Raw genomic sequence first — 57,671 nt, forward strand, 5'->3', positions numbered from 1 at the left:
GTTACAGATACCTATATCGCCCTCCATCTGGAACAGAATTTTAATGGACGGCTGTTTTCTCGTATACCTGTAATTCGCGACTGGAATCTAAGGGAAATTGTAGGTCTCCGTGGTGCCTGGGGACAGCTTTCAGATGAGAACATAGCCCTTAATAGTCCAACCAACATTCCCCTTGCCGCGCCTTCAGACAAGATCTATTGGGAATACTCATTTGGGATTAGTAACATCTTCAAGATTTTCAGGGTCGATTTTAACTTCAGAGGAAATTATCTGGAAAGCCCTGATGCCAGGCCTTTTAGCGTAACCGGAACCTTTGGCTTTAATTTCTGATTTAGCTTGGTACTCTCCCGTTCTTCGTACAAATTATTGAGGTCAATTATTGCTTTTATATTCAGATCGGTTTTACTACTTTTGCAGCCGTTTTAACAGATAAATAACAAATCAATATGGAACTAATCGTAACCCTATTACCAGCATTTGGTGTACTAGCCTTGCTGTTTGTCTTTATTAAAAACATGTGGGTCTCTAAACAGGAAGTAGGAGACGAGAAAATGGCAAGAATTGCAAAAAACATTGCAGATGGCGCTATGTCTTTTCTTAAGGCAGAATACAAAATACTGTCAATCTTTGTTGTTGCCGTTGCTGTACTTCTCTATTTCAAAGGTGAAAACGAAGCTGGATCTAATGGAATGGTGGCACTCTCTTTCGGTGTAGGCGCCATTTGTTCAGCCTTGGCAGGATTTATAGGGATGCGTGTTGCAACCAAAGCCAATGTAAGAACAACACAGGCAGCCAGGACTTCCCTGGGAAAAGCTTTGGAAGTTGCTTTTGCCGGAGGTTCCGTTATGGGACTTGGAGTAGTTGGTTTAGGAGTATTAGGCCTTAGTGGTCTCTTTATGATCTATCAGAACATCTGGCCGGGCGCAGATAATGTTTCATTAGTATTAAATGTATTATCCGGATTTTCTTTAGGGGCGTCATCTATCGCCCTTTTTGCACGTGTAGGAGGAGGAATTTATACCAAAGCAGCAGATGTTGGTGCTGACCTTGTTGGAAAAGTGGAAGCGGGAATTCCCGAAGATCACCCACTTAACCCTGCTACCATTGCCGATAACGTAGGAGATAATGTTGGGGATGTTGCCGGGATGGGAGCCGACCTTTTTGAATCCTATGTGGGTTCTATCATCGGAACAATGGTTTTGGGAGCATATATATTTACCCCTGATTTAGATGGTCTTGGTGCTGTCTATTTACCTTTAGTGTTGGCAGCAGTTGGAATCATAATGTCTATCATAGGAACCTTCTTTGTAAAAGTAAAAGAAGGAGGTAATCCGCAAACAGCTTTGAATATAGGTGAGTTTGGATCTGCCGGTTTAATGGTGATCGCATCTTATTTTATTATTCACGCCATGATCCCTGATACAGTTGAAGGCCTGCCATTTGGCGCTTTGGGTGTATTTTGGGCGACAATTGCCGGACTTGTAGCCGGATTAGGAGTAGGGAAGATCACCGAATATTACACAGGAACAGGAACAAAACCGGTAAGTGCTATTGTTCGGCAATCTGAAACCGGTGCTGCAACCAACATTATTTCCGGATTAGGAGTTGGGATGATGTCTACAGCTGTTCCGATTTTATTGATCGCAGGAGCCATTTTGGTTTCGCATCATTTTGCAGGATTATACGGAATCGCTATCGCAGCCGTGGGGATGCTTGCAAATACAGGAATTCAGCTGGCAGTTGATGCCTACGGACCAATTTCAGATAATGCCGGGGGTATTGCCGAAATGGCTGAATTACCCGGAGAAGTTCGTGAACGAACCGATAAATTAGATGCTGTTGGAAATACCACTGCTGCTATTGGAAAAGGATTTGCGATTGCCTCTGCGGCATTAACAGCATTAGCTTTATTTGCCGCCTTTATGAAGGTAGCAAACGTAAACACTATTGATGTTTCCAGACCTGATATTATGGCCGGCTTATTAGTAGGAGCTATGTTGCCTTTTGTTTTCTCTGCCTTGTCTATGAATGCAGTAGGACGTGCGGCGATGGCTATGATCGAGGAAGTTCGTCGTCAGTTCAGGGATATCCCTCAATTAAAAGCGGCCCTGGAGGTGATGCGTAAGTACGATTCAGATATGTCTAAAGCTTCTGAAGCTGACCGGGCTATTTTTGATGCTGCAGATGGATATGCAGAATACGACAAATGTGTTGATATTTCTACAAAAGCCTCTATTAAAGAAATGGTACTTCCGGGTCTTTTAGCAATTGCAGTTCCTGTAGCTATTGGTTTTATAGGGGGTGCTGAAATGCTGGGCGGACTATTGGCAGGTGTAACTTCTGCAGGTGTTTTGATGGCCATCTTCCAGTCGAATGCCGGAGGTGCCTGGGATAATGCCAAGAAGATGATAGAAGCTGATGGCCGTAAAGGCTCTGATGCCCATAAGGCTGCAGTTGTTGGAGATACTGTTGGAGATCCGTTTAAAGATACTTCAGGACCTTCCCTGAACATCCTTTTAAAGTTAATGTCTGTTGTTGCCCTGGTAATTGCGCCGAGTATTGCACTTTCTTCTGATGCAGTTTCTTCCTATAATATGGAGAAAATGGGAATGGAGAATGTAGAACATAGTATGCAGAAAGAAGTGAAGGTAAGTATGGAAGAGAATGAAGATAGCACAGTTACCGCTAAAGTAGTAACCACAACTACCAAAGATGGCGAAGAAAATGTAGATGAAAAGACATTTTCGGGGACTATGGAAGAGGTGGAAGCTCAGATTGAGGCCATGAACCAAATGGAAGAAGGAACTAAGATCAAGATCAAAAAGGTAATTGAAAAAGAAGTAGAGGAGAACTAGACTTTACTTTTATCTGATAAAAAAAGGCCACTGTTTAACAGCGGCCTTTTTTGTGTTTTAAAATCAGATTAGAATAAACCGTGAATCTCTGCATCTATTTTATTGATGACCTCTCCAAGGTGTTCCGGGTCATCTACAAAATCTAACCGATCCACATCGATCACCAGAAGATTACCTTTTTCATAGCCATGGACCCATGCTTCGTAGCGTTCATTTAACCTGCTCAAATAGTCTATGGATATTGTGTTTTCATAATCCCTGCCTCTTTTGTGGATCTGATTGACGAGGTTAGGGATAGAACTGCGAAGGTAGATCAGCAAGTCCGGGGGTTGCACCAGACTTTCCATAAGTTCGAATAAACTGGTATAGTTTGTAAAATCCCTGTTCGTCATCAGGCCCATGGCGTGAAGGTTGGGGGCAAATATATGAGCGTCCTCATAAATAGTCCGGTCCTGAATAACGTTTTTCCCACTCTCCCGGATTTTGAGGATCTGCCGGTAACGACTGTTCAGGAAATAGATCTGGAGGTTAAAACTCCACCGTTCCATCTGAGTATAAAAATCGTCCAGATAGGGATTGTCTACCACATCTTCAAAATGCGCTTCCCACTTATAATGTTTTGAAAGTAATTCGGTCAGAGTTGTCTTTCCTGCCCCGATGTTTCCGGCAACGGCGATGTGCATAGGATCCTTTTATTTGGCTTTTGATGTATTTTTGAAAGGATAGCAATATACAAAGTATCTTGGCTATCGAAAAAAATAGTGGATGAAATACTATCTGTAAATAGACATCATAAAATTTTTATTTCAAACCCAAATATGTACTTTTGTGCCCATTAACGAAGAGGACGGATTTGACTGATTGCAACCTCTCTAAAAATGCTAAAGCAGTTTCTGCCGATTTCCGTGCACTGTAAACTTCTCTCTGGCATTTTTTCGAATCCCTTCTCACAAGCTAAGAAAACGGTATGCCATATTTATTTACTTCCGAATCTGTAAGTGAGGGACACCCTGATAAGATCGCCGATCAGATCAGCGATGCCCTTCTTGATAATTTCCTGGCTTTTGACCCCGAAAGCAAAGTGGCCTGTGAGACCCTGGTTACCACCGGGCAGGTTGTGCTTGCGGGGGAAGTGAAAAGTCATACTTATGTTGATCTGCAGCAGATAACCCGTGAAGTAATCAATGAGATTGGGTATACCAAAGGTGCATACCAGTTTAGTGGGGATTCCTGTGGAATAATTTCTTTGATACATGAACAATCTAAAGAGATCAACCAGGGGGTAGATCGGGGAACCAAGGAAGAGCAGGGAGCAGGTGATCAGGGGATGATGTTTGGATATGCCACCAAAGAAACTGAAAATTATATGCCGCTTGCGCTGGATATTTCTCATAAGATCCTCCAGGAACTAGCCGCACTTCGGAAAGAAAATGACGACATTACCTATTTACGCCCTGATGCCAAAGCACAGGTAACCATTGAATATTCTGATGATAACGTCCCATTGAGGATAGATACTATTGTCATCTCAACTCAGCACGACCCCTTTGACGAGGACGACCAGAAAATGCTAAAGACCATCAAAAGCCATCTCCTGGCTATTCTGATCCCAAGGGTTAAAAAGAGGTTGCCGGAAAAAACAAGAGAACTTTTTACCGACGACATCAGGTACCATATCAACCCGACAGGGAAATTTGTCATTGGAGGGCCCCATGGGGATACCGGGCTCACCGGTAGAAAGATTATCGTGGATACCTATGGGGGCAAAGGAGCACACGGAGGGGGCGCCTTCAGCGGAAAAGATCCGAGTAAGGTAGACAGAAGCGCTGCTTATGCTGCACGTCATGCAGCAAAGAACCTGGTAGCCGCAGGCGTTGCCGAAGAAATACTTGTACAGATCAGTTACGCCATTGGGGTAGTACAACCCACTTCCGTTTTTGTGGATACCTATGGTACAGCGAAAATAAATATGACAGATGGGGAGATAGCAAAAATAGTGGCTGATTTGTTCGATTTCAGACCCTTTGCGATTGAAGAACGTCTGAAATTAAGAAATCCAATATATCTCGAAACTGCTGCTTATGGCCATATGGGGAAAGAACCCAAGATGGTGACCAAGGTCTTTGAGTCGCCTTATAACGGGCGTATCAAACGAGAAGTAGAGTTGTTTACCTGGGAAAAACTGGATATGATTGAACTGGTGCAGGAAGCATTTAACATATAATTTTAGTAGGATAATTAGGATTTTTAAAAATTCCGTTCCTATATTTGACAATTCAAAGTTCAAACTCTTATTGAATAGTTATCAAGAAAGGTGGAGGGACTAGACCCTTTGAAGCCTTAGCAACCCTTTGTGTCAGAAGCAAAGAAGGTGCTACATTCTATCATGCATACGGCAGGACAGATAACACAGACCTATTACCATCGGTAATTTCTCTTTCTTTTTAACTTTTTTGATTTGTACTCCGGCTAACAGTAGCCGTAGTGTGGTTTGGCTTTTTTATTTCATGTTTAACAAATAAAAAAACTAAAATCATGAGCGATCAAAATTTTTCGACCAAAGCATTGCATGCTGGTCACGACACCAAATTGCACGGGGGGACAAGGGCCATCCCGATTTACCAGAGTACAGCTTATGTGTTCGACAATTCGGACCATGCCGCAAATTTGTTTTCCCTTGCGGAATTCGGGAATATCTATACCCGGATCAACAACCCTACCAACGACATCCTGGAGCAGCGCCTGGCAGCACTCGAAGGTGGCATCGCATCGGTAGTAACAGCTTCCGGTACCGGGGCCATCAATACTGCCTTGTTGGTATTATTAAAGGCGGGGGATCATATTGTTGCATCCAACAGCTTATACGGGGGCACTTATAACTTACTTAGTGTTACCCTGCCACGCCTTGGTATCACTACCACATTTGTGGATCCTGAAGATCCTGCTAATTTCGGCAAGGCCGTCAAAGAAAACACAAGAGCCATTTTTGTTGAATCCCTGGGAAATCCAAAACTGGACGTACTTGATCTGAAGGCGATTTCAGCTGAGGCAAAAAAGGCGAGGATTCCCTTTATTGTGGATAATACAGTTGCCACCCCGGCCTTATTAAACCCCATTGAACATGGGGCTAATATCGTGATCCACTCCCTGACAAAATACATTAATGGCAACGGAACCGCTTTAGGGGGTGCCATTATTGATGCAGGAACATTCGACTGGTCTAGTGGGAAGTTTCCCGAGTTTACAGAGCCTTCTCCCGGTTATCACGGATTAGTATATCACGATGCTCTTGGACCGGCTGCCTTTATAGCCAAGGTCAGAATAGAAGGCCTTCGCGATCACGGCGCCTGCCTGAGTCCGTTTAATGCGTTCCAGATTATTCAGGGGCTTGAAACACTTGAGGTAAGGATTAAAAAGCACAGTGAAAATGCCCTTGCCCTGGCCAAATGGCTGGAAAACCGAAAGGAAGTTTCCTGGGTAAATTATCCCGGGCTGGAAAGTAGTAAGTACTTTCCTCTGGCCGAGGCATACCTGCCCAAAGGTCAGAGTGGTATTGTCACTTTTGGAGTGAAAGGGGGTTATGAATCAGCCAAAAAAATCGCAGATGAAACCGAAGTATTTTCGCTTTTGGCAAATATTGGAGATACCAAGTCGCTCATCATTCATCCGGCAAGTACAACACATCAGCAATTAGATGATGAAGCCCAACTTACAACTGGAGTAACCAAGGACCTCATCAGGTTGTCTGTTGGTTTGGAAGATTTGTCGGATCTGACAGCAGACCTTGAACAGGCATTTGCGAAAATTGAAAAATCGGTTTTGGCATAATCAGCACTAAACATCACCAAATTCTCCTAGTAAATGGGTCTGAAAGCCAAAGAGATGAAGGCAGTAGCAGGATTAAAACAACTGAATATTCCCGGATATACAACCTTAAGTGGGGTCACTGGGGATATTCAGCTTTCCTATCAGGTATTTGGAAAGCCATTGAATTCTGCACCAGTTGTTTTAGTGAATCACGCCTTAACGGGCAATTCTAATATCTGTGGCCCCGATGGGTGGTGGAATGACCTGGTCGGGAAAGAGAAATGTATTGACACGGACAGATATACAGTTCTCTCATTTAACATTCCCGGAAATGGTTATGATGGCTTTGTCATTGATAACTACAGGGATTTCGTCGCCGGGGATATTGCGAGGATCTTTTTAAGCGGACTTGAATTGCTGAAGATTTTCAAGGTGTATGCTATTATTGGGGGGTCTCTCGGAGGAGGAATTGCCTGGGAAATGGCGGCTCTCAACCCCGAAATAACAACGCACCTGATTCCTGTGGCATCCGACTGGAAGTCGACAGACTGGCTAATTGCCAATTGCCAGATACAGGAACAGTTTTTAGTGAATTCGAAAAATCCTGTACACGATGCAAGGATGCACGCCATGCTGTGCTACCGTACCCCCGAATCTTTTAAAGAACGTTTTAAAAGGAGTACCAATGAAGAATTGAACGTTTTTAATGTGGAAAGTTGGTTATTACACCACGGAAGGAAATTACAGGAACGCTTTCAACTGTCAGCTTACAAACTAACCAACCAGCTTCTTAAGACTATAGATATCACCCGTAGCGGGGATGAAGCGTTTAAAAACTTGCGACAGAGTGAAACGAACATTCATATCATAGGGGTGGATTCTGATCTCTTTTTTTCAGCTAGTGAGAATAAAGATACTTACAAGCAAATGGCTCAGGCCAGGAGTAATGTTACCTATGGGGAGATAAAATCCCTGCACGGACACGATGCCTTTTTGATGGAATTTGAGCAAATGCATCAGCTTCTTGATCCTATTTTTAATAAGAACCAGCGTTCCCACCGATATAAGATTCTCAATTTTGGGGGGAAATCTCTCGCTAACGGGGAAGGTATAGAAAGAGTACTGGAGATCATTGTTTCGGGGGTGAAGGCCGGGGAGAAACTTGCCGTTGTAGTGTCGGCCAGGGAAATGGCTACTGACCAGTTGGGCACTATCCTTGAACTTGCAGCCAAGGGGGAGGATTACAAAAAAGAATTTGAAAGGTTCGAAAGCTATCAAAGGCATAGTTTTAAAAATGTCGATTTGTCCGATCAATTCAGGGAACTGGCACAGCTCTTAGAAGGAGTGGCCCTGCTGGGAGATTACAGTCCCAAAATCCGGGATCAGGTATTGGCTATTGGAGAGCTTATTTCCACCAAGCTGATCACCAAATTACTTATAGGTAAGGGGATTGGGGCAAAATGGATAGATTCACGGGAGTTGATCATTACTGACGAAAACTTTGGCAATGCAAATGTGAAGGACGAAGTGTCGAGAAGCAGGGTCCTGGAACTTTTTCATTCGTTTGAGGCCGGGGTAACCCCCGTAATTGCAGGCTTTATTGGAGCTACAGAAAAAGGGGAGACAACTACACTGGGCAGGAATGGGAGCAATTATACAGCTTCTCTTCTGGCCAATTTCCTCGACGCAGAAGAATTACAGAATTACACCCACGTTGACGGCATCTATACAGCCGATCCGAAATGGGTGCCAGAGGCGAGACGAATAGATAAACTCTCTTATGCAGAAGCCAATGAGCTGGCCAATTTTGGTGCAACCATCCTGCATGCCAAAACCATTATCCCCCTTCTGGAGAAAAATATTCCTCTTCGAATCCTTAATACTTTTAATAAAGAGAACAAGGGGACACTGATTAGTGCCACCTCAGAAGCGGAAGGAATACGCTCTCTTTCAGTGCTCGATAATGAAGCGCTCATCAACCTGGAAGGAAGAGGTCTTCTTGGTAAAGTAGGGGTAGATGCCCGGATATTCCGAGCCCTGAGCAGGAATAATATCAGTGTTAGTATCATCTCCCAGGGTTCTTCAGAAAGGGGTATCGGACTTCTGGTGAACGCAGACAAGGCAGAAATTGCCCGTAGGGCGTTGAAAGAAGAATTTGAATCCGATTTTGAATCAAAGGATATCAATACCATCAATATCGTCGATGATGTTTCTGTGATCTCTATTATTGGTCAGGATCTGAGCACTTTTCATAAACCTTACAATGCATTGATTAAGAATCATGTTATTCCCTTGCTATTTAACAATACGGTAACGGGGAAAAACATCAGCTTGGTAGTAAAACGAGAAGATCTCCATAAAGCATTAAATGTGATGCACGGACAGATCTTTGGCGTGAGTAAGCGAATTAATCTCGCGGTTTTTGGTCATGGAAATGTGGGAGGCACACTTCTCGATCAGATTCTGCATGCAAGTGAGTCGATTGAAAAAAGGAAGGGTATTCAACTCAGGGTTTTTGCCTTGAGTAACTCCAAAACCTTGCTGCTCAGTAAGGACGGAATTAGAAACGACTGGAGGAAAGAGATCAGAGAAAATGGGAATTCCTTTGCACTTTCGGAGGTTTTTAATTTTGCAAGACAACATCACCTGGAAAATCTAATTGCTGTAGATAACACTGCCAGCGAAGAATTTGTAGCTCATTACTTCGATTTTGTTGAAAATGGATTTGACCTCGTATCGTCAAACAAAATTGCCAACACCCTTGGGTATGATTACTATCAGTTGTTGCGGGAAGAGTTAGAGCGGTTTCTAAAACAATATTTATACGAGACGAATGTAGGGGCAGGCCTGCCACTGATCGATACCATAAAACTACTTCATTTATCAGGTGAGAATATCACCAGGATAAAAGGTGTATTTTCTGGTTCCCTTTCCTATATTTTTAATACGTTTTCCGAAAAAAACATTCCATTTTCTGAAGTAGTTCTGGAGGCGATGAGCCTTGGATATACAGAACCCGATCCACGGGAGGACTTATCGGGAATGGATGTGGGGCGTAAATTGCTGATCCTTGCCCGAGAGCTTCAGTTGCAGAATGAGATTGAGGATGTTAAGGTGGAAAACCTTATCCCCCGGGAATTACAGGGCCTTACAGCAGAAGAATTTGCTGAAAGTATAGAAATACTTAATCCGCTGATGGAAAAGAAAAAAGAGAAGTTACAGAAGGGGCAGGTTCTGCGTTATGTTGGAGATCTACACGGTAATTTGCAGAAGGAAAAAGGGATACTGGAGGTAAAGTTGATTGCCGTTTCTGAAGAAAGCAGCCTGGGGAAGGTGCGGGGGTCAGATTCAATCATCGAAATCTATACTGAGTCGTATGGGAAACACCCCCTTGTTATCCAGGGAGCAGGGGCGGGAGCTGCTGTTACGGCAAGAGGGGTTTTTGGCGATATTTTGAGAATCGCAGAAAAAATATAACGGATTATACTTACCTAATGGAAAAGGAGCAAAACCGGTTTGAGACAGATGCGATTAGGATACAAATGGAACGTTCTTCATTTCTGGAACATTCGAGTCCTATTTACATGACGTCGAGTTTTGTATTTGAGGATGCCGAGGATATGCGTGCATCTTTTGCCGAGGAAAAGGACAGGAATATTTATTCGAGATATGCCAATCCCAATAGTTCTGAGCTAATAGAAAAGGTGTGTGCTATGGAAGGTGCGCCGGCCGGTTTTGCCTTCGCTTCGGGTATGGCTGCTGTCTTTTCAACATTTGCTGCCCTATTGGAAAGCGGAGACCACATTCTGTCGGCCCGAAATATTTTTGGCTCAACGCATTCCCTTTTTACACAGTTTTTTCCAAAATGGGGGATTTCTCACACTTATTTTGAGCTAGAGGACCTCGATTCCCTTGAGGACTTGATTACCCCTGCTACAAAAGTAATTTATGCCGAATCGCCTACAAATCCCGGGGTGGACCTGGTGGATTTGGCCCGACTTGGAGAGATCGCCCGAAAACACAATTTGCTGTTTATTGTAGATAATTGCTTTGCTACACCATATTTACAACAGCCTATGAAATTTGGAGCAGACCTCGTGATTCATTCGGGTACGAAACTCATGGATGGGCAGGGCAGGGTGCTGGCCGGGATTACTGTGGGACGATCAGATCTGGTCGATACCATCTATCGCTTTGCGCGCATATCGGGCCCGGCACTTTCGCCTTTTAATGCATGGTTATTATCCCGTAGTCTGGAAACCCTTTCTGTTCGGATTGACAGGCATTGCAGTAATGCGCTTGAGCTTGCTAACTATCTTGAAAAGCATAAACGGGTGGCCAGGGTAAAATATCCTTTCCTCCCTTCCCATCCTCAATATGCCCTGGCAAAGAAGCAAATGAAAGCCGGAGGTTGTGTAGTGGCATTTGAAATTGAAGGGGGTTCAGAGGCAGGGAAACGCTTCTTCGATGCTATTAAGTTACTTTCTCTGTCTGCTAATTTGGGTGATTCCAGGAGCATAGTCACCCATCCGGCATCCACTACCCATAGTAAGCTTACAGAAGAAGAGCGGCAAGCTAGCGGAATCAGTCCGGGTCTTGTAAGAATCTCTGTTGGACTGGAGCATATTGACGATATCATCAGGGATATTTCCCAGGCTTTAGAAAAGTCCAACTGACAATATATTTCAGCACTTTTCGCTATCTTAGCCTTATGCTTTCCAAAAAGACCAAGTATGGCTTGAAGGCCCTTACCTTCCTGGCCAAACAAGATAAAAAAGAGCCAATCCCCATTGCTGATATCGCTGAACAAGAAAATATTTCTCAGAAATTTTTAGAGAGCATTTTACTGACACTCAGGGGAACCGGTTACCTCGGATCCAAGAAAGGAAAAGGAGGAGGGTATTATCTGATTAAAGATCCCTCTGAAATACCCATGACTACTGTGATGCGGGTTTTAGAAGGTCCGATAGCCATGGTGTCCTGCGTAAGTCTCAATTTTTATGAGCAATGTGAGGATTGCCCCGATGAACAAAGCTGCTCTGTGCATAAACTAATGCTGAAGGTGAGGGATAGTGCTCTTGAAGTTTATCGAAATACAACCCTTGCAGATCTAATGTCCTGAGGAAATTACTTCAACTCCTCATAATTACTACGAATTTATTAAAAATTCCCCTTTGTTTTTATTAATCTACTAAAATAGTAGGGTAATATTATTTTTTATATTGTCATCTATTGTTAAGTACCATGGAAAATGTATTTTTGAAATTCCTATTAAAACAATAGGATAATAATAAACGCTATCAAATTACCTATTTGCATGACTTTTACAGACAAACATCTGGAACATCTCAATGCTCAATTCAGGGGAATTCCTACGGAAGAAATTATAGCCTGGGCACTTGAATATTCAAGACGACCTGTACTTACAACAAACTTTGGACCTTATTCCTCTTCTATTCTCCATGCAGTAACGGAAATAAAAAATGATGTGCCTGTCATCTGGTGTGATACGGGATACAATACAGAAGCAACGTATAGGCATGCTGAGCGGGTAATGGGGCAACTAGACCTTAATATGAAAATTTATGTACCCAGACAATCTCGCGCCAGGCGAGAAATACTCATGGGTCAGCCATCAATCGATAACCCGGAACATCAGCAATTCACGGAACAGGTAAAACTCGAACCCTTCAGACGCGCAATGCAGGAGCATCGGCCTGATGTGTGGTTTACCAATATCAGAAAAGGGCAGACTGCTTTTCGCGATTCCCTGGATATACTCAGCATCAATAAAGACGGGATTTTAAAAGTGAGTCCGTTTTATTACTGGACAGATCTGGAATTGAAGGGGTACCTGAAACAACATCAGCTCCCTAACGAAATGGATTATTTTGATCCCACCAAGGTTTTGCAACATAGGGAGTGCGGCATTCACCTCTAGAGTTTCAGACAATTTACTTCCCTAAAAAGTCTGTATTTTACTTGTTTATAACTACAGAGTGACCTTTCTTTGTTATTGTTCATTAACACACTGAAAATTAGTTATCAAGAAAGGTGGAGGGACTAGACCCGCTGAAACCTTAGCAACCCTTTATCCAGTAAAGAAGGTGCTACATTCTATCCCGCTGAAGGCTGGACAGATAACAAACATTTAAGGTACAACCCTTTCCTGCTTCTTGATATTTTATTTTTGATTTTCGGTAATGATTACCGAAGATCTTAGGTGTACTATTAATTTTTCAATGGCTCGGATAGAAGATATTTTACAAGAGCGAATTCTTGTTTTAGACGGGGCAATGGGTACCATGCTTCAACAATACAATTTTACAGATTCAGATTTCCGTGGTGATCGGTTCAGGGAATGGACGCATCCCCTGCAGGGAAATAACGACTTGCTTTCCCTTACCCAGCCTGCTGCGATTGCAGAAATACACAGGAAATACTTTGCCGCCGGAGCTGATATCGTAGAGACAAATACCTTTTCTTCAACGTCAGTTGCCATGGCAGACTACCATATGCAGGAACTGGTATATGAATTGAATTATGAATCGGCTCGTATAGCAAAGGAAGTTGCTGAAGAATTTACCCGGGAGGAACCCCACAAACCGAGATTTGTTGCCGGAAGTATGGGCCCTACCAACAAAACGGCGAGTATGTCTCCTGACGTAAACGACCCTGGATTTCGGGCCATTTCATTTGAGGAGCTCAGGAAGGCTTATTACGAACAAGCTACAGCTCTTTTAGATGGAGGAGTGGACCTCCTTCTGGTGGAAACTATTTTTGATACGCTTAATGCGAAAGCAGCATTATTTGCAATAGAAGAGATCAAAGAAGAACGCGGGATTGCCATTCCGGTGATGATCAGTGGCACTATCACGGATGCCTCAGGACGTACTCTTTCAGGACAGACAGCCGAATCTTTTTTAATATCAGTATCACACATTCCCTTCCTGTCGGTAGGTTTTAATTGCGCGCTGGGAGCCAGTCAGTTAGTACCACACCTCCAGATCTTAGCCGCAAAGACATCATACCCGGTCTCGGCTCATCCCAATGCCGGTCTGCCCAATGCCTTCGGAGAATACGACCAGAGTCCGGAGGAAATGGCTGTACAGATCAGGGAGTATCTCGAAAAAGACCTTGTAAATATTGTAGGGGGATGTTGTGGAACCACCCCTGCCCATATCAATGCAATAGCGCGGTTGGTCGCAGAATATAACCCGAGAAAAGTACTATCACCGGCATGACAAGTGATAAGCACCATATAACCAGGGATTCTTCCTCATTTCAGCTCGCATCAGAAAAGAGGCGTGAACGCAGACCGCTAAAACTCTCAGGCCTGGAGCCTCTGGTAATTACTCCTGAAAGCAATTTTATCAATATTGGGGAACGAACCAATGTAGCCGGTTCCCGGAAGTTTCTTCGCTTGATAAAGGAAGGAAAGTTTGAGGAAGCCGTCGAAATTGCGAGGCACCAGGTAGAAGGTGGTGCCCAGATCATCGATGTGAATATGGATGATGGCCTGATCGACGGAAAGGAAGCAATGGTAAAATTTCTCAACCTGATCCTGGCAGAACCTGATATCGCCAGAGTGCCACTGATGATTGACAGTTCCAAATGGGAAATCCTCGAGGCCGGACTACAAGTTGCTCAGGGAAAATGCGTGGTAAATTCCATCAGCCTTAAGGAAGGGGAGGAAGAGTTTATCCGGCAAGCAAAACTCATTAGACGATACGGGGCTGCTGTAATTATAATGGCTTTTGATGAACAGGGGCAGGCCGACACCTATGAACGCAGGCTTGAAATTGCAGGGAGATCGTATGACATCCTTGTCCATCAACTTAATTTTCCTGCTGAAGACATCATTTTTGATCTTAACGTATTTCCTGTAGCTACGGGGATGGAAGAACACAAACGCAATGCTGTCGACTTTATTGAGGCTACCCGCTGGGTGAGGGCAAACTTACCGCACTGCAGCGTGAGTGGGGGAGTGAGTAATGTATCCTTTAGTTTTAGAGGGAATACTACGGTGCGAGAAGCTATGCATTCAGTCTTCCTGTTCCATGCCATCAGGGCCGGGATGAATATGGGCATTGTAAACCCGGCTCTGCTGGAAGTTTACGATGATATTCCGGAAGATCTGCTTGAATATGTGGAGGATGTGATCCTGAACAGACGCCATGATGCCACTGAAAGGCTACTGGATTTTGCAGAAAAAGTGGTAGGTAAATCCAGGCAGAATAAAAAAGATCTCAGCTGGCGAAAAGAATCCATTCAGGACAGAATTACAAAGGCACTGGTTAAGGGAATTGACGAGTATATCATTGAAGATGTAGAGGAGGCCAGAAAAAGTGCGGAAAGACCAATAGCAGTGATCGAAGGGCATCTGATGAACGGGATGAATGTAGTTGGTGACCTCTTTGGAAGTGGTAAAATGTTCCTTCCCCAGGTGGTAAAATCGGCCAGGGTTATGAAAAAGGCCGTGGCCTACCTTACACCCTTTATCGAAGCATCCCAGGAGGGATCTGCACGTGGTTCGGCCGGGAAGATACTTTTAGCCACAGTAAAAGGAGATGTACACGATATAGGTAAAAACATTGTAAGTGTGGTCCTTGCATGCAATAATTACGAAATCATTGATTTAGGTGTCATGGTCCCACCGGAAAAGATCATTCAGAAAGCCGTAGAACATCAGGTGGATATTATAGGGTTGAGCGGACTCATCACCCCCTCCCTAGATGAAATGGTATTTCTGGCAAAAGAGATGGAACTACAGAATTTCAGTGTTCCATTACTAATTGGTGGTGCTACAACGAGCAAAGCCCATACAGCCGTTAAGATAGACCCTCAGTATAAAGCAGCTGTAGTCCATGTCAATGATGCCTCCAGGGCTGTTACTGTGGTTGGGGATCTTCTTCAACCAGACCGCTCTGAAGGATATATAAAAGAATTAAAATCAAACTACGCCGATTTTCGTGATAAATTTCTCGATCGGGGGAAACATAAAGAGTACATAAGTTTAGGGGAAGCGCGAAAGAACAAACTAGTTCTGTCTTGGAGTACGGCAGAAATTACAGAACCAAAACAAATAGGAACACATGTCCTTGAAGAGGTAGACCTTAGTCTCCTGGAACCATTTATGGACTGGACTCCGTTTTTTCGAAGCTGGGATCTCCATGGCAAATATCCCCATATTTTGAAAGATGAGATGGTGGGGGAGCAGGCAACCGGCTTGTTCGACGATGCAAAGGAGATGTTGAATACCATAATTGAAAAAAGGCTTTTAAAGGCCAAGGCAGTTTTTGGTCTTTTTCCTGCAAATTCTATAAATGACGATGATATTGAAGTGCTGCTTAAACGCGAAAAGCCAGCTTATGTCTTTCGTACTTTAAGGCAGCAGATACGGAAAAAGAAAGGAGTGCCACACCTGGCACTTGCCGATTTTGTCGCTCCCAAATCATCCGGGATACAGGACTATATAGGGTGTTTCTGTGTAACTGCAGGTTTTGGTACAGAAAAACTGGCCAGGAAATATGAAGCAGCTCTGGATGATTATAGTGCCATCATGGTGAAGGCTTTGGCCGATCGGCTGGCAGAGGCTTTAGCCGAATATCTGCACCGTGAGATCAGAACAGACTATTGGGGATATGCCCGGAGTGAATCCCTAACTAATGAAGATCTGATCCGGGAGGCATATAAGGGAATCCGGCCAGCCCCGGGATATCCTGCCTGCCCCGACCATCTTGAAAAGAAAACCATCTGGGAGATTCTGGATGTAGAGGAAACTATTGGAGTTACCTTAACCGAAAGTCTTGCGATGTGGCCTGCAGCCAGTGTCAGTGGCTACTATTTTGCTCACCCACAGGCCCGTTATTTTGGAGTTGGAAAAATTGCCGAGGATCAATTAGAGGACTATGCAAATCGTAAAGGAATTTCATTAAAGGAGGCTCGTAAATGGCTGGCACCGAATCTGGCAGATTAAACAACAGCAAAAAGAATGAAAGTAACCGAACATATAGAAAGGGCTGAAGGGGAAACCCTTTTTTCCTTTGAGATAATTCCGCCGGTAAAAGGGAGGAGTATACAGGAACTCTATGACAATATAAACCCTTTGATGGAGTTTAAGCCTCCATTTATAGACGTGACTACCTCACGGGAGGAATACGTATACATAGACCGCGATGGCTTACTAGACAAGAAACTAACCAGGATGCGTCCCGGAACCGTGGGAATTTGTGCTTCAATAAAACATAAATACGATGTAGATACGATTCCGCATGTGCTCTGTGGGGGATTTACAAAAGAGGAGACTGAATACCTTCTGGTAGATTGTCACTATCTAGGGATTGACAATGTCATGGCATTAAGAGGTGATGCTATGAAAGGAGAGCAGTATTTTGAACCTACGAAGGGAGGTCATAAATACGCGTCTGATTTGGTTAGTCAAATTAGAAACCTGAATTCCGGACAGTATCTTCACGAAGTGATCGAAACTGATAATTGTTCCGACTTTTGTATTGGTGTAGCAGGATATCCCGAGAAACATATGGAAGCTCCTTCCATGAAGACCGATCTGAAATGGCTTAAGAAAAAGGTCGATCTCGGAGCTCAATACATCGTAACTCAGATGTTTTTTGACAACCAAAAATACTTTGATTTTGTTACCGCAGCACGGGATGCAGGAATTGATGTACCCATCATTCCGGGAATTAAACCTATTGCCGTAAAAAGGCACCTCCAATTACTTCCTCAGGTTTTCCGGATTGATTTGCCCCAGGATCTTATCGAGGAAGTGGAGAAATGCAGGAATAACTCAGAAGTAAGACGAGTAGGAATTGAATGGGCCATCGATCAGTCAAAAGAACTCAAAGCAGCAGGAGCCCCAGTGCTACACTATTACTCTATGGGCAAAAGTGATAATATTAGGGAAATAGCGAAAGCAGTATTTTAATCCCCCTGGGATCAAGACACGGTTACACCTGCCGAATAATTGCTATTTTTACGCCCCATGAAAATCCGAATCTTACTTTTATGCCTGCTGTGCTTCTCCCTGGGCTATGCCCAACAGGAGGATTCCCCAGTCTACTGGAATATGGATGTAACGCCCTTTTACGGCTCTATCCTGTTGCACAATACAGACATATCTCATCTTATCAGAGAACATCCTTCGGGGGTTATTCTTGGCTTTAACAAGCAGACTTTCGGACATGAAGGGTGGGAGGCCCCTTTTAATTTTCCCGATACCGGCGTTTCAGTGGTGTATCAGGATATGAAGAACAGTACCCTTGGACATAATCTGGGCGTTTATCTGCATTATAATTTTTATCTTTTGAAGCGCAAGCTGCAATTCCGCATCGGGCAGGGAGTAGCGTATAATACCAACCCGTACAATAAAGTGGAGAATTTCAGGAATAATGCTTATGGCTCGCATCTAATGAGTTCTACTTTTCTGGTCTTTAACTATCACAAGCCACGTCTCTATAAAAACCTGGGTGTAAAGGCCGGAATTTCCCTGATCCATTATTCCAATGCCAACGTAAAAGCACCTAATACCTCCACCAATACTTTTGCTTTTAACGCAGGCCTGATCTACGACCTCAGGGGTGATCCAAATGAGGAGTTTATACGAAAAGAACAACCCGAAATAAGGGAGTCAGTTAAGATGAATTTGGTTCTCAGAAGTGGAATTAATGAAAGTGATGTAATTAATTCAGGACAATATCCCTTTTATATTTTCTCGGCATATGCCGATAAACGCCTTGGAAAGTTTAGCGCTATTCAGTTGGGATCGGACGTATTTTACTCTAATTTTCTGAAAGAATTGATCCGATTTCAGTCCACCTCCTTTCCTGAACTTGAGGTGGATCCTGCAACCGACTTTAAGAGAGTGGGGATTTTTGTGGGGCATGAGTTGTTTATAAATAAGCTCAGTGTTATCACCCAACTGGGATACTATGTGTATTATCCCTTCGACTTTGAAGGGCAGGTATACAATCGGGTAGGAGTCAAACGATATTTCGGAGATAAATGGTTTGCCGCCCTCAGCCTCAAATCACATGCCGCAAAGGCTGAAGCCGTAGAATTGGGAATAGGAATCAGGTTATGAAAAGAGTAAGAGCACTTAAATATACGGCCGTTTTTGCTGCCCTGTTTTTTTCTGGCTGCAACGGAGATAATGTCCCCGATTGTTTTCAGAATGCAGGGGATCTGGTACAGGAGGAGGTAACACTGCCCGGATTTGAAAAAATTACCGTTTTTGAAGGAGTTCAACTTGTGGTAAGATCAGGATCCCAACAGCAGGTGATCATAGAAACAGGGGAGTACCTGAGGGAAGAGGTCAGTGCCGTGGTGGAAGGTAATACCCTGATTTTACGAAATACCAATAATTGCAATCTCTTCCGGGAGTACGGGATAACTAAGGTTTTTGTAGCCTCCCCCAATATCAATGAAATCAGAAGTAGTACTGGTTGGCCGGTAAGAAGTGAGGGTACCCTGAATTTTCCCAACCTCACCCTGATCACAGAGAGCTTTAATAACCCTGAAACGGAAACTACAGACGGATCTTTTGACATGACTGTAGATGTACAGAATCTGCAACTAGTTGCCAATGGAATTGCCTATTTTAAATTAGCGGGGAATGCTGAGCGATTTAACACTACTATAGCAGCAGGGGACTCAAGGATTGAAGCCGAAGCCCTGCTGGCGGATGAAGTCATCGTCAACCACAGAGGGAGTAATGACATCCTGGTAAACCCTCAGCAAATTCTTAGGGGTGTGATTAGAGGAACGGGTGACGTGATCAGTTTTAACCGTCCGGACTCAGTTTCCGTGGAAGTGCTCTTCCGTGGGAAGTTGATTTACAACGACTAATAATGGGATTTTTTACCAACATTCTAAAAGTGTTTTCAAAACAGACGTCTGAAAAGGATTTGGAAGATAATTCAGCACCCTTTTACCTGCCTTTTAATACCTGGGTGGATGAATCTAAAGTACCGGGCTTGGCTGTTACCGTTCTGCACCGGGGGAAGAAGGTAATTCAAAAGGGTTTTGGATGGGCCGACATAGACCAACGAATTCCAGTAGACCCGGAAACCATATTTAGAATAGCCAGTGCTTCCAAACCCATCGCTTCCATGGCCCTGGCAAAAATGGTAATGGAGAGGAAGATAGATCTCGACAAGTCCTTTTACTCTTATGTCCCCTATTTTCCCAAAAAGGAATTCGACTTTAGTATACGGCAACTGGCGTCCCATACAGCCGGCATCAGAGGTTATAGAGGGAAGGAGTACGCCTTAAACAAACCGTATACCATCAAAGAGAGCCTGGAGTTATTTAAAAACGATCCCCTGCAATTCCGCCCGGGGACAGATTACCTCTACAACAGTTTTGACTGGGTGCTTATCTCACTCGCTATGGAAGAAGTCAGTGGGATACCTTTTTCGGTCTATGTGCAGAAGGAAATCCTGAATCCTCTTGGAATGACAAATACCCTGGTAGAGGTTCCCGAAGAGAAGCCCAAAGGAAAGGCCATTCCTTATACCCGAACACTCTCGGGATTCCGCCCGTCTATTCCTGTGGATAATCGCTATAAACTCGCAGGAGGCGGATACCTTTCCACATCCGAGGATCTTGCCAAACTGGGACAGGCGTATCTGGAAAACAGTCTGGTTTCCTCAGAGATCATGGCGGAATTTCTTACCCCACAAATGATTAATGGTAGTTCTACCTACTACGGCCTGGGAATGCAGGTAAGTATGGACAAAAACGGGCGTCCCTTTATAGGACATGTGGGCAATGGAGTAGGGGGATACAGTAACTTTTTTGTGTATCCCGAAGATGAGGTTGTGATATCCCTTTTGATTAATTGTACAGATCCAAAGGTCCAGCCTGTACTTGACGACATAGTTCTTCCTTCTGTCCTGGATCATCTTTCCTCAGTATATCTTATTTGATAGGCAGTTTTATTAGGTTCATTCTAATTCGTTACCTTTAATTCGATAAAGCAATATCAATTAATCAGTTTACAATTTTTAAAATTAACTCTCTAACTCTTTTTTAGTTATGAAAAGGCGCGATTTCCTAAAAAACACCGCGGTGGCCTCCTCCGTATCCCTGCTTCCTTCCGCCGTTTGGCCTGCTTCTCAGGACAAGGTTCTGCGAACTGCTCATATTGGGGTCGGTGGAATGGGGGCTGAAGACCTAAAGTCTATCACTTCGCATAAGCAAGTTAAAGTAGTTGCCCTGTGCGATGTGGATTCAAAAAACCTAGAATCTGCTCTGAAAATGCACCCCCAAGCAAAAGGATTTGCCGATTATCGCCTGCTCTTTTCCCAAATGGCCGATGAGATCGATGCCGTGATAGTTTCAACCCCCGATCATACCCACGCACCGGCTTCCATGCTGGCCATGCAACTCGATAAACCGGTCTATTGCCAGAAACCACTTGCGCACCACGTTTCTGAAGTGAGGGCAATGCGAAAACTGGCCGATGAAAAAAACCTGATTACCCAAATGGGAATACAGGTGCATTCCTTTTATGATTATAAACTGGCAACATTACTCATACAATCCGGGATCATAGGCAAAGTATCCTGTGTTCGGGCCTGGTCCCCTAAGAACTGGGGCTATGACGGTCCCATTCCCACAGGTTCAGATCCCGTACCTTCCCATTTGGACTGGAATCTTTGGTTGGGTACTTCGGCCTCAAGACCTTATAAGGACCAGGTATATCATCCGGCGAACTGGCGTAAGCTGGTCGACTTTGGTTGTGGGACGCTGGGCGATATGGGAGTGCATATATTTGACACTCCGTATAATGCCCTGGAACTTGATGTTCCTTTTACAGTAAAAAATCAATGCCGCAAACCAAATGGTTTCGGATATCCGGAAAAGAATTCCGTGACTTACGAGTTTCCGGGTACACCTTATACCACCGAGACACTAAAATGGGTTTGGTACGACGGGAAAGGGGCGCCCCATAGTCACAAGGACCTGAAACTGCCTAATAAGGACAAATTGCCTTTACAAGGTGCCATGTTTATTGGCGAAAAAGGAAAATTACTCCTACCTCACTTTATGGAATTACCCCGACACATTGTTGACGGGGAATACAAGGAGATCGATGTCTCCCCTTTTGTAAATTCCGGACAAATCGGTGAGCCTGTTCGTGATTATGCCGTGGAAGGAGATAAACATTACCACCAGTTTGTGGATGCATGTTTAGGTACAGATAGCTGTACCGCTCCCTTTTCCTATTCGGCGCGACTTACAGAGACGATATTGCTTGGGGTAATAGCCGGCAGGTTTCCAAATAAAAAACTCCATTGGGATAGCGAAAAAGCAAGTTTTAGGGAAGAGAAAGCAAATCGCTATCTATCAGGGGAATACCGTGATTTCTGATTGCGTAAATCCAAAAATATTTATATTTTAAAAAAGAATTAAAAAAGCAGTTCCATGCCGTTTAATACTATTTGGGAAGAGGATGGGATTAAATGGGAATTTTATGGCCATGTAACTTCAGAAGAAATTGAAGAAGCCAATGGCCTTTTCTTCAAAGATCCCAGATCTGAAACCGCCAAATATCAGATCGTGCATACGCTGCAGACCGAAAGTGTGGAATGGAAACCTGTTGAGATCGTTGATATCACTTTCCTGGATGTAGCTGCCAGTCAGTCGGGACTCCAACTTAAAATTGCCTATATCGCAGATAAGGAAAAGATCAGGAAAAAGATCGAGAAATATATTGAAATGTCTCGCCATTTAAATACCAACTGGCAGTTCAAGGGCTTCAAGAATGAGGAAAAAGCCAGAAAATGGTTGAATTCCCAGTGAGGAATTATTATAGATTAAAGCGATAGGTTGCTTTTAAAAGAAATGTATTATTTGCTTTCTGATTGAGCAGCTGGTCTTCAATGATAGACCCGAAACTGCTGTTGACATCGCCGCTTCCGGTGATTCCCTGAGACCATACCAGAAAGATTTCCGACCCCGGAATATACTCCCACCTCAAAACGAGATTTGAACGAAACTGCACAAAAGCAAAATCGGGATCGCTAAAACTGTAATCCACAGACCCGTTTCTATCTTCATCCACTTCGTAAACACCGTTGTTAAATTGAATCTGATCTTCCCCGAATAAATTAATTCGTTCCTCCAGGTTCGAAGCTATAGGATTTGCCACATAGTTAAAATCGGAGAAATCTGCTTTAAATATAAAAGGCTGCGCATAGTATTGCAGACTAAGGTCGGGGTTGAGGTTGTAATTAATTCTTAGGGTGGTACTGAGGGTTTCCTGATCGATAGCACCGAGAATATATCTGGGCTGCCCGTTAAAACTCTGTTCACCGACGTATTGGGTTCGACTTGGATTTTGAGAATATTCGGTATTCAGCGATATACTCATGGCGTTAATGGGTTGATATCTAAAACTCAACCGATAGCGGTAAAAAGAAAAATTATCCTGAGTGGCCTGAGAATTTACTGTCCCGGCGACAATACTTAATTTTTTTCTCTGGTCTGTTCCGACGAACAAATACCAGAAATTTTCTTCGTTATATCGCCATCGGGGTCCACCCCTCAGGAAGGTATTGACAAAAATCCGGGGCTTATGGGCGGCTCCGAAATCAAGAAAATAGTTGTTGGTGAAATTGACAAAACCGAATAATTCATATTGAATTCTATTGTAATTACCCTCAAAATCAAAAGCAGTAGACATTTCCCCTCCAAAACTGGCCTGCCTGAACCAGGATGTTGGCTTGTTAAATACCCTTCTCACATTGGCGTATTGTCTAAAATCATCAGCCTGTCGTAAAAATCCGATATCATTGAGTTCCAGCTCAGGGGATTTCCAAAATCCACCTAAGTTGTATCGCCAGTTTCCTCCCCCGCTTTTTCCTATCTCAATTCTACCCCCGGTTCCACTGAGAGAGGTCCTGGTGGTATCCACACTTACATGGCCGGCATCTGTTCGCTGGAACAGATGTGTAAGGGATTGCTGCGTCTGGGTTATCGCGTCCTCACTTCCTATTACTTTGCTAAAAGAAAAAACTCCTTCAACGTAATAGGTTCTGTTCTTCCAGTTATGTTTAAAGTCGAGCCCCCCACTGTAGGCCGACTTATGTAAAAAATCCAGATTTCCTTCCAGGTTTCGGTTGGTAGCTGTGAAAATCCCTCCTACGTACGAATTTCGATCATTAAAGTCTTTTTGCAATCTGCCGACGAGGTAGTTCGTCATCGGTTCAACAATCTCTCTTCGTTCGGTACCCAAAACCGGCAGGTCATTGATAACAGCAGGCCGGTTATCCAGCTTAATTTCTCCGTATTCCTTGGCGGTAACACTTTCCAACAAACCAATAGACCAGCCGTTTGCCGTTTTTCCGCTAAACTTGGCAGCGCCCAGAATGGTCGTAAAATTGGGAATATCTTCGTATTCTCCCAATTCAGAATTAAAGGTTGTATAGCCCTGAGGGGTTCTCCCTATCCGCCTTGAGAAGAATAAATTATCCGGACCTCCTCCCAGTCTGAAATCAAATACATTTTTATTCTCTACGAAAAAAGGTCTCCTTTCCTGGAAGAAGATTTCAAATCCGTCAAGCGCAATGGCTCCGGGATCGGCATCTACCTGCCCAAAATCGGGATTGATAGTGAGATCAAGTGTTAAATCGTTGGTGATTCCGATCTTAGCATCGAGTCCACCCGCAAACTTCGAATCGCTACCATCACGGAATGGATTTCCAGGTTCTGCCTCATAGGTGTCTAACTGACTTAGACTATAGGGTTGTATTTCCAGTTGTTTTTGCGGAACCAGTCCTATCAACCCATGCAATTCACCAAATTCACTTACCCAACCGGGTGGATTAGCATCCACTTCCTGCCATAAGGACCTTTCTTCATTGTTAAAATAGCGCCGGGTTGCCTGCAGGCCCCAAACCTGGTCCTGGGACTTGCTAAATCGCAACTGACTCAAAGGTATCCGGATTTCTGCAGTCCACCCGTCCTTGTTGATCTTTGTACTGAGATACCAGATGGGATTCCAGCTACTGTCAAAGTTGTCATTATTTGAAACAAACTCGTCACTTTTCACCCCGGAGGAGGAGGCGGTAAAAGAAAATGCCGTGCGGTCATCATTATAACTGTCAATATTTATTTCAACCCAGTCTCCGGGAAAGGTATCGCGCCGGCCCAGGCGCCGTTCAATTGTTGCCGGGTCCTCCTGAAAACACTTAAAAGCGACATAGAGGTTCTTGTCATCATACAGGATCTTCATCAGGGTCTGTTCTGTGGGAGGAGTACCCGTGTCAGGTCTAAACTCAATAAAATCACCTGACCATTCTACCAATTCCCAGGCTTTTTCATCGAGGTCTCCGTCAATTTTAGGGGCAGAAACATCCTTAATAGGTTTAGTAGTGTAAATTCTCTTTACAATGGTACTGTCTCTATCCTGGCCAAAAGTTGGAATAAGAATGCCAGCCACAAAACTGAGACACAGCAGCAGATTTCGCATGGGTTAGTTGTTGTGATTAAAAGACGGCCAAAAAATCCGATTGTTACAGAAAAATTTGATTTTTTTAAGGTATTGATTGTACATAAGGTAATAGATATTTCTCTGAAGGTGTTGTTTAGTTAGCAGACTCCATGATTAAACGCTTCCCAATAGACTAGTAAATATTCAGTACTTTTAATAACAAAATGCATTTTTAGTGACACTGCAGATTTACATCAGAACTGTACTCAATTGCATAAGGAAAGGGATTTTCCTAATGATATTATTAAGTCTCATTGGTCTCAAGGTTAATAAAGCTTATAGTCAGGATCAAAATTCGAGAACAGCAACTTACAAACTACAACAAACCTGGTTAAAAACGCTACAGAAACAACCAGGATCTGAATTGCCCTATACTGAGATCAGTGGCCTGATTGTTAATGAAACCCTGCATATAGGTAAGCCGTCCATCAAAGCAGCATGGAATGAACTTACTGGATCAGACCAAATAATAAAATATGATACACTGGCCTATTTTCAACTATATCCCGGACAATTATTTGTTCATGGGATATATACAACGGATAAAGGAACGGCCTTTCACAGTATTATTGGCTGGAAGAAAAGTGAAAGTTGGGTAAAGGTCTTTGAGGCGATCGCACCAAAATCGGGCGTAACAGAAAATAGTAAAACGGAAATCGGGCTATTGCGCTCTTCCTGGGAATTATATTCTAACCAGCACCGGCCAGAACTTATCGCAAAAAATGTTTTTGCCGGCGAAGGGCGTTATTTTTATAAAGGGGTAGAGTATGTTGGTATGCAAATTGCCGACGCCTATGGCTACATGAAAAACGATTCGTATAGCATTGACCTCACTCCACAGAAGATCATCCAGGTCAATAATCAGATTGTTTACGAAGTCGGTATGTACGATACCGGTGGCCAGGGACTTTATTTTCTGCTTTGGTTTAAGAAAGGGGAGGAATGGAAGTTGTGGCTCGACTTTAATTTCTAGGGTAAGAAATTATGGGTATAAAGTCACAATCGGGATATTCAGGTACCCCCCTTGTCCGAAAACTGGGAATTAAATCGGGATTTGTTATTAGGATTGTCCATCAACCATCTCCATATAAAGATTTCTTTCCCGATTTTCCAGATGATGTCGAATATGCCCAGGATGGGATTGTTTTAGTTGATTTTGTTCACTATTTCGCAACCGATGCCATGACTTTGGATAAGGAACTTCCGGGTTTAAGGGATCAACTAAAGCAAAAAGGGATGATATGGATCTCCTGGCCTAAAAAGGCTGCCAGGCGTAAAACCGGCCTTGATGGTAATATAGTTCGTAAAATTGGAATAAAGCATGGCCTGGTCGATATTAAAGTGTGTTCAGTAAATGAGGTCTGGTCAGCACTTAAATTTGTGATTCCTCTAAAGGACAGGAAATAAGTTTGATAAGAAAATAAATGAAGGCCTTTCTATATAAAAAATACGGTGCGCCCGATGTACTCAAACTCCAGGACGTCCCCAAACCCGCCCCCAAACCTAAGGAGATTCTGATAAAAGTGATGGCCACTTCGGTTAACAGGACAGACTGCGCAAATTTAAGGGCCAAACCAGCAATTATGCGCTTGTCCATGGGCCTGTTTAAACCAAGAAACCCAATTCTTGGAACGGAATTTTCAGGAGAAGTTGTTGAAACAGGTAATGAGGTCACAGCCTATAAGCCGGGGGACAGGGTCTTTGGCTTTGCTGATTCCGGACTGAGATCCTATGCTGAATACCTGCTCCTTCGGCCCTCTATGGCTTTTACCAAAGTACCACAGGGTATTAATATGAAACAAGCTGCAGGGTGCATTGAAGGTATGCATTACGCTTATAACATAATCAATAAGATTACTCTGAATCCCGGAGACCAGGTGCTCGTAAATGGTGCAACAGGAGGAATAGGTACAGCTACATTACAACTATTGCGGTATTTGGGGATGAAAATTACAGCTGTGTGCAATACAGATAACATTCAATTGGCCCGATCATTAGGGGCAATAGAGGTTATAGACTGGCAAAAGGAAGACTTTACACTATCGGAGAAAACATATCACGCCATATTAGACGTTTCAGGAAAAAGCACCTTCGGGAAATGCAAACACCTTCTTTTGCCTGGCGGTGCTTATATCTCGTCTGAGCTTGGACCCTGGAGTCAGAATCTGGGGTATTCCTTTTTGACTGTAATTTTCAAAAGTGTACCTTTTAACAAGGGTAGGAAAGTCAAATTCCCATATCCACCCAATATCATGAGGAGTATCAGGTTTTTGGTAAATTTGATAGAAGAAGGGCATTTTACGCCAGTTATTGACCGGATCTACCCCTTTGAACAAATTCCAGAGGCCTTCCACTATGTGGAAAAGGGACATAAAACAGGGAATGTGATAATCTCACTTACATGAAGATCAATACCCTTTTCTTGTTTCTCGCCCTTCTGGCAGAAATTCTCGGAACGATAGGAGGTTTTGGTTCCTCAGTATTTTTTGTTCCCCTTGGAAACTTCTATTTTGATTTTTACAGTGTTCTTGGGTTAACAGCTATCTTTCATCTCTCCAGTAACCTGAGTAAGATATTTCTATTTAAAAAAGGGCTTAACAGGTCTTTGATTCTTTATCTGGGAATCCCATCAGTATTATTTGTGGTGTTTGGCGGGATACTTTCTAATTTTTTAAAGACCTTCTTTCTTGAATTACTACTGGGAATTTTTCTGATAGGTCTTAGTTTACTTTTTCTGATCAAAAAAGAATTGATCATTGCCCCAACCAAAAAAAATTCAATTCTTGGAGGTGCTATCTCTGGTTTCTCTGCAGGCCTGCTGGGAACAGGTGGGGCGATCAGGGGCCTTACTATGGCAGCCTTCAATATGGAGAAAAGTGTTTTTATTGCTACCTCAGCCTTTATTGATTTTATGATAGATTTTACCAGAACCCTGGTCTATTACAAAAATGGATATATCCATAACCACGATCTCAAATACGTACCCTTTTTACTCCTAATAGGAATCCTGGGTACATATATAGGCAAAAGAATATTGGTGTATATTCCTCAAAGCAAGTTTAAACGACTATCACTGATACTGATCCTGCTCATAGGGATGATCACCTGTACCCGACTACTAACATGAAAACCTTAAATTAAATGAAGAGTAAAATTTAATGGCCCGATATTTGAAAAATTGAAAAAGCAATCAATAAACAGAATTACATGAATTTAAAATCGATAATAGGGATACCCTTTCTCTTATTTATGGGAATAGTATTTGCCCAGGAATCCAGGGAAATTGAAGTCAAAACCACAGTTAAAGATGTCACCGTTTTTATAGAAGGGGCGCAGATCACCAGAAAGAAAGCTGTTGATATCCCAGCCGGGACCAGTATTCTAAAGTTTACTGACCTTTCACCCTTTATCAATGGCAAAAGCCTTCAACTTAAAGCCGATGGCAATGTGACGGTACTCTCTGTCAATCAGCAACAGAACTTTCTGGAGAAATTGGAAAAAAGCAAAGAACTCCTAACCCTAGAAACCCAGCTGGAATCGGTGCGGAACAAGATCAAAAGGGAACGCACTTACCTGGATATCCTTACCGAGGAGATCGTTTTTCTTCAAGCCAACAAGAACATAGGTGGAAATCAGACCCTCACTGCAGCCACATTAAAGTCGGCTGCGGACTATTACGGTGCCCAACTTACGGCCATAAAACTAAAGGAACTGGACAGGAAAGCGATCTTAGACGATTTATACGTGCAAGAACGGGATCTGCAAAATCAGATGAATACACTGACCGGAAAGAAGGAATATGCCAACGGGGAGGTTCTTGTAAAAATGGAGGCAAAAAGGGCCACAAGGACCAATCTTGAATTAACTTATGTGGTTAACAATGCAGGCTGGTTCCCTTCTTATGATATACGATCTACCAATGTAAACCAACCTGTATCTCTGGTATACAAAGCCAATGTAAAGCAGGATACCAAAATCGACTGGAAGGATGTGAATCTCCGCCTTTCTTCTGCAAATCCGAATATTTCCGGTACTGCCCCGGAAATGCAAACCTATTTCCTGGATTATAATACCCGTCCTCCGGTGTATAATCTATCCGTAAATGAGGTGTCGGGAGTTGTCCGCGATAGGCAAAATCAACCTTTGCCGGGAGTAATGGTGATAGTGCAGGGAAGTTCGATTGGTACAACGACTGATTTTAATGGTTACTTTTCTCTGGCATTGCCATCAAATGCAAATAGTCTGGAGTTTTCATATTTAGGCTTTGAAAGAAAAACATTGCCCGTCAGCAGGTCTGTAATGAATGTCACTTTAGTAGAAGATGCACAAACCTTAGAGGAAGTAGTAGTGGTCGGGTACGGCGGGAAGGAAAAAAGAGCTATGCGAAATGAGATGGGTGCCGATGCCAGTATGGAACCCCAGATTAAATCAGTTCCCTTGCAGCAGGTAGAGAACCAGACTACGGTCGACTTTTTGATAGATCTGCCATATACGGTGAACTCGGATAATAAGATGTACACAGTAACCATGGCAGACTATGCGTTGCCGGCTACTTACCAGTACTTCAGCATCCCAAAAATCGAAAAAGAGGCCTACCTGATCAGTAGCATCAAGGATTGGGAGAAGTACAACCTGCTGGAAGGGGAAGCCAATATATTCTTCGAGAATACCTTTGTGGGCAAGACCGTACTCGATGTTCGTTACACTTCTGATACCCTCGACATTTCCCTTGGGAGGGATAGAAGTGTTTCGGTGAATCGGGAAAAGATCACTGATTTTAGCTCCAAGAAATTTGTGGGAACCAGAAAGGAAGAATCCAGGGCTTGGAAAATCACAGTTAAGAATAACAAATCACAGCCTATCAACATGCTGTTGCTAGATCAGGTGCCCGTTTCAGTCCGTGACGAGATCAAAGTGGAGGTCGATGAACTTTCAGGAGGCAAGCACAATGCCCAAACGGGGGAGATCAAATGGGAGCTCAGGCTGAATCCCAATGAGGAAAGGGTCTTTACTTTGAAATATGTAGTAAAATATCCCAGGAACAGGAATTTGGTCATTGAATAACTCTCTTAAGTAAGTACTATTCTAATGTAGACAGGGAAGATTAAACTCACTTCCCTAAGTATTTTAGTCCCCTGTCCGTCCTTTTTTTATATTTTAAGGGAAATTTCCATATATGAAATCAAGTTTTACACCTTGGTCTAAAGGAATATCCTTGTTGATTTATCGATCGTTCCTTTTCTTCCTGTTGGGGATGATTCTTTTGTCATCCTGTAAAACAGAGGAAAAGAAAATTAAAGTACCCGATAATAAGCCGGCGGGCACCATTGCCTTTAATACGAATCGGGACGGGAACAAAGAGATCTATCTGATGGATGTGAAAGGCAGTAATCTCAGGAATATTACTAATAATCCTGCCATGGAGTACGGCCCTTCCTGGTTCCCTGACGGAAGTAAGATTATCGCCTATTCCAACAGAGATGGAAATCCGGAACTCTACATTTTCGATCTGAAGAAGGACACAGCCCTGCGGTTAACTAACCACCCTTCTGAGGAGGTCCTTCCCGTTGTTTCTCCAGACGGATCGCAGATCGTATTTATGAGCAATCGAAACGAGAAGAGTCGTTCTGTCTATAAAATGAAGATAGACGGCAGCGATTTAACGGCACTTACAGACAATTCAGATTATGAAGAAAGTCCTTCCTGGTCTCCTGATGGAAAGCACATACTTTTTACACGTCAATTACGAGATTTAAATGATACTACCCATGCAGCAAACGGGGAGATCTTTAGGATGAAAGCAGATGGGAGTGAGGTAACTCGCATAACTGATAAACCGGGATACGATTCCGGGGCTGTATATTCTCCTGATGGAAATCAAATTGCCTTTTACGGCCCAGAAGGAGATAGTTTCGAAATTTTTGTGATGGATGCACACGGAAATGATATCAGGAATATTACCAAAGATACTCTCGACTGTTATTCGCCTTCCTGGTCACCGGATGGAAAGTGGATAGCCTATACCGCGGGAACGGGCAATAACTACGATATTTATATCATCAATATAGAAAACAATGAAAAAAGGCGATTGACCAACACAAGGATTAGAAATGAATCGCCGGCCTGGGCACCTGTATCATTGGAGGAATAATAGTACGATCTCGATTAAAACCAGAATACGAAGAATTTGCTATCGATCTACTCTTATACCACAAACTAATACCCCAGAAGTTGCTATGAGTTTTCTTTGGGTAGGCTTATTAAGCCTTGTAATCGGTTCAGGTAGAATTGGTCCAGATTATTTTGTAGTGAATAAAATGAAATTAAATAGCCAATAGTGATTTACGATATACTAAATTCTACACTCAATAGAATCAAAAACTACAACTCCTAATGACTGACATTCAAATCGCACAAAGTGTTGAAGAAAAACACATCAGAGATATTGCAGCTTTGTTAAACATCCCGGAAGATAAACTGGAATATTACGGTTCTAACAAAGCTAAATTGCCACTGCATCTTATAAAAGAAGATGCTGTGGATAAGGGAAACCTGATCCTGGTTACGGCCATTACCCCAACTCCTGCAGGAGAAGGAAAGACCACAACTTCCATTGGTCTGGGAGATGCACTTAATTTCAGGAAGAAGAAAGCCGTTATTGTGCTACGTGAACCCAGTCTTGGTCCGGTTTTTGGTATCAAAGGAGGCGCAGCCGGAGGAGGATGGAGTCAGGTGATACCCATGGTGGATATCAACCTTCATTTTACCGGGGATTTCCATGCCATTGAAAAGGCAAATAATTTACTCGCAGCACTTATCGACAATAATATTCAGAGCAAGTCGCGCAATCTGGGTATAGATCCCAGAACTGTACTCTGGAAACGCTGTATGGACATGAATGACAGGGGACTGCGCAATATTATTGCTGCCCTGGGGGGGAAAGCCGGTGGGATACCCCGGGAAACAGGATTTAACATCACAGCCGCTTCGGAGATTATGGCCATCCTATGTCTTAGCAGGAGCCTGGAAGATCTGCGGGAGAAATGCGCTAATATCTATATCGGGAATACCTGGGTAGGAAAGCCTGTTTATGCAAGAGACCTCAACGCACAGGGAGCAATGGCGGTATTATTAAAGGATGCGATAAAACCAAATCTCGTTCAGACCCTGGAGGGAAATCCGGCCATTATTCATGGGGGTCCTTTTGCTAATATAGCCCAGGGAACCAATTCTATTCTGGCTACAAAAATGGGACTGAGTTTAGGGGATTATGTTGTCACTGAAGCCGGATTTGGTGCCGACCTGGGAGCGGAAAAATTTCTCAATATTAAATGTAGGCAGGCAGAGCTGTCACCCAGGGCAGTGGTGCTTGTAGCAACAATACGGGCTTTAAAATACCACGGCGGTATGCCCCTCGACAAGGTAACACAGGAAGATGTTAATGCGCTGACGGCAGGAATGCCCAATCTTGAACGACATATAAAGAGTTTGCAGAGCTTTGGAATTCCGATAGTTGTTTCTATCAATGCATTTAATAGTGATACTGAGGCAGAGAAAAAAACACTCCTTGAGCATTGTCGAAAACTCGGGGTTCCCGCAGCGCTTAGCTATGGCTGGGCCGAAGGAGGAAAAGGCTGTGTGGATCTGGCTGATCTGGTTGTTGATGCGGCAGAAAGCTGTAAAACCAAGTTTATCCCCACCTACAGCCTGAACGATTCTATTCGTGAAAAAATGGAGAAAATTTGCAGTACCATTTATGGGGCAAAAAATGTTATCCTGACAAACAAGGCCAAGGCACAAATGAAGCGCTATGAGAATATGGGGTATGGAACACTCCCGGTATGTATCGCCAAGACACAGAAAAGCCTGAGCGATGACGAGAAGAAACTGGGGAGGCCTGAAAATTTCAACATAAATATTCGTGAGTTTGAAATAGCAACCGGAGCAGGATTTATTATTCCCATTGCGGGAAATATCCTCAGAATGCCGGGCTTACCTGCTACGCCCTCTGCTGAATATATTTCTATTGATACTAACGAGACCATCACCGGTCTTTTCTAATTCTTTTAAAAAATGAATACACGATTCCTCTTATTTTCCTTGCTTTTCCTCACAAGCTCTATTCTTTTGGCACAGGCTGAGGAAGAAATTGAAATTAAAACTGAAACAGGAATGCTTAAGGGTACCTTGTTAGTACCCGAGGGCCAGGGTGAATTTCCTGTAGTACTTATTATCGCGGGTTCGGGACCTACAGATCGTAATGGCAATAACGCCATGATGACCAATAATTCTCTTAAAATGCTGGCCGAGGGTTTTTTGGAAAACGGAATTGCGAGCTTGCGTTTTGACAAGAGAGGGGTAGGAGCAAGTGCGGGGGCTATGACTGCGGAAGAGGATCTCAGGTTCGAAACGTATATTGAGGATGCTCAGGCCTGGAGTACCCAACTCAAAGCTGACCCCAGGTTTGATGAACTGATTATTATGGGGCATAGTGAAGGATCACTTCTCGGAATGATCGCCGCGAATAGCGCTAAGGCCGATAAATTTATCTCTGTTGCCGGTGTCGGAAGACCTGCTGCCGATATTCTCAGGGAACAATTAAGTCCGCAACCACCTGCCGTGACTGCCATGACCGATCCTATAATAACTACACTGGAGCAAGGCCAAACCGTAGACAGTATCAATCCCATGCTGAATTCACTTTTCAGGCCAAGCGTACAACCTTATCTGATCTCCTGGTTTAAGTATAATCCGACAGAAGAGATTGCAAAACTCAATTGCCCTGTCCTTGTTCTGCAGGGAACCACTGACATTCAGGTAAAAGTTAAGGACGCCGAAATGCTGGTCAATGCAAACCCAGAAGCAGAGAAGGTCATTTTAGAAGGAATGAATCACGTTTTAAAGGAGGCACCTATAGATCGGATGGAAAATATTGAGTCGTATAATAATCCCTCCCTGCCTCTTATGGATGGACTAATTCCGGCCATTGTGTCCTTTATTAATATGAAGTAATCGCTGTAAAAAGATCATTTCCAGGATTGAGCAACTGAGGAATGAGGTATAAACTTTGTTGCTTTTTCATCAATTCATTACAAAACACACTAATGACCAGATCAGCATATTGTAATTCGTCCTCTGTCTTTGAGTATTTCAGGGTTTTACCAATTCTGATGTTTTTTATTATTTCAGGGATATTCCTGTCCTGTAAGTCCAGTCCGTCTGAACAAGTGCTTCTAGAGGGGCTGCAGGAACCTGTTGAAATTGTCCGGGATCAATGGGGAATCAACCACATCTATGCAAATAACGAACACGACCTGTTTTTTGCACAGGGCTATGCCGCGGCCAAAGACCGACTCTTTCAGTTTGAGATCTGGCGCAGGCAGGCAACGGGGACCGTAGCAGAAATACTGGGAGAACGTGAGCTAAAGAGGGATATTGGTACCCGACTCTTTAAATACCGTGGGGATTTAACACGGGAATTCAATCATTACCACGATCGGGGTCAAGAGATTATCACAGCTTATACGGATGGAGTTAATGCCTATATAGAAGAGGCCCTGGATAATCCTGACTCCCTCCCGATAGAGTTTAAGATGCTCAACATTCTTCCCGAAAAATGGACCCCTGAGGTGGTTATATCGAGACATCAGGGGCTACTGGGAAACATTGGAGCTGAACTCGAAATAGGTATGGCTGTTGACAAAATTGGGGTGAATGCGGTTAAAGATTTGTACTGGTTTCATCCGAAAGATCCAATTTTGGAAATGGACCCTGCTATAAATACTTCCCTTCTCAGTGAGGAAATTCTGGATCTGTACTTTGCCTACCGGCGACCTGTCCGGTTCTTACCGGAAGATATTGATCCTGCTTACAGGAGGTCTGTTGCTACGGCCTTTTTTGAAGATGAACAAGTTGATGTTTATGATTCCTTATCAATTGGAAGTAATAACTGGGTTTTAAGTGAATCAATGACTACTGATGGACATACGTTGATGGCCAACGATCCCCACCGAACTATAGCAGTGCCTTCCCTTAGGTATATGACACATCTGGTGGCCCCCGGCTGGAACGTAATCGGGGGTGGGGAACCGGAAATTCCGGGTATTTCCATAGGTCACAATGAGTTCGGAGCCTGGGGCCTTACAGTATTCAGGACGGATGGGGAGGATCTTTACGTTTATGACCTCAACCCGGAAAACCTAAATGAGTACAGGTATCAGGGAAAATGGGAAACCATGGAGACGATTTCAGAATCGATCCCTGTAAAAGGGAGACAGGCGGAAGAAGTGCGTTTGAATTATACACGCCACGGACCTGTGGCCTTTGTAGACAGTCTTAACAATAAAGCCTATGCCGTGAGATGTGCCTGGTTGGAACCGGGGGGCTCGCCCTATTTGGCATCCCTACGTATGGATCAGGCGAAGACCTGGGAAGAATTCCGGGAAGCCTGCAATTACAGCAATATTCCCGGGGAAAATATGATCTGGGCTGATACGGAAGGAAATATTGGCTGGCAGGCCGTGGGAATTGCACCTGTACGCAGGAATTTCAGTGGCCTGGTTCCTGTGCCCGGAGACGGGAGATACGAATGGGATGGGTATCTGCCCATCATTGAAAAACCTCATGAGGTCAATCCGGAACGGGGATATATCGCCACAGCAAACCAGAATGTAACTCCCGACGATTATGAACATTGGGACGCCATCGGCTATTCATGGTCTGATCCCTATCGGGGCGATCGTATTGAGAAAGTTCTGAGTTCAGGGAAGAAATTTACAATGCAGGAGATGCAGGCACTTCAGGTGGACTATGTTTCATTACCAGCCAGGATGCTTGTCCCACTTTTGTCTGGCCTGGAGTTAGAAGGAAAATCAGCAGAAGCAAAACAGCGATTGGAAAAATGGGATTACCAGCTTTTGCCAGGGAGCGTGGAAGCCGGAATATATGTTGCCTTTGAAAAAGAACTGAAACGAATGGCAGAAGAGCGGTTCATTCCATCAAAAGCAAAAGGAGTGATTGAAGACCTGCAAATGAAAAGAGTTATAGACTGGATGCTAAATCCTGATCAAAAGTTTGGCCTTCGGGCTAAAGAGGCCAGAGATGAATTCCTTGCAAAGGCATTCTCATCGGGGATTGAACTTTTGCAAAAAGATCTGGGAGATAAAATTGAGGATTGGAAATACGGACAGGCGAAATATAAACATACCTTTATGACACATCCTCTGGCCAAAGCGGTAAATCAGTCCTGGGCAGATTCCCTCAACCTGGGGCCGCTTCCCCGTGGAGGGAATGGGTATACCCCCGGATCTACAGGAAACAATAACAGGCAGAGCAGTGGTGCCTCATTCAGAATGATCGTTAGTACAGGGGACTGGGACGAAGCTGTGGGTACCAATAGCCCAGGTCAGTCCGGGGATCCAAAAAGCGCCTTCTACGACAACCTTTTTGAGCCATGGGCAAAGGATAAGTATTTTCCGGTCTATTTTTCGCGTAAAAAGATCGATTCTGTAGCAGCGGAAAAGGTCACATATATCCCTGAATAGGGAAGAATTTCATGCTCCGGTAAGTTCCGTAAAAAGACTTTCAAGGTTTTTGTTTTTCCGGCTCAACTGAAGCGTTTTTAGCTTGTTGTCATGTGCAAAGTCGAATACTACCGCTCTCATGTCCTTTTCATGACTAAAGGTGATCTCATATACAAAACCAACTGTGTTTTTAACATGGGTAACATGTGGAAGTTTCATCAAAAAGGCTTCTTCAACCCTGTAGTCAAATTCAACTTCAATGATCTGCTCGGTTCCTTCCCTGAGGGCAGACAATTTCTGATCGGCAACAAGTTCCCCTTTGTTAATAATCAAAACCCGGTCACAAACTGCCTCCACTTCTTTCATGATATGGGTGGATAGGAATATAGTTCTGTCATTTCCAATTTCCCGTATAAGTTTTCGGATTTCGAGAAGTTGGTTGGGATCTAAACCGGTAGTAGGCTCATCGAGAATAAGAACCTCAGGTTGATGGACCAGGGCCGCCGCAAGTCCTACCCTCTGCCTGTACCCTTTGGAAAGCTGTCCGATCTTCTTATGGGCCTCTTTGTCAAGACCTACCTGGGTAATGACCTCCTCGACCGAATTCCTGGAAACCGAGTGCAGCTCAGCTATAAAATAAAGATATTCCCTTACGTACATTTCAAGGTAGAGCGGGTTGTTTTCTGGTAAATACCCAATGCTTTTCTGTACTTGTTTCGCCTCCGAGACCACATGATATCCGTTTACCCGTGCTTCTCCCTCATCGGCATTGAGATAGGTTGTGAGAATTTTCATCAATGTCGACTTGCCAGCACCGTTTGGGCCAAGAAAACCCACGATCTCGCCTTTCTCAATACTGAAAGAAACATTTTTTAGAGCAGCCTGCCCTTTATATGATTTACTCAGGTTTTCGACTACGATAGACATATCTTACTCTTTGGTATTGTAAAAGTAAAGAATGTGTCCTAAAATTGAATAGTATCTGATGGCCTAATTACTCCCCGATAGCCTTCTTAAAACTCGAATGAACATTTCCTCTCTGGATTCCATAATTAAAGAATCCTCAGAATATGTCATAGTTTGAAAAATTATTCGCAGTTTTCCTCTAAATATTGCAGACATCAAAAAAAATAATGGACAAAGGATCTATTTTTCATTTTAATAATTACCTTAGCCTCAGTTTTATAAGAAAATGACGCATAACAATTTCTGGAATGGTTTCTATTTTTACTTCTTTTATCAAAGGGGCAAGGGACTATTGTAGATAAGTGTTAAACCATATAAAAGCAAGTCCCGTTAAAGTCGGGGCTTTTTTTTTGAATAAAAAGGTGAGAAAACGAATTGCAATTCAGGGGATCAAGGGTTCTAACCACTACCAGGTGGCGAGGGAATATTTCGGCGACCAAATTGAATTGGTGGAATGTCTCTCCTTCCATGGATTGGTAGATCAGCTTTTGGAAGGAAAGGCGGATAAAGGGGTTATGGCTATTGAGAATTCCATAGCGGGATCAATAATTCCTAATTACGCCCTGGTTTATGAAAATAAACTACATATAATTGGGGAACATTACCTGAACATTCATCACCATCTGATGGGGCTTAAAGGGCAGTCACTTGCCGATATACGCGAAGTGCGCTCACATCCTATGGCCCTGCTGCAATGCAGGGAATACCTTAAAACCCAACCCCATATTAAAATGGTGGAAGATGTGGATACAGCCGAAACGGCCCTTCGGATCCAGGAGAACCAATTGTTAGGGATAGCGGCAATTGCCCCCAGGGTAGCGGCTGAACTTTATGATCTCGAGATTATTGCTCCGGAGATTCAGACCATTAAAAACAATGCTACACGATTCATTGTCGTAAAAACAGTAAATAAGGAATTACCAAGGGAAGAGATCAACAAAGCATCCTTGCGATTTATAACAGACCACAAAAGGGGTAGCCTGGCAACAGTACTCAATGTAATGAGTGATTGTAATTTAAATCTGACCAAAATTCAGAGTTTACCCATCATTGAAACGCCCTGGAAGTATGCTTTTTTTGTCGATGTTACCTTTGAAGACTACAAGCAATTTGCAAAGGCCAAATCGCTGCTGCAGATCATGTCGGAAGATTTTAAAGTGTTGGGAGAATATAAAAATGTAAGGGTATGATAGCTACGGCAGACAGACTCAAAACGATAGAAGAATACTACTTCTCCAGGAAATTAAAGGAAGTACGAAAATTGATGGCCGATGGAAGACCGGTCATTAATATGGGTATTGGCAGTCCCGACCTGTCTCCTTCCCCTGAAGTACTCCGAACATTAACAGAAGCAATTTCTGAAAATGGGGCACATCAATATCAGAGCTACCAGGGCTTAACTGAGCTAAGACAGGCTATAGCCGATTTCTACTTGGAGAAATTCAATGTAACAGCCGATCCAGGTACAGATATCCTTCCATTAATGGGGTCCAAGGAAGGGATTATGCATATTAGTATGGCATTCCTCAATCCCGGTGATGAGGTGCTGATTCCCGATCCCGGATATCCAACATACATGGCTGTGACCCGCCTGGTAGGTGCCACGCCCGTGACTTATGACCTGAAGGAAGACCAGAATTGGTTTCCCGATCTGGAACAACTTGCCAGGCAAGACTTAAGTAAAGTAAAGCTAATGTGGGTAAGTTACCCACATATGCCAACAGGGGCAGTCGCATCGGAAAAACAATGGAAGGCACTGGTCGATTTTGCCAGAGAGAAACAGATTCTGCTGGTCAATGACAATCCGTACAGCTTTGTGTTGGGGACGAACCCCAAAAGCATTCTTCAAATAGAAGGAGCCACAGAGGTCGCTTTAGAGTTGAACTCCCTGAGTAAAACCTTTAATATGGCAGGATGGCGAGTAGGAATGGTACTGGGGAAGGCAGATCATATCAATGCCATATTAAAAGTGAAGAGTAATATGGATTCCGGGATGTTTTACGGGATTCAGAAAGGAGCAATTGCCGCATTGAAAAGCGGGAAAAACTGGTTTGAAAAACTCGACAAGATTTATGAAGCCAGGAGACAGCACATGTTTGAACTGGCGACACTTTTAAACTGTACTTACGATCCCAGGGCAGTAGGCATGTTCGTCTGGGCAAAACTACCTCCCGGGGCTCCACCAGCTGAGGAATTTATAGACCAAATTCTATACGAAAAAGATATTTTTATTGCCCCCGGGACCATTTTTGGGAGCAATGGCGAAGGTTATATCCGATTTTCCCTATGCGTTAAAACGGAAAAGATCGAAGAGGCTATAACACGATTTAAAAATCAGAAATGAAAATAGGAATCATAGGTATTGGTTTGATTGGTGGCTCTATGTCTAAAGACTTGAAAAGGGCATTACCCGATGCAGAAGTCTTCGGCCTGGATCATAAGCCAGAGCATCTGGAGACTGCATTGAAACTCAACATTATTGATAAGATCGGAGAGGAATCTATGCTGGCGGATGCTGATCTGATTTTTCTTGCGATCCCGGTTGATGCAGCTGTAAAAATCCTTCCCGATCTCCTCAACAAGATAAAGGATGATGCGCTTATCATCGATGCGGGTTCAACTAAATCCCTGATTTGCTCTTCCGTTTCACAACATCAGAAAAGAAGAAATTTCCTTGCTTGTCATCCTATAGCAGGTACGGAGTTCTCAGGTCCTGAAGCTGCTATTGAAGGTCTTTATCAGGGGAAGACAAACATTATTTGTGAAGTAGAAAAGACGGCGTTCAAACTACAGGAGAAAGCCCTTGATCTTTTTTCCAGAATTGGGATGAGGATCAGGTATATGAACCCGGAAGCCCACGATAAACATATAGCTTACGTATCCCACCTATCCCACATCAGTTCCTTTATGTTGGGTAAAACCGTAATAGAGAAGGAGAAGAATGAACGCGATATCTTTGATATGGCCGGGAGTGGTTTTGAAAGCACGGTGAGATTAGCAAAAAGCTCCCCTGACATGTGGACTCCCATATTTGAGCAGAATAAGGTAAATGTGATTGAAACTCTGGAGGAATACATACAGAACCTGGAGGCATTCAAGGAAAAATTACTAGACAATGATATGGAAGGGATATATAAAGAAATGGAGAATACCAATAAAATAAAAGAGATTTTAAAAGGAATACCACTGAATAAAATACAAGGATAATATGGAGAATTCAAACGAATTAAGAGGATGGTTAGATGATTTGGGGCTCTCTCACCCCCTGGTGATAGCTGGTCCCTGTAGTGCAGAAACCGAAAAGCAGGTCTTAGAGATTGCTCATGAACTCAAGGATACAGATGTCAATTACTACAGAGCAGGAATATGGAAACCGCGAACACGCCCCGGTAATTTTGAAGGTGTTGGTGCCATAGGTCTTAAATGGCTGCAGCAGGTTAAAAGTGAAACGGGCTTAAAAACAGCAACAGAAGTGGCCAACCGTACACATGTGGAACTGGCCCTGGAACACGATATTGACCTTCTGTGGATAGGAGCGCGATCTACTGTGAGTCCGTTTATCGTGCAGGAAATAGCAGATGCCCTCGAGGGAACCGATAAGATCGTTTTGGTAAAAAACCCGGTAAATCCTGATCTTTCTCTATGGTTGGGTGCTGTAGAGCGACTGCATTCGGCCAATATCGGGAAGTTAGGTGTAATTCATAGAGGTTTTTCTACCTACGAAAAATCGAAGTACAGAAACATTCCGGAGTGGCAGCTGGCTATTGAGTTGCAGACCAGATTCCCAGACCTGCCTTTGATCAATGATCCTTCACATATTACCGGGAAGCGGGATATGATTTTTGACGTATCTCAGACTGCTCTTGATCTCAACTTTGACGGTCTGATGATAGAGACGCATTGCGATCCTGAGAACGCCTGGAGCGATGCAGCCCAGCAAGTAACCCCTAAACGACTTATACAGATCATGGAAGACCTGAAGATCAGAAAGGAAACAGATGAAGAAGCAGAATATAAAAACAAATTGAGTAACCTGCGGGCACAGATCGATATCATCGATAACCAGCTCATCGATATGCTGGGAAAAAGGATGCAGGTTTCTGATGGCATCGGGGAGTTGAAAAAACAACGCAACGTGGCCGTTTTGCAAACCAACCGATGGAATGCCATCCTGGGGAAAATGATCCTTGAAGGGGAGACCAAGGGATTAAGCGAGGAATTCGTCCTTAAGATGTTTAAAGCGATCCATCAGGAATCTATCAACCACCAGGAAAAGATCATTAATTCATAAAAGTGTTATTATACTGTAACAAATGAGACTCTGGTGAGTCTTTATGAAAACACTAAAACTGAATTATGAAAAGAGCTATTTTTCTTACTGTCCTGCTCATATCTACAATGAGTTTTGCACAACGGATTGTCGACAAAGAAGTTGGAGAATTTGACGAAATTAAGGTGTACGACCTGATCGAGGTTAATCTGATCAAATCAAATGAAAACCGTATTCTGATAAAGGGTAAAAATGTGGATGACATCAGATTTGTAAACAGAGACGGCGTCTTGAAACTCCGTATGCAACTCGAAAAGAAATTCCAGGGAGAGGATACCTTCATTGAGGTGTATTATACTGATATCGATGTTATTGACGGGAATGAAGGAGCTAAAATTGTTTGCAATGAAACCGTTGAAAAGGACAGGATTACCTTAAAGGCACAGGAAGGAGCGCAGATAAAGGTCGGATTGGAAGTCGATCATGTAGATATTCGGGCCGTAACCGGTGGAATAATTGAAGCCTCCGGGCTTGCCAGAAACCAGTTTATTGTCCTCACAACAGGGGGTGTTTTTGAAGGTAAGGAACTCAAAACCTCAAATACTTCTATCAAGATTCTTGCCGGTGGAGAGGCTTCCCTAAGTGCTTCAGATGAAGTAGATATCAATGTCAGGGCCGGTGGAGACGTTTATGTTTACGGTAATCCAAAAAAAGTGAATAAAAATACCATGGCTGGAGGCCGAATTTATATTAAGGACTAGTCTTATAAAAACAGAAAAACCCCGCAAGATCATTTGCGGGGTTTTTATTTGCATTTACTTTTTAAATATATATCGGGTAATAAATATTCCTTGTCCATCACCTTTACCGCCCTCGCTTTCAACGGCACTGGTTACGAAAGCCAATTCCCATCCCTCAGAAATCATTGTATTGATCATAGATGTAATAATGGCATCGTTTGCAGCGATATTCTGGAAGCGAATACCTCCCAGATTGTAAAAGTTTAGGAGTTTTGTCTCCTCAAAATTCTTTACGCGAATTTCCCCGCGATCTGATTTATTTCTTGAATTATCTTCTTCAGTTTGAACACTGCTAAATTCCTTGTAATCTTTTTCCTCTAGGGCATTTATGATTCTGGATCTCCCCAGACCATTGGGAACAATAGATTCTACGCTGGTGATAACTTTAAATTGCTGCGCTTCCAGTCCGAGGCTGAAACCAATGGCGAGAAGCATTAAAAAGATGCTTTTTTTCATATAATTAATCTTTAATGGGTTAAACTAGTTTTTGTACCTTAAAGATAACCCATAGTGTTAAAGGAATATTGTTTCTTTGTGGAGAGATATGAACAAGAATGAAGGGAACTGTTTATAAATCAACAGGGAGTTGGTTTACGGTTAAGACTTACGAAGGAGAGGTATTCGATTGCCGGATAAAAGGCCGTTTCAGGATCAAGGGCATAAAAAGTACCAATCCTATCGCAGTAGGGGATGTAGTAAGCTTTGAATTGGAGAAGACAGGAGATGATACCTTTGGAGTGATCCATGATATTGAAGAAAGGACAAACTATATTATCCGGAAATCAGTTAAGCTTTCAAAACAAACCCATATAATTGCGGCAAATATTGATCAGGTTTTTCTGATGATTACGCTCAATAACCCCAAAACCTACACCATTTTTATAGACCGGTTTCTGGCAACTTCCGAGGCTTATGACATAAAAACGGTACTGCTCTTTAATAAAATTGATACCTATGACGAGGATGAGCTGACAGAAGTTAAATATCTCGCAGCACTATACAGAAAAATTGGGTATACCTGCCTTGGGATTTCCGCCAAAGAAGGCAGGAATGTAGAGCAGGTTAAAGAAATGATGATTGGCAAGATCAGCATGTTCTCAGGGCATTCAGGAGTAGGTAAAACGACCCTGATCAATGCTATAGAACCCTCCCTGGAATTAAAAACAGCTGAGATCTCTGAACAACACCTGCAGGGACAACATACTACCACTTTTGCGGAGATGTACGACCTGAGTTTTAATGCGCGTATTATTGACACTCCTGGTATCAAGGGCTTTGGCCTTGTAGATATGGAGAAAGAGGAAATCGGAGATTATTTTCCTGAATTTTTTGCCCTGAAACAAGATTGTAAATTCAACAATTGCTTGCATATAGATGAGCCTCAATGTGCCGTAAAAGACGCCCTGGAAGATGATGAGGTTTCCTGGAGCAGATATAAAAGTTATGTGCAAATGGTGAGTGGGGAAGAAGACACTTACCGATTTGATGATTATGATGGGTAGGAGGGAGGAGAACCTGGAAATATAGTAAAGAATGAGAGCAGTAGTACAAAGGGTGGCCTGGGCACATATTACCGTGGATGAGGTAAGGACTGCAGAAATTGAAGAAGGACTTCTTATTCTATTAGGTATAGAAGATGCCGACACCCGGGAAGATATCACCTGGCTTTCAAATAAAATCTCCAATTTACGTATCTTCAATGATGAGGATGGGGTGATGAACCGATCTTTGAAGGAAGTAGATGGAGATGCAATAGTGGTTAGTCAGTTTACCCTCCATGCGAGTACAAAAAAAGGAAACAGGCCTTCTTATATCAGAGCTTCAAAACCTGAGGTGGCCATTCCCTTATACGAGGATTTTGTAAAACAGTTTGAACTCGACCTCGGAAAAAAAGTAGGAACGGGGATTTTCGGGGCGGATATGAAAGTTGCCTTATTGAACGACGGTCCTGTGACCATTTTTATCGATACTAAAAATAGGTAGGAGGCAATTTTGTTTATTTATGTTTTAAATTTTGTAGGAATTTTTTCATATTTAGGTAATATTAGCCAACCTAGACCTATTTATGCGACACTTAATACTATTCTTGCTGCCTTTATATTCTAGTATCCTCACAGCACAAGATCTAAACTTTGCCGTTAGCGCAATCCCTGAAAAATTAGTTAAAAATGCCAATGCCGTAGTGCGTCTAAATCATTTAGACGTTGAATTGCATTCCTTGACGGAAATGGAAATTTCCATGAGAAGAGTAGTAACAGTTTTAAACAAATTGGGCGATACGCATGTTAATGGTCAAGTGGGCTATAACAACAGTATAAAAATAAAAGATGTTCAAGCAATTGTGTATGATAAAAATGGTTCTGAGATAAAAAAATTCAAAGAGCGGGATTTTAATGATATCAGTGCCGTAGATGGGGGGACATTATATTCAGATTCACGAGTGAAATATCTAAAATACACCCCAATAGATTATCCTTATACAGTTGAATTTACTTATAACTTATCTACTAAGAATACTGCTATTACACCATCCTGGTATTTTCTGGAAGGGTTTATGGTGAGTACAGAAAAAAGTGTCTACAATATTAGCTGGAAAATTCCCGAAATGAAACCACAAATATTGACTCTTCATTTGGATGGGTATTCTATCAACACAATTGAAAATGAAAATCGCACCACTTTTATAGGATCGGAAATTCCATCGATGAAAAGTGAGGCCCATGCCCCTGCTTTTTCTAAAATTGCACCAAAGATCATGGTTCGGCCAACCACCTTTAACTATGAAGGATTTTTAGGAAAAGTAGAAAATTGGAAGGATTTAGGATTATGGATGTATTCAAATATGTTGGAAAACCGAAATGAAGTCTCGGATAAAACAAAAGATGATGTATTAGCCTTAACTGAGGGCATCACAGATCCTATGGCGAAGGCGAAGAAAATATACCAATATGTACAGGACAATATGCGTTATATAAGTGTTCAGGTAGGTATTGGAGGGATTCAGCCCATAAGCGCGATTGAAGTAGATAAAGTAAAATATGGGGATTGTAAAGGCTTGTCTAACTTCACAAAGGCCTTATTGGCATTAGTTGGGGTGGAAGCATATTACGTGCATGTGGAAGCAGGTAACACGAAAATAGATTTTTTTGAAGATTTTGCTGATCTGTCCCAAGGGAATCATGTTATTTTGGCCATACCAGAAGGCGAGAATTACCATTGGATAGATTGCACCTCCAAAACACATCCATTTGGTTTCCTTGGTGATTTTACAGATGACAGAACCGTGATGGTTATTAAGCCCAACGGTGGAGAATTGCGTCGTACTCCGAGTTATTTAAATGAGTTTAACAGGCAGAATATTACAGCATCTATATCTATAAGCGCAGATCTGAGCTTAAAAGCGCAGGTAAAAATTAAAACGAAAGGAACACAATACGACTCGCACTTTTTTCTGGTAAATGAAAACAAAGATGATGTAATAAAATACTACAAAAAATTCTGGAGCAATGTAAATAATCTTCAAATAATCGGTTTCCAGTTTCAAAACAATAAGGAGGATGTTGAATTCGTGGAAGATATTGATTTAGAGGCATCAAATTATGCGGTAAAGAGTGGTAATCGACTGTTTCTTAGCCCTAATGTGCTTAACAGAAATGCTTACATTCCAAAACGTTATCGCAACAGAAGCTTGCCTTTCGAAATATCTAGAGGATACCTGGATGAAGATAAATATGTTATTGTACTCCCGGCAGGCTATGCAATTGAGGCCATTCCAAGAGCTGTAAGTATTGAGAATGAGTTTGGGACATATCACCTAAAATTTGATCTTGATAACAAAAGTAATACTCTCACCTATTCCCGAAGTCTGCTGTTAAAAACTAACCTATTTCCCAAAGATAAATACGAGGATTATAGAAACTTCAGGAAAGAAGTTGCAAAGTATGATAATGCTCAAATGGTATTAAAACAATTATAATCAAAGCTTTTAAATGTTACCTATGAATCAATTTTACATCTTATTGTTGGCACTTATGTTCTTTTCCATTGGATTGAATGGACAAAGTTTGAAGTTTGATGACATCAATCAGGAAATGCTGGAGGAAATGTCTTATGCGACTGATTCTGCGGCAAGTGCCGCTGTGTTGCAGAGAACGCATGCGGTAAATTTCATTTATAAAGAATCTACAGGGTTTCAGCTCATTACAACAGTCCGAAAAAGAATTAAAATTTACAAGACGGAAGGATTTTCCTATGCCACCATTTCTGAAAATTTATATAATCATAAGGGAGATAGAGAAACTGTATCAGGATTAAAAGCTGAAACCTACAATTTGGAAGATGGAAAGGTTGTAACTACCAAACTAAAACGATCGGAAACATATACCAAAGAACGCAATAAATATTATGATGAATACACTTTTACTATGCCGAATGTAAAGGAAGGAAGTATTATTGATTATGAATACACAATTACCTCGCCCTTCGCACATCTTATAGATGAAATTTATATTCAATATGATATTCCGATCAAGGAACAGGAAATAGTTGTAACAACTCCGGAATTTTATATGTTTCAATCAATAATGAAAGGTTTTTTAACAATATCCCCTACTTACTCGAAGGAAGCGCGAAGATTAACCTATAATTCCCAAGTAAAGGGAGGATATGCTGGGCCGGGAAATACAAGGTCTAATAGTCTTGATTATTTCGTGTATAGAAGTTCATATGTTTTAAAAGATACGCCGGCACTTAAGGAAGAGTCCTATGTTAATAACATGGACAATTACAGAGGTAGTATTAATTATGAGTTGAAATATGTACAATTTCCGAATTCTCCCAGAAAGGAGTATTCAACGACCTGGGAGGAGGTAGCCAAGACTATTTTTGATCATGACGATTTTGGAAGGCAACTTAACTACAGCGGGTATTTTAAGGATGTTTTAAAGGAAATTATTCAAGATACAGATGATGAAGCTACAAAAGTCTCGGCCATTTATAAATATGTGCAAGACTATATGACATGGAATGGTTATAGGGGATATAATACGGACAAGGGAGTTAAGGCTGCATTTAAAGAACGCTCCGGGAATATTGCGGAAATTAATTTAATGTTAATTGCTATGCTACGAGGTGCCGGGTTAATGGCAAATCCGGTATTGGTTAGTACCCGTGATCACGGGATTCCTCTTTTTCCTACAAGAGAAGGATTTAATTATGTGGTTGCCATGGTTAGTTTAAATGAGGAACAAATTTTTCTGGATGCCACAAATAAATATGCCGAACCCAATATAATACCGGTACGGGCTTTAAATTGGTATGGGAAACAGATTAACGAAGACGGGAGTTTTTCGTCCGTTTCTTTATTTCCATCCAAACCCTCTCGTGAGGTAATAATGTTAACTATTTCTATGGAGGAAGAAGGGGAAATTCATGGAAAAATGAGAAAATATTATTCCGGTCATAGCGCCTATCTCTTTCGAAATCAATATAACGAACTAGATGAAGAAACTTATTTAGAAAATCTGGAAACTCGTAATAAGGGTATGTTAATCTCGGAATATGAAATAACCAATAAAGAAGTACTGGGTGAAACCATCTCCGAAAATTTTGAATTTAGCCTTGAGTTTCAATCGACTGTTACGGGTGACAATATTTATTTTTCACCTTTGTTTAATTTCGCTATGAAAGAAAATCCGTTTAAACTTGAAGAACGGAATTTTCCGATAGATTTTACTTTTCCATGGGAAGAGCGTTACGTGATTAACATTAAAATTCCCGAAGGATATGAAGTGATCTCCTTGCCAGAACCCATCAACATTTCTCTGCAGAACAATATGGGTGGTTTTGTTTTTAATATTAACAAAACAAATAATTCTATTCAGCTTATGACGGATCTTAAGTTTAATGAAGCAGTGATCCCTGCACAAAACTATGAGGAATTAAAAAATTTCTTTAAAATCATAGTTGAAAAAGAGGCAGAAAAAGTAGTTTTATCTAAAGCAAACAAAAATGAAAATTCAAAACGCTCAGCAGAGGGTAGATGAATGGATCAAAGCACACGGAGTTCGTTATTTTAATGAACTTACCAATATGGCTCAACTCACCGAGGAAGTAGGGGAAGTTGCCAGGATTATTGCACGCAGGTACGGAGAGCAGAGCGAAAAACCTTCAGACAAGGACAAAGATCTCGGAGAAGAATTGGCCGATGTACTTTTCGTAGTCCTCTGCCTGGCCAATCAAACTGGAATTAATCTTCAGGAAGCATTTGACAAAAAACTGGAATTGAAAACCAGGCGAGATCACAAAAGACACCAGGATAATAAAAAACTCAAATAAGAGTACCTTTGTGGATCCTGTTAAAAACGGCGGGTATACAAAGGACAATTCAAAACATTATCTCATTGACACTTCATCTTTCAGGGCCGTTAGCTCCAGTTAAGCATTCCAGGATCAGTATCACAGGTTCTAAAAGTGAGTCGAACAGATTATTGCTCCTCCAGGCACTGTACCCCCAACTCAAAATAGAAAACATTTCCAATGCAGATGATGTAAAAGTAATGAGGAAAGGACTGAAGGTCAGGACCGGAACCGTGGATATTCATCATGCAGGTACGGCGATGAGGTTTCTTACCGCTTACTTCGCCACACGCGAAGGAGTTGAGGTCACCCTAACAGGGTCTTCACGGATGCAGGAACGGCCCATTAAGGTATTGGTTGATTCCCTCCTCCAATTAGGGGCCGACATTGAATACGAGAAAAATATAGGTTATCCCCCCTTGCGCATTCGAGGAAAAAAGCTTGAGAGATCAATTGTGAGTTTGCCTGCAAATATCAGCAGTCAGTATATTTCTGCCTTACTCTTGGTAGCGCCTGGGATGAAAGAGGGTCTGGAATTAGAACTTACCGGGGAGATTACTTCGGTGCCTTATATTAAAATGACACTTTCACTTTTAAATGAAATTGGAATCGTCACTTCATTTTCCGGAAATAAAATCAAAGTAGAACCGGCGGAAACCGTTTTACCAAAAAGTATAAGGGTGGAATCAGACTGGAGTTCTGCTTCCTATTTTTACAGTATTGCTGCCTTTAGTGAAATAGGAACCCATCTGGAGCTCACTTCATATAGTGCCAAAAGCCTGCAAGGGGATAGGGTGCTGGCAGATTTATACCAAAGCTTCGGGGTAGAAACCCAGTTCGAAGATCAGACCTTGCACCTTAGAAAATTAGCCCATCCTGTTAAATCTGAGAAGAATAAAAATGTCTTATTGAAATTCCACCTGGCCGATGCCCCTGATATCGCACAGACTATTGCAGTAAACTGCTTTGGCCTGGGAATGGGCTGCCATATAACCGGGCTCCACACCTTAAAAATCAAGGAAACTGACCGGCTGGAAGCTCTAAAGACCGAGCTTTCTAAACTGGGGGCCCGAATTGAAGTTTCAGATCACCACCTTGAATTGGCCCCCGGTGATATGATCAAATCTGACGTATCTATAGCGACATACAACGATCATCGGATGGCCATGGCATTCGCGCCACTGGCCTTGAAAACAGATTTATTTATTGAAGATGCCAGCGTGGTTTCCAAGTCGTATCCGGACTTCTGGGATGACCTGAAAGAACTCAATTTTCAAATTCGCCATGTAGCCGGTTGATTTAATCATCTATTTACTTGACAAGGCCTGTTGCCAGGTCGTATATTTGCAGCTTTTAAATTAATCCTGCATACCAGAATCCCGGTGAAAATTCGGCATCCTGTTTTAATCTACAGGTTTTTTTAATCGACTAAACATTCTTCTATGAAATTATCACATTTTAATTTTGAACTTCCAAAAGAGTTATTAGCTGAGTATCCTTCAGAACACAGGGATGAATCAAAGCTGATGGTCGTTCACAAAGAAACAGGAAAGATCGAACATAAGATGTTTAAAGATCTTATCAACTATTTTGATGAAGACGATGTGATGGTATTAAACAACACCAAGGTTTTTCCCGCAAGATTGTTTGGAAACAAAGAAAAAACCGGGGCGAGGATTGAAGTGTTTTTGTTACGTGAACTGAATGAAGAACAGCGACTGTGGGACGTGCTGGTTGATCCTGCCCGAAAGATACGTATTGGAAATAAACTCTATTTTGGAGAAGACGAAAGCCTGGTGGCTGAGGTTATAGATAATACCACTTCTCGTGGACGTACACTTCGTTTTCTTTATGATGGTGCCTACATAGATTTCAGAAGAAAACTCAGAGAATTAGGAGAGACACCTTTGCCAAAATACATAAAAAGGGACGTTGAACCCGAGGACGAAAAGCGTTACCAGACTATTTATGCCAAACATGAAGGTGCCGTGGCTGCTCCTACTGCCGGACTTCATTTTTCAAAACACCTGCTGAAACGTCTTGAGATTAAAGGGATCAAATTTGCTGAAATCACACTGCATGTGGGATTGGGAACCTTCAACCCAGTGGAAGTAGAAGATTTATCCAAACATAAAATGGACAGTGAAGAACTTGTCATTGATGAACGTGCTACCGAAATTGTCAATACAGCGAAGAACAGGAAGAGAAGGATATGTGCCGTGGGAACTACCGCAATGAGAGGTCTCGAAAGTGCAGTCTCCTCCGAACATATGCTCAATACTTTTGATGGATGGACAAATAAATTTATTTTCCCACCCTATGAATTCAGTATTGCCAACGCTATGGTTACCAATTTCCACCTGCCGAAATCTACATTGCTGATGATGGTCTCGGCCTTTATGGGTCATGATCTTATGAAACGGGCTTATAAGGAGGCCATCCTTGAAGGATACCGCTTTTACTCCTACGGAGATGCGATGCTGATCATATAAGCAATCCTGATAAACAGACCCTTTATCCTCTTCTTGAGGAGCAAACCAAGGAACAGTTAATTCAAACAATGGAGGCTATCCAAAAGAAAGACATCAGAGCTTTAACAAGGGAAGAGTTGAGGTCTTTTTTCCTGGAAAGGGGCGATAAGGCTTATCGTGGCGACCAGGTATTTGAATGGCTGTGGAAAAAAGGAGCCCATTCATTTGAGGATATGACCAACCTCTCAAAGAGTGTCAGGTCCATGCTGATGGAGCAATACGTGATCAACCATATTGAGGTCGACCACATGCAGCGTAGTAAGGATGGTACGATTAAAAATGCTGTTCGCCTTCACGATGGATTAATAGTAGAGTCGGTTTTAATCCCCACTTCAAAAAGAACAACCGCTTGTGTTTCGAGTCAGGTGGGATGCAGCCTTGACTGTAAATTTTGTGCAACGGCCCGTTTGAAGAGAATGCGAAACTTGAATCCGGATGAGATCTACGATCAGGTTGTTGCCATAGACCGCCAAAGTCGATTATACCACAATCGCCCCCTCAGCAATATTGTTTTTATGGGAATGGGCGAGCCATTGATGAATTATAGAAATGTCCTTAAGGCGATTGATAAAATAACCGGGGATGAAGGATTGGGGATGTCTCCAAAGAGAATCACAGTTTCTACCTCCGGAGTTCCCAAGATCATTCGTAAGATGGCAGATGAAGAGGTGAGATTTAAACTGGCTGTTTCCCTTCATTCGGCCATTGATGAGGTCCGGACTTCCATAATGCCCTTCAATGCTACCTTTACCCTTTCCGATCTTCGGGAAGCCCTGGAATACTGGTATCAGAAAACGAAAAGCAGGATAACGTATGAGTACGTGGTCTGGGAAGGTGTTAACGACCGTCAGAAGGATGTGGATGCCCTGGTCGAATTCTGCAGGTTTGCTCCCTCCAAGGTAAATCTCATTGAGTATAACCCTATTGATGACGGGGATTTCAGACAAGCTGATGATATCGCAATTGATATGTACGTCGATGCACTGGAAGCAGCAGGAATTACAGTTACCGTAAGACGTTCACGGGGGAAGGATATAGACGCTGCCTGCGGGCAACTGGCTAATAAATCCTGAATAACCTCAGCCTTGGAACACATTCAGGTATTCTATAGTGAAGAAAAACGATTGCCGGGCAAGGCCTGCATATTTTTTGCCTAAATTTAAAACTCACAAAGATCTCGTAACAATCCTCCGGAATTGAAAGTAGTCTCGCAAATAAAAGAACCTGTAAGCAGGGAAATGGAACTATTTGAACAGAAGTTCTTTGATTCCATGTCCTCTAAAGTGGCCCTGCTCAATCGAATCACCTATTACATCGTCAATAGGAAAGGCAAGCAGATGCGACCTATGTTTGTCTTTCTGACGGCAAAAATGGTCAACGAGGGGGAGGTAAACGAGCGAACTTACCGGGGAGCATCGGTCATCGAACTTATCCATACAGCCTCCCTGGTTCACGATGATGTTGTGGATGAAAGTTATAAAAGAAGGGGTTTCTTCTCCATCAATGCCTTGTGGAAAAATAAGATTGCTGTCCTGGTAGGGGATTATTTGCTCTCCAAAGGTATGCTGCTATCGGTGGAGCACGGGGATTTTGACCTGCTCAGGATTATCTCTGTCGCTATAAGAGAGATCAGCGAAGGGGAATTACTGCAACTGGAGAAAGCAAGACGTCTCGATATCGACGAGGAAGTCTATTACGATATCATCAGGCAAAAAACAGCCACACTTATTGCTGCCTGCTGCAGTCTGGGGGCCTGTTCTGTTAAGCCCGATTCTCCACATGTGGAAACCTTCCGCAAGTTTGGCGAACTATGTGGAATGGCCTTTCAGATAAAAGACGACCTCTTTGACTATGGAGAAACGAAAATTGGCAAGCCCACAGGGATAGACATCAAGGAACAGAAAATGACTCTTCCTCTTATCTATGCCCTGAATAAAGCTTCAGAAAAAGATAAACGCTGGCTTATTAATTCGGTAAAAAATCACAACAAGGACAAGAAGCGCGTAAAAGAGGTAATTCAGTTTGTGAAAGATCAGGGCGGACTGGAGTATGCCGAATCAAAAATGCACGAATATCAGGAAAAAGCCCTTGAATTGCTGGACACCTACCCGGCCTCTCCTTATAAAGAAGCCCTGCAACTGATGGTCAATTATGTGGTTGATCGAAAGAAGTAGTATTCGAGGATTTTAATAATATCTCTTTTTTTTTTCACATCCAGGCAACGTTTTTGATGTTTGTCTCGTCTATTATTAAAGAAGGACTAACTACATGAAGATTATTTCATTGTACGAGAACGAGAAGGTAACCCTTAGAAAAGCTATTAAGGGTAACCGGAATGCACAGCGCACCCTTTATGAAAAACATTCACCTAAAATGCTTTCGGTGTGCAGGCAATATATTAAGGACGTTCATTTTGCGGAGGATGTAATGATAAGCGGATTTGTAAAAGTCTTTAAAGGCCTGCATTCCTTCAGGTTTGAAGGGAGCTTTGAAGGATGGATACGGCGAATAATGGTTCGTGAGGCCGTTTCGTATCTGCGGAAGAATCAGTTTGTGGTATTCGACTCTGATAAAATTGAAAGTTATGCAGAGGAAGTGATGTATCACGAATCCCTCCTGCAGGTTGAAGAAGTCCAGAAGCTGATCGATACCCTGCCAGAAGGCTATAAAATGGTTTTTGTTCTTTACGCTGTGGAAGGATATAAACACAGGGAAATAGCTGAATTACTTCAGATTTCTGAAAGCACATCTAAATCGCAGCTATTTAAGGCAAGGCAGTTTCTACAACAACGTATCAGTAGTTTGGAAATTAAGAAGAGGACAAAATCTTAAGAAAAAAATTATGGCAAAGAATCGCTTCGATAATAAAATAAGAGAGGTACTGGATGAACGAACAATAAATCCTTCCAAGGACTCATGGTCTGTCATTGAAACTCATCTGGGATCTGCTAAAACTACGAAGAGGGGTGCATATTGGAAATATGCGGTCGCAGCAGGATTTATAGGGATTGTATTTATTTCGATTTTCCTTTTATCTCCGGAAGCAGATGAAACTATCCCGGGCAATGAGGTGGTTAATTCCACGAACGAAACTGAGCGGGATGTACCCGCGATAATGGAAGAAGAACCCTCCGAATTAAAATCAGTAATTGCTGTGCAGTCTGAATCAGAGAATGAGACCAGTTACAAGCCGGAGCAGCAGATGGAAATGAATTCGGAAATTGCTGAGGTTTCGCAGGAATATAAAGAAGAAAACATACAGCAATCGGCGAAGGAAATTTTGCAGGCTGAGAAATTGGAAATCAAAATTGCTGAAGTTGTGGCACAGGTTGCCATTTTGGAAGAGACAAAGGGTGTTGTGTCTGATGAAGTAATTGATTCCCTGCTGATGGAAGCTCAGGCAGAATTGTTGAATAAGAGACCTATTCAGAATTATGATAGGGTTGATGCCCTGGCTCTTTTGGCTGATGTGGAAGAGGAAGTTAATCGTTCCTTCAGAGACCAGTTATTTGAGAAACTAAAAGACGGCTATTTAAAAGTAAGAACGGCTATAGCTTACAGAAACGAATAATTACAATTTACTAATAAATACCTTCTTCATAGCTCGCCTATGAGGCCGGGAAGAGTTTGTTCATCAATCAAATAAAATCAAAAATCATGACAACATTAACAAGACTAACCCTGACCTTTATTATTTTTCTTCTCATCCAGAGCCTTAGCGCTCAGACAGAAGTACAACAAAAAATAGATTCACTTCAACAGCAGAAGGAGCGGGTTGCCTTACAGGAGAAAGAAGCCCTGAAGAAAGAAGTGGAAGCTATCGTTATGAGGCAAAAAAGCGGAGAGATAACTGCGGAGGAAGCCCGGGAATTAAAAGAGGAGGCGGCGCGAAAAAGAGCACTTAATATTGAAAATAAACTGGCAATTCTCGATAACACTATCGCGCTGATGCAGCGGAATGGAGGAGTGACAGATGCGGAACAGGACAGCACCCAGTATGTGACTAAGATAGAAATTGGTTGGGGTCACCGGGATACTGAAAACAGCAGGATATTTGGGATCCGATATTCAGATAGGAAAGAACCAAAACCAGTAGTTTACGACCGGAGAACATATTCTGATCTGGTGCTGGCTTTCGGGATCAATAACGCCATCATCGACGGTCAGTCGCTGGGAGACTCTCCCTACGAGTTAGGAGGCAGCCGATTTTTTGAATTAGGGGTATCATGGAGAACAAGAGTTTTTAAGAACACTAATTTTATGCGAATTAATTACGGTTTGTCTTTACAATTTAACGGCCTGCAACCCAAGGATAATCAGTACTTTGTATCCGACGGGCCGGAGACGACCCTGGAAACGTTTGACGTTGACCTAAGAAAGGCAAAACTACGTATGGACAACCTCGTAGTCCCAGTCTATTTTGAATTCGGACCTTCAAAGTTTACAGAAACGGAGACGAAGATAAGGTACTCGATAAGGAACCAGTTTCGCATTGGTTTTGGAGGTTTTGCGGGATTCAATATCGGAACCCGTCAAAAACTTAAGTACGACAGGAATGGGGAAAGGGTGAAAGATAAATTAAAGCGAGGGTACAACAGCAGTGATTTTGTTTATGGGATAGGAGCTTATGTAGGTATTGACGGAGTATTGTTGTATACAAAATACGACCTTAACCCCATATTTCAGGATGCCAGCATAGAACAACGAAATATTTCTTTTGGCCTGAGATTCGATATGGATTGAGAAATAATTAGTGAATCCATAGCAGTGTTGCATCGCAACTGCAGTATACTTTAGAAAACAGGGATTTGTTTTTATAACCGTCCCTGTTTGTGTATTTTTACTCCTCTTTAATAATACTCAATTGATCTCAAAATCGACCATTGACCAGGTTTACGAAACTGCCCGTGTAGAGGAGGTTATAGGCGATTTTGTTAGCCTGAAAAAATCTGGTTCTAATTTTAAAGGTCTTAGCCCTTTTACAGATGAACGGACTCCTAGTTTTATGGTGTCTCCGGTAAAACAGATTTGGAAAGATTTTAGCAGCGGTAAAGGGGGTAATGTTGTTGCGTTCTTAATGGAACACGAACACTTTACATATCCTGAGGCGATTAAATACCTTGCCAAAAAATACCAGATTGAAATAGAGGAAACCGAACAAACGGACGAACAGAAAGAGCAGGCCAATGAACGCGAGAGCTTATATCTCGTATCAGAATTCGCCCAGGAGTACTACCAGAACATATTATGGGATACAGAACCCGGGAAGGCGGTCGGACTCAGCTATTTTAAAGAGAGGGGATTTACAGAAGAAACCATACGTCATTTTGGCCTGGGATATGGCCTTGATGAATGGGATGCCTTTACAACGCATGCCCTGGAAAAAGGATATCAACTCGATTATCTCGAAAAAACAGGCCTGACCATTGTAAAGGACGATCCCAGAAATCCGGGGATTAAAAGAAAATTTGACCGTTTTAAAGGAAGGGTTCTTTTTCCAATACATTCATTAAGTGGCAGAGTGCTGGGTTTTGGAGGTCGTATTCTGGGAAATGATAAAAAAGCAGCAAAATACCTCAATTCACCGGAAAGTGAAATTTACCATAAAAGTAAGGTACTATACGGGATTTACTATGCAAAACAAGCCATAGCCAAAGAAGACAATTGCTATCTGGTGGAGGGTTATACGGATGTTATACAAATGTATCAGCGGGGAATCCATAACGTTGTGGCCTCCAGCGGGACGGCCCTGACGCCCGATCAGATACGCATTATCAACCGATTAACCAGGAATATTACAGTGCTGTTCGACGGGGATGCCGCGGGTGTACGGGCTTCGCTACGGGGGGTAGACCTTATTCTTGAACAGGGCATGAATGTGCGTATCTGCACATTTCCGGAGGGAGAAGATCCCGACAGTTTTGCCAAGAATAATGCCTATGAAGATGTTCTTGCCTATCTGGAAGAACATGCCAAGGATTTTATTCAGTTTAAAACCTCCCTTCTTGCTGAGGAAGCAGCAAACGATCCCATTAAAAAAGCG

The 57,671-nt window shown here is 42.6% G+C and carries 47 protein-coding genes and 2 riboswitches (2 of these 49 cut by a window edge); of the genes, 43 read left to right on the forward strand and 4 right to left on the reverse strand.

Annotated elements, in window-relative coordinates; genetic code table 11:
* Both ACA086_RS10035 and ACA086_RS10040 read left to right on the forward strand, forming a co-directional pair.
* Positions 1-330, forward strand: the final stretch of a protein-coding gene (locus ACA086_RS10035) for a DUF5686 family protein (protein ID WP_371003167.1). 2,163 nt of this gene lie to the left of the window's left edge; the window shows 330 of its 2,493 coding nt (coding positions 2,164-2,493); its start codon lies off the left edge, out of view; the stop codon is at positions 328-330.
* A 116-nt stretch (positions 331-446) separates the two neighbouring features.
* The gene (locus ACA086_RS10040; RefSeq protein ID WP_371003168.1) at positions 447-2,855 is read left to right on the forward strand and encodes a sodium-translocating pyrophosphatase; all 2,409 of its coding nucleotides are present in this window, start codon (positions 447-449) and stop codon (positions 2,853-2,855) included.
* A 68-nt stretch (positions 2,856-2,923) separates the two neighbouring features.
* On the opposite strand, the gene ACA086_RS10045 is transcribed toward ACA086_RS10040, so the two are convergent.
* Positions 2,924-3,538: a deoxynucleoside kinase gene (locus ACA086_RS10045; RefSeq protein WP_371003170.1), complete on the reverse strand. Its 615-nt coding sequence runs from the start codon at positions 3,536-3,538 to the stop codon at positions 2,924-2,926.
* Between the two features lie 284 nt (positions 3,539-3,822).
* On the opposite strand from ACA086_RS10045, the gene metK reads away from it, so the two are divergent.
* From metK to ACA086_RS10115, 14 genes are all read left to right on the forward strand, one after another.
* Positions 3,823-5,079 (forward strand): methionine adenosyltransferase, encoded by a 1,257-nt coding sequence (gene metK / locus ACA086_RS10050; protein ID WP_371003171.1) that lies wholly within the window; start codon positions 3,823-3,825, stop codon positions 5,077-5,079.
* A gap of 75 nt (positions 5,080-5,154) precedes the next feature.
* Positions 5,155-5,266: riboswitch (SAM riboswitch) on the forward strand.
* Positions 5,267-5,390: 124 nt separating this feature from the next.
* Complete coding sequence (locus ACA086_RS10055) at positions 5,391-6,683, forward strand: O-acetylhomoserine aminocarboxypropyltransferase/cysteine synthase family protein (RefSeq protein WP_371003172.1); 1,293 nt, start codon at positions 5,391-5,393, stop codon at positions 6,681-6,683.
* Positions 6,684-6,737: 54 nt separating this feature from the next.
* The gene (thrA, locus tag ACA086_RS10060; RefSeq protein ID WP_371003173.1) at positions 6,738-10,139 is read left to right on the forward strand and encodes a bifunctional aspartate kinase/homoserine dehydrogenase I; all 3,402 of its coding nucleotides are present in this window, start codon (positions 6,738-6,740) and stop codon (positions 10,137-10,139) included.
* Positions 10,140-10,156: 17 nt separating this feature from the next.
* A complete protein-coding gene (locus tag ACA086_RS10065; RefSeq protein ID WP_371003175.1) occupies positions 10,157-11,338 on the forward strand; it encodes a PLP-dependent aspartate aminotransferase family protein in 1,182 nt (393 codons plus the stop codon).
* A gap of 35 nt (positions 11,339-11,373) precedes the next feature.
* Positions 11,374-11,784 carry an Rrf2 family transcriptional regulator gene (locus ACA086_RS10070; protein WP_371003176.1) on the forward strand — a complete coding sequence of 137 codons (411 nt, stop codon included), beginning with the start codon at positions 11,374-11,376 and terminating at the stop codon, positions 11,782-11,784.
* A gap of 195 nt (positions 11,785-11,979) precedes the next feature.
* Complete coding sequence (locus ACA086_RS10075; protein ID WP_371003177.1) at positions 11,980-12,603, forward strand: phosphoadenosine phosphosulfate reductase family protein; 624 nt, start codon at positions 11,980-11,982, stop codon at positions 12,601-12,603.
* A gap of 98 nt (positions 12,604-12,701) precedes the next feature.
* Positions 12,702-12,809, forward strand: a riboswitch (SAM riboswitch).
* 95 nt (positions 12,810-12,904) lie between these two features.
* Positions 12,905-13,906 (forward strand): homocysteine S-methyltransferase family protein, encoded by a 1,002-nt coding sequence (locus ACA086_RS10080; RefSeq protein ID WP_371003178.1) that lies wholly within the window; start codon positions 12,905-12,907, stop codon positions 13,904-13,906.
* Positions 13,903-16,641 carry a methionine synthase gene (gene metH / locus ACA086_RS10085; RefSeq protein ID WP_371003179.1) on the forward strand — a complete coding sequence of 913 codons (2,739 nt, stop codon included), beginning with the start codon at positions 13,903-13,905 and terminating at the stop codon, positions 16,639-16,641. The genes ACA086_RS10080 and metH overlap by 4 nt, the downstream gene beginning before the upstream one ends.
* Before the next feature lie 15 nt (positions 16,642-16,656).
* Positions 16,657-17,610, forward strand: coding sequence for a methylenetetrahydrofolate reductase [NAD(P)H] (gene metF, locus ACA086_RS10090; protein ID WP_371003180.1), 954 nt, complete (start codon positions 16,657-16,659; stop codon positions 17,608-17,610).
* Between the two features lie 57 nt (positions 17,611-17,667).
* Entirely contained in the window at positions 17,668-18,765 is a 1,098-nt protein-coding gene (locus ACA086_RS10095) for an acyloxyacyl hydrolase (RefSeq protein WP_371003181.1), read from the forward strand.
* Positions 18,762-19,529 (forward strand): head GIN domain-containing protein, encoded by a 768-nt coding sequence (locus ACA086_RS10100; RefSeq protein WP_371003182.1) that lies wholly within the window; start codon positions 18,762-18,764, stop codon positions 19,527-19,529. The genes ACA086_RS10095 and ACA086_RS10100 overlap by 4 nt, the downstream gene beginning before the upstream one ends.
* 2 nt (positions 19,530-19,531) lie before the next feature.
* Positions 19,532-20,611, forward strand: coding sequence for a serine hydrolase domain-containing protein (locus tag ACA086_RS10105; RefSeq protein WP_371003183.1), 1,080 nt, complete (start codon positions 19,532-19,534; stop codon positions 20,609-20,611).
* Positions 20,612-20,720: 109 nt separating this feature from the next.
* Positions 20,721-22,058 carry a Gfo/Idh/MocA family protein gene (locus tag ACA086_RS10110; protein ID WP_371003184.1) on the forward strand — a complete coding sequence of 446 codons (1,338 nt, stop codon included), beginning with the start codon at positions 20,721-20,723 and terminating at the stop codon, positions 22,056-22,058.
* Positions 22,059-22,112: 54 nt separating this feature from the next.
* Positions 22,113-22,490, forward strand: coding sequence for a hypothetical protein (locus tag ACA086_RS10115; protein WP_371003185.1), 378 nt, complete (start codon positions 22,113-22,115; stop codon positions 22,488-22,490).
* Positions 22,491-22,497: 7 nt separating this feature from the next.
* Here the strand turns inward: ACA086_RS10115 and ACA086_RS10120 are convergent, their stop codons facing one another.
* Positions 22,498-25,161: a DUF5916 domain-containing protein gene (locus ACA086_RS10120; protein WP_371003186.1), complete on the reverse strand. Its 2,664-nt coding sequence runs from the start codon at positions 25,159-25,161 to the stop codon at positions 22,498-22,500.
* Between the two features lie 256 nt (positions 25,162-25,417).
* Between ACA086_RS10120 and ACA086_RS10125 the strand changes: the two genes are divergently transcribed.
* From ACA086_RS10125 to ACA086_RS10165, 9 genes are all read left to right on the forward strand, one after another.
* Complete coding sequence (locus ACA086_RS10125) at positions 25,418-26,155, forward strand: hypothetical protein (protein ID WP_371003187.1); 738 nt, start codon at positions 25,418-25,420, stop codon at positions 26,153-26,155.
* Between the two features lie 11 nt (positions 26,156-26,166).
* The gene (locus tag ACA086_RS10130; protein ID WP_371003188.1) at positions 26,167-26,589 is read left to right on the forward strand and encodes a DUF3052 domain-containing protein; all 423 of its coding nucleotides are present in this window, start codon (positions 26,167-26,169) and stop codon (positions 26,587-26,589) included.
* A 17-nt stretch (positions 26,590-26,606) separates the two neighbouring features.
* On the forward strand, positions 26,607-27,587 hold the full coding sequence (locus ACA086_RS10135) for an NAD(P)-dependent alcohol dehydrogenase (protein ID WP_371003189.1): 981 nt from the start codon (positions 26,607-26,609) through the stop codon (positions 27,585-27,587).
* Positions 27,584-28,309: a sulfite exporter TauE/SafE family protein gene (locus ACA086_RS10140; RefSeq protein ID WP_371003190.1), complete on the forward strand. Its 726-nt coding sequence runs from the start codon at positions 27,584-27,586 to the stop codon at positions 28,307-28,309. Before ACA086_RS10135 ends, ACA086_RS10140 begins: the two co-directional genes overlap by 4 nt.
* 80 nt (positions 28,310-28,389) lie before the next feature.
* Positions 28,390-30,246 carry a mucoidy inhibitor MuiA family protein gene (locus ACA086_RS10145; RefSeq protein WP_371003191.1) on the forward strand — a complete coding sequence of 619 codons (1,857 nt, stop codon included), beginning with the start codon at positions 28,390-28,392 and terminating at the stop codon, positions 30,244-30,246.
* Between the two features lie 112 nt (positions 30,247-30,358).
* The gene (locus ACA086_RS10150; protein ID WP_371003192.1) at positions 30,359-31,333 is read left to right on the forward strand and encodes a DPP IV N-terminal domain-containing protein; all 975 of its coding nucleotides are present in this window, start codon (positions 30,359-30,361) and stop codon (positions 31,331-31,333) included.
* Between the two features lie 242 nt (positions 31,334-31,575).
* Positions 31,576-33,243: a formate--tetrahydrofolate ligase gene (locus ACA086_RS10155; RefSeq protein WP_371003194.1), complete on the forward strand. Its 1,668-nt coding sequence runs from the start codon at positions 31,576-31,578 to the stop codon at positions 33,241-33,243.
* A gap of 12 nt (positions 33,244-33,255) precedes the next feature.
* Positions 33,256-34,194 (forward strand): alpha/beta hydrolase, encoded by a 939-nt coding sequence (locus ACA086_RS10160; protein ID WP_371003195.1) that lies wholly within the window; start codon positions 33,256-33,258, stop codon positions 34,192-34,194.
* Positions 34,195-34,286: 92 nt separating this feature from the next.
* A complete protein-coding gene (locus ACA086_RS10165) occupies positions 34,287-36,725 on the forward strand; it encodes a penicillin acylase family protein (protein WP_371003196.1) in 2,439 nt (812 codons plus the stop codon).
* Positions 36,726-36,734: 9 nt separating this feature from the next.
* On the opposite strand, the gene gldA is transcribed toward ACA086_RS10165, so the two are convergent.
* Positions 36,735-37,631, reverse strand: coding sequence for a gliding motility-associated ABC transporter ATP-binding subunit GldA (gldA, locus tag ACA086_RS10170; protein ID WP_371003197.1), 897 nt, complete (start codon positions 37,629-37,631; stop codon positions 36,735-36,737).
* A gap of 401 nt (positions 37,632-38,032) precedes the next feature.
* On the opposite strand from gldA, the gene ACA086_RS10175 reads away from it, so the two are divergent.
* From ACA086_RS10175 to ACA086_RS10195, 5 genes are all read left to right on the forward strand, one after another.
* On the forward strand, positions 38,033-38,860 hold the full coding sequence (locus ACA086_RS10175) for a prephenate dehydratase (RefSeq protein ID WP_371003198.1): 828 nt from the start codon (positions 38,033-38,035) through the stop codon (positions 38,858-38,860).
* Entirely contained in the window at positions 38,857-40,014 is a 1,158-nt protein-coding gene (locus ACA086_RS10180; RefSeq protein ID WP_371003199.1) for a pyridoxal phosphate-dependent aminotransferase, read from the forward strand. Before ACA086_RS10175 ends, ACA086_RS10180 begins: the two co-directional genes overlap by 4 nt.
* The gene (locus ACA086_RS10185) at positions 40,011-40,877 is read left to right on the forward strand and encodes a prephenate dehydrogenase (RefSeq protein ID WP_371003200.1); all 867 of its coding nucleotides are present in this window, start codon (positions 40,011-40,013) and stop codon (positions 40,875-40,877) included. The genes ACA086_RS10180 and ACA086_RS10185 overlap by 4 nt, the downstream gene beginning before the upstream one ends.
* A 1-nt stretch (position 40,878) precedes the next feature.
* The gene (locus ACA086_RS10190) at positions 40,879-41,961 is read left to right on the forward strand and encodes a chorismate mutase (RefSeq protein WP_371003201.1); all 1,083 of its coding nucleotides are present in this window, start codon (positions 40,879-40,881) and stop codon (positions 41,959-41,961) included.
* Between the two features lie 65 nt (positions 41,962-42,026).
* Positions 42,027-42,701, forward strand: a complete 675-nt coding sequence (locus ACA086_RS10195; protein WP_371003202.1) for a head GIN domain-containing protein — start codon at positions 42,027-42,029, stop codon at positions 42,699-42,701.
* 54 nt (positions 42,702-42,755) lie between these two features.
* Here ACA086_RS10195 and ACA086_RS10200 read toward each other — a convergent pair whose 3' ends face one another.
* Positions 42,756-43,196: a hypothetical protein gene (locus ACA086_RS10200; protein WP_371003203.1), complete on the reverse strand. Its 441-nt coding sequence runs from the start codon at positions 43,194-43,196 to the stop codon at positions 42,756-42,758.
* Between the two features lie 98 nt (positions 43,197-43,294).
* Between ACA086_RS10200 and rsgA the strand changes: the two genes are divergently transcribed.
* The 13 genes from rsgA to dnaG form a co-directional block, all read left to right on the forward strand.
* Positions 43,295-44,242 carry a ribosome small subunit-dependent GTPase A gene (gene rsgA, locus ACA086_RS10205; protein ID WP_371003204.1) on the forward strand — a complete coding sequence of 316 codons (948 nt, stop codon included), beginning with the start codon at positions 43,295-43,297 and terminating at the stop codon, positions 44,240-44,242.
* Between the two features lie 31 nt (positions 44,243-44,273).
* Positions 44,274-44,723: a D-aminoacyl-tRNA deacylase gene (gene dtd / locus ACA086_RS10210; RefSeq protein WP_371003205.1), complete on the forward strand. Its 450-nt coding sequence runs from the start codon at positions 44,274-44,276 to the stop codon at positions 44,721-44,723.
* 82 nt (positions 44,724-44,805) lie between these two features.
* Positions 44,806-46,716: a DUF3857 domain-containing transglutaminase family protein gene (locus ACA086_RS10215; protein WP_371003206.1), complete on the forward strand. Its 1,911-nt coding sequence runs from the start codon at positions 44,806-44,808 to the stop codon at positions 46,714-46,716.
* A 22-nt stretch (positions 46,717-46,738) separates the two neighbouring features.
* On the forward strand, positions 46,739-48,784 hold the full coding sequence (locus ACA086_RS10220) for a DUF3857 domain-containing protein (protein WP_371003207.1): 2,046 nt from the start codon (positions 46,739-46,741) through the stop codon (positions 48,782-48,784).
* Entirely contained in the window at positions 48,750-49,076 is a 327-nt protein-coding gene (locus ACA086_RS10225) for a nucleotide pyrophosphohydrolase (RefSeq protein ID WP_371003208.1), read from the forward strand. Before ACA086_RS10220 ends, ACA086_RS10225 begins: the two co-directional genes overlap by 35 nt.
* Before the next feature lie 65 nt (positions 49,077-49,141).
* The gene (locus ACA086_RS10230; protein WP_371003209.1) at positions 49,142-50,395 is read left to right on the forward strand and encodes a 3-phosphoshikimate 1-carboxyvinyltransferase; all 1,254 of its coding nucleotides are present in this window, start codon (positions 49,142-49,144) and stop codon (positions 50,393-50,395) included.
* A 144-nt stretch (positions 50,396-50,539) separates the two neighbouring features.
* Positions 50,540-51,589, forward strand: coding sequence for a tRNA preQ1(34) S-adenosylmethionine ribosyltransferase-isomerase QueA (gene queA / locus ACA086_RS10235; RefSeq protein ID WP_371003210.1), 1,050 nt, complete (start codon positions 50,540-50,542; stop codon positions 51,587-51,589).
* 68 nt (positions 51,590-51,657) lie between these two features.
* The gene (gene rlmN, locus ACA086_RS10240) at positions 51,658-52,701 is read left to right on the forward strand and encodes a 23S rRNA (adenine(2503)-C(2))-methyltransferase RlmN (protein ID WP_371003211.1); all 1,044 of its coding nucleotides are present in this window, start codon (positions 51,658-51,660) and stop codon (positions 52,699-52,701) included.
* 123 nt (positions 52,702-52,824) lie between these two features.
* On the forward strand, positions 52,825-53,802 hold the full coding sequence (locus ACA086_RS10245; RefSeq protein ID WP_371003212.1) for a polyprenyl synthetase family protein: 978 nt from the start codon (positions 52,825-52,827) through the stop codon (positions 53,800-53,802).
* Positions 53,803-53,896: 94 nt separating this feature from the next.
* Positions 53,897-54,460: an RNA polymerase sigma factor gene (locus tag ACA086_RS10250; RefSeq protein WP_371003213.1), complete on the forward strand. Its 564-nt coding sequence runs from the start codon at positions 53,897-53,899 to the stop codon at positions 54,458-54,460.
* A gap of 10 nt (positions 54,461-54,470) precedes the next feature.
* Positions 54,471-55,199, forward strand: a complete 729-nt coding sequence (locus tag ACA086_RS10255; protein ID WP_371003214.1) for a hypothetical protein — start codon at positions 54,471-54,473, stop codon at positions 55,197-55,199.
* A gap of 86 nt (positions 55,200-55,285) precedes the next feature.
* Positions 55,286-56,371, forward strand: a complete 1,086-nt coding sequence (locus tag ACA086_RS10260; RefSeq protein ID WP_371003215.1) for a hypothetical protein — start codon at positions 55,286-55,288, stop codon at positions 56,369-56,371.
* Between the two features lie 121 nt (positions 56,372-56,492).
* Positions 56,493-57,671: the 5' portion of a DNA primase gene (gene dnaG, locus ACA086_RS10265; RefSeq protein WP_371003216.1), read on the forward strand. Its footprint extends 801 nt past the window's final position; 1,179 of the gene's 1,980 nt are visible here — the first part of the coding sequence; its start codon is at positions 56,493-56,495; its stop codon lies beyond the right edge, outside the window.

This window comes from Muriicola sp. E247 (assembly GCF_041358175.1).
In the GTDB taxonomy this organism is placed as follows: Bacteria; Bacteroidota; Bacteroidia; order Flavobacteriales; family Flavobacteriaceae; genus Muriicola.

What these genes read in the sequence shown, in the direction of transcription:
- ACA086_RS10130 (WP_371003188.1), top strand. Translation starts at nt 26,167, where the DNA reads ATGGGTATAAAGTCACAATCGGGATATTCAGGTACCCCCCTTGTCCGA.
- ACA086_RS10150 (WP_371003192.1), top strand. Translation starts at nt 30,359, where the DNA reads ATGAAATCAAGTTTTACACCTTGGTCTAAAGGAATATCCTTGTTGATT.
- ACA086_RS10225 (WP_371003208.1), top strand. Translation starts at nt 48,750, where the DNA reads ATGAAAATTCAAAACGCTCAGCAGAGGGTAGATGAATGGATCAAAGCA.
- ACA086_RS10095 (WP_371003181.1), top strand. Translation starts at nt 17,668, where the DNA reads ATGAAAATCCGAATCTTACTTTTATGCCTGCTGTGCTTCTCCCTGGGC.
- ACA086_RS10200 (WP_371003203.1), bottom strand. Translation starts at nt 43,196, where the DNA reads ATGAAAAAAAGCATCTTTTTAATGCTTCTCGCCATTGGTTTCAGCCTC.
- ACA086_RS10110 (WP_371003184.1), top strand. Translation starts at nt 20,721, where the DNA reads ATGAAAAGGCGCGATTTCCTAAAAAACACCGCGGTGGCCTCCTCCGTA.
- ACA086_RS10080 (WP_371003178.1), top strand. Translation starts at nt 12,905, where the DNA reads ATGGCTCGGATAGAAGATATTTTACAAGAGCGAATTCTTGTTTTAGAC.
- ACA086_RS10145 (WP_371003191.1), top strand. Translation starts at nt 28,390, where the DNA reads ATGAATTTAAAATCGATAATAGGGATACCCTTTCTCTTATTTATGGGA.
- ACA086_RS10105 (WP_371003183.1), top strand. Translation starts at nt 19,532, where the DNA reads ATGGGATTTTTTACCAACATTCTAAAAGTGTTTTCAAAACAGACGTCT.
- ACA086_RS10135 (WP_371003189.1), top strand. Translation starts at nt 26,607, where the DNA reads ATGAAGGCCTTTCTATATAAAAAATACGGTGCGCCCGATGTACTCAAA.
- gldA (WP_371003197.1), bottom strand. Translation starts at nt 37,631, where the DNA reads ATGTCTATCGTAGTCGAAAACCTGAGTAAATCATATAAAGGGCAGGCT.
- ACA086_RS10120 (WP_371003186.1), bottom strand. Translation starts at nt 25,161, where the DNA reads ATGCGAAATCTGCTGCTGTGTCTCAGTTTTGTGGCTGGCATTCTTATT.
- ACA086_RS10140 (WP_371003190.1), top strand. Translation starts at nt 27,584, where the DNA reads ATGAAGATCAATACCCTTTTCTTGTTTCTCGCCCTTCTGGCAGAAATT.
- ACA086_RS10165 (WP_371003196.1), top strand. Translation starts at nt 34,287, where the DNA reads ATGACCAGATCAGCATATTGTAATTCGTCCTCTGTCTTTGAGTATTTC.
- queA (WP_371003210.1), top strand. Translation starts at nt 50,540, where the DNA reads ATGAAATTATCACATTTTAATTTTGAACTTCCAAAAGAGTTATTAGCT.
- ACA086_RS10195 (WP_371003202.1), top strand. Translation starts at nt 42,027, where the DNA reads ATGAAAAGAGCTATTTTTCTTACTGTCCTGCTCATATCTACAATGAGT.
- ACA086_RS10155 (WP_371003194.1), top strand. Translation starts at nt 31,576, where the DNA reads ATGACTGACATTCAAATCGCACAAAGTGTTGAAGAAAAACACATCAGA.
- ACA086_RS10040 (WP_371003168.1), top strand. Translation starts at nt 447, where the DNA reads ATGGAACTAATCGTAACCCTATTACCAGCATTTGGTGTACTAGCCTTG.
- dtd (WP_371003205.1), top strand. Translation starts at nt 44,274, where the DNA reads ATGAGAGCAGTAGTACAAAGGGTGGCCTGGGCACATATTACCGTGGAT.
- ACA086_RS10160 (WP_371003195.1), top strand. Translation starts at nt 33,256, where the DNA reads ATGAATACACGATTCCTCTTATTTTCCTTGCTTTTCCTCACAAGCTCT.
- ACA086_RS10250 (WP_371003213.1), top strand. Translation starts at nt 53,897, where the DNA reads ATGAAGATTATTTCATTGTACGAGAACGAGAAGGTAACCCTTAGAAAA.
- ACA086_RS10215 (WP_371003206.1), top strand. Translation starts at nt 44,806, where the DNA reads ATGCGACACTTAATACTATTCTTGCTGCCTTTATATTCTAGTATCCTC.
- ACA086_RS10185 (WP_371003200.1), top strand. Translation starts at nt 40,011, where the DNA reads ATGAAAATAGGAATCATAGGTATTGGTTTGATTGGTGGCTCTATGTCT.
- ACA086_RS10260 (WP_371003215.1), top strand. Translation starts at nt 55,286, where the DNA reads ATGACAACATTAACAAGACTAACCCTGACCTTTATTATTTTTCTTCTC.
- thrA (WP_371003173.1), top strand. Translation starts at nt 6,738, where the DNA reads ATGAAGGCAGTAGCAGGATTAAAACAACTGAATATTCCCGGATATACA.
- metH (WP_371003179.1), top strand. Translation starts at nt 13,903, where the DNA reads ATGACAAGTGATAAGCACCATATAACCAGGGATTCTTCCTCATTTCAG.
- rsgA (WP_371003204.1), top strand. Translation starts at nt 43,295, where the DNA reads ATGAAGGGAACTGTTTATAAATCAACAGGGAGTTGGTTTACGGTTAAG.
- ACA086_RS10115 (WP_371003185.1), top strand. Translation starts at nt 22,113, where the DNA reads ATGCCGTTTAATACTATTTGGGAAGAGGATGGGATTAAATGGGAATTT.
- ACA086_RS10055 (WP_371003172.1), top strand. Translation starts at nt 5,391, where the DNA reads ATGAGCGATCAAAATTTTTCGACCAAAGCATTGCATGCTGGTCACGAC.
- metF (WP_371003180.1), top strand. Translation starts at nt 16,657, where the DNA reads ATGAAAGTAACCGAACATATAGAAAGGGCTGAAGGGGAAACCCTTTTT.
- ACA086_RS10045 (WP_371003170.1), bottom strand. Translation starts at nt 3,538, where the DNA reads ATGCACATCGCCGTTGCCGGAAACATCGGGGCAGGAAAGACAACTCTG.
- ACA086_RS10255 (WP_371003214.1), top strand. Translation starts at nt 54,471, where the DNA reads ATGGCAAAGAATCGCTTCGATAATAAAATAAGAGAGGTACTGGATGAA.
- ACA086_RS10065 (WP_371003175.1), top strand. Translation starts at nt 10,157, where the DNA reads ATGGAAAAGGAGCAAAACCGGTTTGAGACAGATGCGATTAGGATACAA.
- ACA086_RS10075 (WP_371003177.1), top strand. Translation starts at nt 11,980, where the DNA reads ATGACTTTTACAGACAAACATCTGGAACATCTCAATGCTCAATTCAGG.
- rlmN (WP_371003211.1), top strand. Translation starts at nt 51,658, where the DNA reads ATGGAGGCTATCCAAAAGAAAGACATCAGAGCTTTAACAAGGGAAGAG.
- ACA086_RS10190 (WP_371003201.1), top strand. Translation starts at nt 40,879, where the DNA reads ATGGAGAATTCAAACGAATTAAGAGGATGGTTAGATGATTTGGGGCTC.
- metK (WP_371003171.1), top strand. Translation starts at nt 3,823, where the DNA reads ATGCCATATTTATTTACTTCCGAATCTGTAAGTGAGGGACACCCTGAT.
- ACA086_RS10070 (WP_371003176.1), top strand. Translation starts at nt 11,374, where the DNA reads ATGCTTTCCAAAAAGACCAAGTATGGCTTGAAGGCCCTTACCTTCCTG.
- ACA086_RS10180 (WP_371003199.1), top strand. Translation starts at nt 38,857, where the DNA reads ATGATAGCTACGGCAGACAGACTCAAAACGATAGAAGAATACTACTTC.
- ACA086_RS10220 (WP_371003207.1), top strand. Translation starts at nt 46,739, where the DNA reads ATGAATCAATTTTACATCTTATTGTTGGCACTTATGTTCTTTTCCATT.
- ACA086_RS10100 (WP_371003182.1), top strand. Translation starts at nt 18,762, where the DNA reads ATGAAAAGAGTAAGAGCACTTAAATATACGGCCGTTTTTGCTGCCCTG.
- ACA086_RS10125 (WP_371003187.1), top strand. Translation starts at nt 25,418, where the DNA reads ATGATATTATTAAGTCTCATTGGTCTCAAGGTTAATAAAGCTTATAGT.